Annotated in this window: 53 protein-coding genes (2 of these 53 only partly in view); 25 read left to right on the top strand and 28 right to left on the bottom strand. The window is 74.6% G+C overall.

Annotated elements, in window-relative coordinates:
• The 6 genes from Sdagh_RS10005 to Sdagh_RS09980 form a co-directional block, all read left to right on the top strand.
• On the top strand, positions 1 to 46 hold the 3' portion of the coding sequence (locus Sdagh_RS10005) for a ferredoxin reductase family protein (RefSeq protein ID WP_190010725.1). It extends 1,307 nt beyond the left edge of the window; the window shows 46 of its 1,353 coding nt (coding positions 1,308–1,353); the start codon falls outside the window, past its left edge; the stop codon is at positions 44 to 46.
• Positions 47 to 66: 20 nt separating this feature from the next.
• The gene (locus Sdagh_RS10000) at positions 67 to 477 is read left to right on the top strand and encodes an FMN-binding protein (protein WP_189421245.1); all 411 of its coding nucleotides are present in this window, start codon (positions 67 to 69) and stop codon (positions 475 to 477) included.
• 1 nt (position 478) lies between these two features.
• Positions 479 to 1,192, top strand: coding sequence for an FAD:protein FMN transferase (locus tag Sdagh_RS09995; RefSeq protein WP_190077761.1), 714 nt, complete (start codon positions 479 to 481; stop codon positions 1,190 to 1,192).
• A 128-nt stretch (positions 1,193 to 1,320) separates the two neighbouring features.
• Entirely contained in the window at positions 1,321 to 2,460 is a 1,140-nt protein-coding gene (locus Sdagh_RS09990; protein WP_189421250.1) for an ABC transporter ATP-binding protein, read from the top strand.
• Positions 2,457 to 3,131: an ABC transporter permease gene (locus Sdagh_RS09985; RefSeq protein WP_189421252.1), complete on the top strand. Its 675-nt coding sequence runs from the start codon at positions 2,457 to 2,459 to the stop codon at positions 3,129 to 3,131. The genes Sdagh_RS09990 and Sdagh_RS09985 overlap by 4 nt, the downstream gene beginning before the upstream one ends.
• The gene (locus Sdagh_RS09980) at positions 3,128 to 3,793 is read left to right on the top strand and encodes an ABC transporter permease (protein WP_190077760.1); all 666 of its coding nucleotides are present in this window, start codon (positions 3,128 to 3,130) and stop codon (positions 3,791 to 3,793) included. The genes Sdagh_RS09985 and Sdagh_RS09980 overlap by 4 nt, the downstream gene beginning before the upstream one ends.
• An 84-nt stretch (positions 3,794 to 3,877) precedes the next feature.
• On the opposite strand, the gene Sdagh_RS09975 is transcribed toward Sdagh_RS09980, so the two are convergent.
• The gene (locus tag Sdagh_RS09975) at positions 3,878 to 4,501 is read right to left on the bottom strand and encodes a TetR-like C-terminal domain-containing protein (protein WP_189421257.1); all 624 of its coding nucleotides are present in this window, start codon (positions 4,499 to 4,501) and stop codon (positions 3,878 to 3,880) included.
• Positions 4,502 to 4,599: 98 nt separating this feature from the next.
• Between Sdagh_RS09975 and Sdagh_RS09970 the strand changes: the two genes are divergently transcribed.
• Positions 4,600 to 5,877: an MFS transporter gene (locus Sdagh_RS09970; RefSeq protein ID WP_190077759.1), complete on the top strand. Its 1,278-nt coding sequence runs from the start codon at positions 4,600 to 4,602 to the stop codon at positions 5,875 to 5,877.
• 74 nt (positions 5,878 to 5,951) lie between these two features.
• On the top strand, positions 5,952 to 6,917 hold the full coding sequence (locus Sdagh_RS09965) for an ABC transporter substrate-binding protein (protein WP_189421261.1): 966 nt from the start codon (positions 5,952 to 5,954) through the stop codon (positions 6,915 to 6,917).
• A 17-nt stretch (positions 6,918 to 6,934) separates the two neighbouring features.
• Here Sdagh_RS09965 and Sdagh_RS09960 read toward each other — a convergent pair whose 3' ends face one another.
• The 5 genes from Sdagh_RS09960 to Sdagh_RS09940 form a co-directional block, all read right to left on the bottom strand.
• Positions 6,935 to 7,510, bottom strand: coding sequence for a GTP-binding protein (locus tag Sdagh_RS09960; RefSeq protein ID WP_190077758.1), 576 nt, complete (start codon positions 7,508 to 7,510; stop codon positions 6,935 to 6,937).
• The gene (locus Sdagh_RS09955; protein WP_189421265.1) at positions 7,497 to 7,856 is read right to left on the bottom strand and encodes a DUF742 domain-containing protein; all 360 of its coding nucleotides are present in this window, start codon (positions 7,854 to 7,856) and stop codon (positions 7,497 to 7,499) included. The genes Sdagh_RS09960 and Sdagh_RS09955 overlap by 14 nt, the downstream gene beginning before the upstream one ends.
• 1 nt (position 7,857) lies before the next feature.
• On the bottom strand, positions 7,858 to 8,277 hold the full coding sequence (locus tag Sdagh_RS09950; protein WP_190010718.1) for a roadblock/LC7 domain-containing protein: 420 nt from the start codon (positions 8,275 to 8,277) through the stop codon (positions 7,858 to 7,860).
• On the bottom strand, positions 8,274 to 10,676 hold the full coding sequence (locus Sdagh_RS09945) for a sensor histidine kinase (RefSeq protein WP_190077757.1): 2,403 nt from the start codon (positions 10,674 to 10,676) through the stop codon (positions 8,274 to 8,276). Before Sdagh_RS09945 ends, Sdagh_RS09950 begins: the two co-directional genes overlap by 4 nt.
• Positions 10,677 to 10,739: 63 nt before the next feature.
• Entirely contained in the window at positions 10,740 to 11,744 is a 1,005-nt protein-coding gene (locus Sdagh_RS09940) for a substrate-binding domain-containing protein (RefSeq protein ID WP_189421272.1), read from the bottom strand.
• 451 nt (positions 11,745 to 12,195) lie between these two features.
• On the opposite strand from Sdagh_RS09940, the gene Sdagh_RS09935 reads away from it, so the two are divergent.
• The 6 genes from Sdagh_RS09935 (at position 12,196) to Sdagh_RS09910 (ending at position 19,705) form a co-directional block, all read left to right on the top strand.
• Positions 12,196 to 12,843: a ScbR family autoregulator-binding transcription factor gene (locus tag Sdagh_RS09935; protein WP_189421274.1), complete on the top strand. Its 648-nt coding sequence runs from the start codon at positions 12,196 to 12,198 to the stop codon at positions 12,841 to 12,843.
• A 120-nt stretch (positions 12,844 to 12,963) separates the two neighbouring features.
• Positions 12,964 to 14,163, top strand: coding sequence for a damage-control phosphatase ARMT1 family protein (locus Sdagh_RS09930; protein ID WP_190077756.1), 1,200 nt, complete (start codon positions 12,964 to 12,966; stop codon positions 14,161 to 14,163).
• Positions 14,164 to 14,312: 149 nt separating this feature from the next.
• On the top strand, positions 14,313 to 16,484 hold the full coding sequence (gene cyc2, locus Sdagh_RS09925) for a germacradienol/geosmin synthase Cyc2 (protein ID WP_189421278.1): 2,172 nt from the start codon (positions 14,313 to 14,315) through the stop codon (positions 16,482 to 16,484).
• 144 nt (positions 16,485 to 16,628) lie between these two features.
• On the top strand, positions 16,629 to 17,225 hold the full coding sequence (locus tag Sdagh_RS09920) for a PDZ domain-containing protein (protein WP_189421281.1): 597 nt from the start codon (positions 16,629 to 16,631) through the stop codon (positions 17,223 to 17,225).
• Positions 17,226 to 17,468: 243 nt separating this feature from the next.
• Positions 17,469 to 18,596 carry an aminopeptidase P family protein gene (locus Sdagh_RS09915; protein ID WP_189421284.1) on the top strand — a complete coding sequence of 376 codons (1,128 nt, stop codon included), beginning with the start codon at positions 17,469 to 17,471 and terminating at the stop codon, positions 18,594 to 18,596.
• 59 nt (positions 18,597 to 18,655) lie between these two features.
• Positions 18,656 to 19,705 (top strand): phosphotransferase family protein, encoded by a 1,050-nt coding sequence (locus Sdagh_RS09910; protein WP_190077755.1) that lies wholly within the window; start codon positions 18,656 to 18,658, stop codon positions 19,703 to 19,705.
• A 45-nt stretch (positions 19,706 to 19,750) separates the two neighbouring features.
• Here the strand turns inward: Sdagh_RS09910 and treZ are convergent, their stop codons facing one another.
• A complete protein-coding gene (gene treZ / locus Sdagh_RS09905; RefSeq protein ID WP_190010712.1) occupies positions 19,751 to 21,496 on the bottom strand; it encodes a malto-oligosyltrehalose trehalohydrolase in 1,746 nt (581 codons plus the stop codon).
• 165 nt (positions 21,497 to 21,661) lie between these two features.
• Between treZ and Sdagh_RS09900 the strand changes: the two genes are divergently transcribed.
• The 3 genes from Sdagh_RS09900 to Sdagh_RS09890 all read left to right on the top strand — a co-directional run bounded on the left by Sdagh_RS09900 (position 21,662) and on the right by Sdagh_RS09890 (position 24,149).
• Positions 21,662 to 22,213 carry an FHA domain-containing protein gene (locus tag Sdagh_RS09900; protein ID WP_189421291.1) on the top strand — a complete coding sequence of 184 codons (552 nt, stop codon included), beginning with the start codon at positions 21,662 to 21,664 and terminating at the stop codon, positions 22,211 to 22,213.
• Positions 22,214 to 22,302: 89 nt separating this feature from the next.
• Entirely contained in the window at positions 22,303 to 23,667 is a 1,365-nt protein-coding gene (locus Sdagh_RS09895; RefSeq protein WP_190077754.1) for a M14 family zinc carboxypeptidase, read from the top strand.
• A complete protein-coding gene (locus Sdagh_RS09890; protein ID WP_189421296.1) occupies positions 23,664 to 24,149 on the top strand; it encodes an SSI family serine proteinase inhibitor in 486 nt (161 codons plus the stop codon). The genes Sdagh_RS09895 and Sdagh_RS09890 overlap by 4 nt, the downstream gene beginning before the upstream one ends.
• Before the next feature lie 15 nt (positions 24,150 to 24,164).
• Here Sdagh_RS09890 and treY read toward each other — a convergent pair whose 3' ends face one another.
• Entirely contained in the window at positions 24,165 to 26,540 is a 2,376-nt protein-coding gene (gene treY / locus Sdagh_RS09885) for a malto-oligosyltrehalose synthase (RefSeq protein ID WP_190077753.1), read from the bottom strand.
• Between the two features lie 70 nt (positions 26,541 to 26,610).
• Complete coding sequence (glgX, locus tag Sdagh_RS09880) at positions 26,611 to 28,719, bottom strand: glycogen debranching protein GlgX (protein ID WP_189421300.1); 2,109 nt, start codon at positions 28,717 to 28,719, stop codon at positions 26,611 to 26,613.
• Positions 28,720 to 29,038: 319 nt separating this feature from the next.
• On the opposite strand from glgX, the gene Sdagh_RS09875 reads away from it, so the two are divergent.
• Both Sdagh_RS09875 and Sdagh_RS09870 read left to right on the top strand, forming a co-directional pair.
• Positions 29,039 to 30,286 (top strand): DUF5919 domain-containing protein, encoded by a 1,248-nt coding sequence (locus Sdagh_RS09875; protein WP_189421302.1) that lies wholly within the window; start codon positions 29,039 to 29,041, stop codon positions 30,284 to 30,286.
• A 100-nt stretch (positions 30,287 to 30,386) separates the two neighbouring features.
• Positions 30,387 to 31,109 (top strand): 3'-5' exonuclease, encoded by a 723-nt coding sequence (locus Sdagh_RS09870; protein WP_189421305.1) that lies wholly within the window; start codon positions 30,387 to 30,389, stop codon positions 31,107 to 31,109.
• A gap of 16 nt (positions 31,110 to 31,125) precedes the next feature.
• Here the strand turns inward: Sdagh_RS09870 and Sdagh_RS09865 are convergent, their stop codons facing one another.
• Positions 31,126 to 31,992, bottom strand: a complete 867-nt coding sequence (locus tag Sdagh_RS09865; RefSeq protein ID WP_189421307.1) for a phosphotransferase enzyme family protein — start codon at positions 31,990 to 31,992, stop codon at positions 31,126 to 31,128.
• 334 nt (positions 31,993 to 32,326) lie between these two features.
• Here Sdagh_RS09865 and Sdagh_RS09860 point away from each other — a divergent pair, with 334 nt between their 5' ends.
• The 5 genes from Sdagh_RS09860 (at position 32,327) to Sdagh_RS09840 (ending at position 37,531) form a co-directional block, all read left to right on the top strand.
• Positions 32,327 to 33,238, top strand: a complete 912-nt coding sequence (locus tag Sdagh_RS09860; protein ID WP_189421309.1) for a carbohydrate ABC transporter permease — start codon at positions 32,327 to 32,329, stop codon at positions 33,236 to 33,238.
• Positions 33,235 to 34,068 carry a carbohydrate ABC transporter permease gene (locus Sdagh_RS09855; protein WP_189421311.1) on the top strand — a complete coding sequence of 278 codons (834 nt, stop codon included), beginning with the start codon at positions 33,235 to 33,237 and terminating at the stop codon, positions 34,066 to 34,068. The genes Sdagh_RS09860 and Sdagh_RS09855 overlap by 4 nt, the downstream gene beginning before the upstream one ends.
• A complete protein-coding gene (locus tag Sdagh_RS09850) occupies positions 34,068 to 35,357 on the top strand; it encodes an ABC transporter substrate-binding protein (protein WP_189421313.1) in 1,290 nt (429 codons plus the stop codon). The genes Sdagh_RS09855 and Sdagh_RS09850 overlap by 1 nt, the downstream gene beginning before the upstream one ends.
• A 354-nt stretch (positions 35,358 to 35,711) precedes the next feature.
• The gene (gene mgt, locus Sdagh_RS09845; RefSeq protein ID WP_189421315.1) at positions 35,712 to 36,917 is read left to right on the top strand and encodes a macrolide-inactivating glycosyltransferase; all 1,206 of its coding nucleotides are present in this window, start codon (positions 35,712 to 35,714) and stop codon (positions 36,915 to 36,917) included.
• Positions 36,918 to 36,982: 65 nt separating this feature from the next.
• Entirely contained in the window at positions 36,983 to 37,531 is a 549-nt protein-coding gene (locus Sdagh_RS09840) for a DUF1697 domain-containing protein (RefSeq protein ID WP_189421317.1), read from the top strand.
• A 59-nt stretch (positions 37,532 to 37,590) separates the two neighbouring features.
• Here the strand turns inward: Sdagh_RS09840 and Sdagh_RS09835 are convergent, their stop codons facing one another.
• The 5 genes from Sdagh_RS09835 to Sdagh_RS09815 form a co-directional block, all read right to left on the bottom strand.
• Positions 37,591 to 38,163: a hypothetical protein gene (locus Sdagh_RS09835; RefSeq protein WP_189421319.1), complete on the bottom strand. Its 573-nt coding sequence runs from the start codon at positions 38,161 to 38,163 to the stop codon at positions 37,591 to 37,593.
• Between the two features lie 53 nt (positions 38,164 to 38,216).
• On the bottom strand, positions 38,217 to 38,603 hold the full coding sequence (locus Sdagh_RS09830) for an AQJ64_40280 family protein (protein WP_189421321.1): 387 nt from the start codon (positions 38,601 to 38,603) through the stop codon (positions 38,217 to 38,219).
• Positions 38,604 to 38,705: 102 nt separating this feature from the next.
• The gene (locus Sdagh_RS09825) at positions 38,706 to 40,058 is read right to left on the bottom strand and encodes a protein kinase domain-containing protein (protein ID WP_190010703.1); all 1,353 of its coding nucleotides are present in this window, start codon (positions 40,056 to 40,058) and stop codon (positions 38,706 to 38,708) included.
• Positions 40,055 to 40,717, bottom strand: coding sequence for a vWA domain-containing protein (locus tag Sdagh_RS09820; RefSeq protein WP_190010777.1), 663 nt, complete (start codon positions 40,715 to 40,717; stop codon positions 40,055 to 40,057). The genes Sdagh_RS09825 and Sdagh_RS09820 overlap by 4 nt, the downstream gene beginning before the upstream one ends.
• 50 nt (positions 40,718 to 40,767) lie before the next feature.
• The gene (locus tag Sdagh_RS09815) at positions 40,768 to 43,410 is read right to left on the bottom strand and encodes a GTPase-associated protein 1-related protein (RefSeq protein WP_190077752.1); all 2,643 of its coding nucleotides are present in this window, start codon (positions 43,408 to 43,410) and stop codon (positions 40,768 to 40,770) included.
• A 265-nt stretch (positions 43,411 to 43,675) separates the two neighbouring features.
• Between Sdagh_RS09815 and Sdagh_RS09805 the strand changes: the two genes are divergently transcribed.
• Entirely contained in the window at positions 43,676 to 44,518 is an 843-nt protein-coding gene (locus Sdagh_RS09805; protein WP_226534968.1) for a hypothetical protein, read from the top strand.
• Between the two features lie 1,460 nt (positions 44,519 to 45,978).
• On the opposite strand, the gene Sdagh_RS09800 is transcribed toward Sdagh_RS09805, so the two are convergent.
• From Sdagh_RS09800 to Sdagh_RS09745, 13 genes are all read right to left on the bottom strand, one after another.
• Positions 45,979 to 46,716, bottom strand: coding sequence for a sirohydrochlorin chelatase (locus Sdagh_RS09800; RefSeq protein ID WP_189421329.1), 738 nt, complete (start codon positions 46,714 to 46,716; stop codon positions 45,979 to 45,981).
• An 8-nt stretch (positions 46,717 to 46,724) separates the two neighbouring features.
• Positions 46,725 to 47,630, bottom strand: coding sequence for an ABC transporter permease (locus tag Sdagh_RS09795; RefSeq protein ID WP_189421332.1), 906 nt, complete (start codon positions 47,628 to 47,630; stop codon positions 46,725 to 46,727).
• Positions 47,617 to 48,405, bottom strand: coding sequence for an ABC transporter ATP-binding protein (locus Sdagh_RS09790; protein ID WP_190077751.1), 789 nt, complete (start codon positions 48,403 to 48,405; stop codon positions 47,617 to 47,619). The genes Sdagh_RS09795 and Sdagh_RS09790 overlap by 14 nt, the downstream gene beginning before the upstream one ends.
• Before the next feature lie 40 nt (positions 48,406 to 48,445).
• Positions 48,446 to 49,543, bottom strand: coding sequence for an aliphatic sulfonate ABC transporter substrate-binding protein (locus Sdagh_RS09785; protein ID WP_372478454.1), 1,098 nt, complete (start codon positions 49,541 to 49,543; stop codon positions 48,446 to 48,448).
• Positions 49,544 to 49,545: 2 nt separating this feature from the next.
• Entirely contained in the window at positions 49,546 to 50,880 is a 1,335-nt protein-coding gene (locus Sdagh_RS09780; protein WP_190010700.1) for a sulfate adenylyltransferase subunit 1, read from the bottom strand.
• 2 nt (positions 50,881 to 50,882) lie between these two features.
• The gene (gene cysD / locus Sdagh_RS09775; protein ID WP_226534966.1) at positions 50,883 to 51,821 is read right to left on the bottom strand and encodes a sulfate adenylyltransferase subunit CysD; all 939 of its coding nucleotides are present in this window, start codon (positions 51,819 to 51,821) and stop codon (positions 50,883 to 50,885) included.
• Positions 51,818 to 52,354, bottom strand: coding sequence for an adenylyl-sulfate kinase (cysC, locus tag Sdagh_RS09770; protein ID WP_229868310.1), 537 nt, complete (start codon positions 52,352 to 52,354; stop codon positions 51,818 to 51,820). The genes cysD and cysC overlap by 4 nt, the downstream gene beginning before the upstream one ends.
• Positions 52,355 to 52,380: 26 nt before the next feature.
• Positions 52,381 to 53,091, bottom strand: a complete 711-nt coding sequence (locus Sdagh_RS09765; RefSeq protein WP_190077746.1) for a phosphoadenylyl-sulfate reductase — start codon at positions 53,089 to 53,091, stop codon at positions 52,381 to 52,383.
• A complete protein-coding gene (locus tag Sdagh_RS09760) occupies positions 53,088 to 53,267 on the bottom strand; it encodes a hypothetical protein (RefSeq protein ID WP_189423404.1) in 180 nt (59 codons plus the stop codon). Before Sdagh_RS09760 ends, Sdagh_RS09765 begins: the two co-directional genes overlap by 4 nt.
• Positions 53,264 to 54,961 carry a nitrite/sulfite reductase gene (locus tag Sdagh_RS09755; RefSeq protein ID WP_189423407.1) on the bottom strand — a complete coding sequence of 566 codons (1,698 nt, stop codon included), beginning with the start codon at positions 54,959 to 54,961 and terminating at the stop codon, positions 53,264 to 53,266. The genes Sdagh_RS09760 and Sdagh_RS09755 overlap by 4 nt, the downstream gene beginning before the upstream one ends.
• A 127-nt stretch (positions 54,962 to 55,088) precedes the next feature.
• Entirely contained in the window at positions 55,089 to 55,172 is an 84-nt protein-coding gene (locus Sdagh_RS36940; RefSeq protein ID WP_311136957.1) for a putative leader peptide, read from the bottom strand.
• Positions 55,173 to 55,299: 127 nt separating this feature from the next.
• A complete protein-coding gene (locus Sdagh_RS09750; protein WP_189423410.1) occupies positions 55,300 to 55,872 on the bottom strand; it encodes a GNAT family N-acetyltransferase in 573 nt (190 codons plus the stop codon).
• Positions 55,873 to 55,943: 71 nt separating this feature from the next.
• Positions 55,944 to 56,121: the final stretch of a hypothetical protein gene (locus tag Sdagh_RS09745; RefSeq protein ID WP_189423412.1), read on the bottom strand. Its footprint extends 1,145 nt past the window's final position; only the last 178 of its 1,323 coding nucleotides appear in the window; its start codon lies off the right edge, out of view; the stop codon is at positions 55,944 to 55,946.

The raw sequence follows: 56,121 nt of genomic DNA, 5'->3' as shown, positions 1-56,121 counted from the left end.
GCCCGGCCCGCAGATCCACTTCGAGCGCTTCAGCCTGGCCGGCTGAGGGGAAGGCGAGAGCCCGCCGTGAAACGAGCCCTGCCCGTCCTGGTCCTCAGCGTCGCCGGACTGATCCCCGTGTGGCGGTACGCCCCGCCGGCCCCCGGGACCGGCACGACCGCGCAGGCCGCCCCCGCGCCGGCGCCGACGGCGTCCTCCGCCCCGGACGGCACCACCCGGCACACCGTCACCGGGCCGACGGTGACCACCGAGAAGGGTCCCGTCCAGGTCCAGGTCACCTTCGACGGCGACCGCATCACCGCCGTGACCCTGCTCCGGCAGCCGGACCACCCCCAGACCACGGCCGCCGTGCCCCGGCTCGTCGAGGAGACCCTCCGGGCGCAGAGCGCCGACGTCGACACCGTCTCCGGGGCCACCGTCACCAGCGAGGGCTACAAGGAGTCCCTCCAGGCCGCCCTCGACGCGAACGGGGCCTGACGTGCGGCGCGTCGAACACGTCATGGGGTTCCCCGTCTCCCTGCGCGTCGACGACGAGGACGTGCCCGAGCGCGCCGCCGACGCCGTCTTCGCCTGGCTGCGCGAGGTCGACGCCCGCTTCAGCCCCTTCCGCGAGGACAGCGAGGTGTGCCGCCTCGACCGGGGCGAGCCGCTGGAGATCAGCGCCGACCTGTGGGAGGTGCTCGGGCTGTGCGAGGAGTACCGGGCGGCGACCGGCGGCGCCTTCGACGCCCGGCTGCCGGGCCGGGGACTGGACCCCTGCGCGGTGGTGAAGGGCTGGTCGGTGCAGCGGGCGGCCGGGCTGCTGGCGGCGGCCGGGGCGCGGCGGTTCTGCCTCAACGCCGGCGGTGACGTGGTCGCCGCCGGCGGGCCCTGGCGGGTGGGCGTACGCCACCCCGAGGACGCCGGCCGGCTCTGCGCGGTCCTGGCCGTCACCGACGCGGCGGTGGCGACCTCCGCCCGCTACGAGCGCGGCGACCACATCCTGGACGGCCGCACCGGACGCCCGGCGACCGGGCTGCTCAGCCTGACCGTGGTGGCCCCCACCCTGACCGAGGCCGACGCGGCGGCGACGGCCGCCTTCGCGCTGGGCCGCGAGGGCGTCGCCTGGGCCGCCGCCCGCCCGGACTGCGAGGTGTTCGCGGTGGACGCCGACCGCAAGGTGCTGCGCTCACCGGGCCTGCCGGTGGCGTGAGGGGCCGTTGCCGGGGGCAGGTGTGCGGGCGGCCACGTCTAGACTCACCCGGCAACCGCAAGGGCCGCTCGTACGGCCGTTGACCGGGACGCCCCGGTATGTCCGCCCACCGAAGGGTATTCGGCGCTTTGATACGGATGGATTCAGTCACCAAGCGGTATCCGGACGGCACGGTGGCGGTGGACCGGCTGTCGCTGGAGATACCCGACCGCTCGATCACGGTCCTCGTCGGCCCCTCCGGCTGCGGCAAGACCACGACCCTGCGGATGATCAACCGGATGGTCGAGCCCAGTGAGGGCACCATCCTCCTCGACGGCGAGGACGTCACCCGGCAGCCCGTCACCACCCTGCGCCGCTCCATGGGGTACGTCATCCAGAACGCCGGTCTCTTCCAGCACCGGACGATCGTCGACAACATCGCCACCGTCCCCCGCATGCTCGGCCGGAGCAAGCGCGAGGCCCGGGAGCGGGCGGCCGAGCTGATGGAGCGGGTCGGCCTCGACACCGCCCTCGCCCGGCGCTACCCGTACCAGCTCTCCGGCGGCCAGCAGCAGCGCGTCGGCGTGGCCCGCGCCCTCGCCGCCGACCCGCCGGTGCTGCTCATGGACGAGCCGTTCTCGGCCGTCGACCCCGTGGTCCGCAAGGGCCTCCAGGACGAACTGCTGCGCATCCAGGACGAGCTGGGCAAGACCATCGTCTTCGTCACCCACGACATCGACGAGGCCATCAGACTCGGCACCATGGTCGCGGTGATGCGCGAGGGCGGGCGCCTCGCCCAGTACGCGCCCCCGGCCGAACTGCTCTCCGCCCCCGCCGACGCCTTCGTCGAGGACTTCCTCGGCGCCGACCGGGGCGTGCGGCGGCTGTCCTTCTTCCCGGCCGCCGGGCTGGAACTCACGACCGTCCCGGTGGTGCCGGTGGACGCCACCGCCAAGCGGCTCGGCGCCGCAGCGAAGTCCCCCTACCTGCTGGTCACCGATGTCGACGGGCGCCCGCTGGGCTGGAGCGAGCCGCGCGACCTGACCCCGGGCGACATCGGGACGGACCGGCTGCTGCCGTACGGGCGGCCGTTCACGCCGGGCACCGACTCGCTGCGGGCCGCCCTGGACTGCGCGGTGCTCTCGCCGACCGGCTGGGCCGTCGCCGTGGACGCCGACGGCAAGGTGCTGGGCGTCGTCTCGCAGTCGGCCATCGGCGAGGCCATCCGGACCGCGCACGCCGGCCACGCCGGGGCGGCGTCCGCGCCCGTCACCGGGGCGGTCTCGTGAACGGTTTCTTCGACATCCCCAGCGACCTCCAGAACACCTGGGCCGGCCTGATCGGCCTCCATCTGCGCGAGGCCCTGCTGCCGGTCCTGGCCGGCCTGGTCCTCGCCCTGCCGCTGGCCCAGCTCTGCGTCCGCTTCCGCTGGCTCTACCCGCCGGTGCTCGGCGTGACCACCGTCCTCTACGCCGTCCCGTCGCTGGCCTTCTTCGTCGTCCTCATCGACTACACCGGCCAGACCGAGCTGACCGTGATGATCCCGCTGGCCGTGTACAGCCTGGTGGTCCTCGTCCCGGCCATCGTCGACGGGGTCCGCTCGGTCCCGCAGGAGACCCTGGCCGCCGCGACCGCCATGGGCTTCGGGCCCGTACGGCGCTACGTCCAGGTGCAGTTGCCGATCGCCGTGCCCGCGCTCGTCGCGGGACTCCGGGTGGCCGTCGTCTCCAGCATCTCGCTGGTCAGCGTCGGCGCGCTGATCGGCAACCAGGGCGCCCTGGGCAACCTGCTGGCCGCCGCGCAGAAGTACGACCGGCCGGAACTGGCCGCCAACTCCGTCCTCACCACGGCCCTGCTGGCGATCGCCTGCGACGCGGCCCTGGTCGGGCTCCGGGCCCTGCTGACCCCGTGGATGCCGCGCGGCGGACGCGGGCGCCGCCCGGCGGTGATGGCCAAGTGAACGTCCTGGACTTCGCCGGCGCCTTCTTCGGCGACGGCGCCCACTGGCACGGTTACGACGGCATCCCGCAGCGCCTGCTGGAGCACGTCCAGTACTCGCTGCTCGCGCTCGGCCTGGCCGCGTTGATCGGCCTGCCCGTCGGCCTGGTCACGGGGCACACCGGGCGCGGCGGCAACGCCCTGGCCCTCGTCGCCACCGCCGCCCGCGCGCTGCCCAGCTTCGGACTGCTGGTGCTGATCGTCATCATGATGGGCTTCGGCCTGCTGCCGGTGATGATCCCGCTGGTGATCCTCGCCGTCCCGCCGATCCTGGTCACCACCTACGAGGCGGTCCGCTCGGTCGACCCGGCCCCGGTGGACGCCGCGCGCGGCATGGGCATGCGGGAGAGCCGCATCCTGCTCCAGGTCGAACTGCCGGTCGCCCTGCCGCTGATCCTCAGCGGACTGCGCTCGGCGGCCATCCAGATCGTCTCGACGGCCACCATCGCCGCGTACGTCAGCCTGGGCGGCCTCGGCCGGTACATCGTCGACGGGCTCTACCAGCGCGACTACGAGAAGGTGGTCGGCGGCGCCACCCTGGTCGCCGTACTCGCCCTGGTCACGCTCGCCCTGTTCTGGGCGGCGGGACGGCTGGCGGTATCGCCCGGGGTGCGCCGGCGTTAGGGCCTGTCGTTCGGATCAGGTCACGGGGAATCGGCACTGCCTTCCCCGCGTCCGCGGCGTGCTCCGAACGACAGGCCCTAGGTCTCACCGGTCCGCCGGGAGTTGCGGCGCCTCGTCCGGCAGCAGGCGGGCGACCAGGTCGCGGGCCCACGCGGTGGCCAGCGGCAGGTCGGTGAAGACGGCACGGTAGTACAGGGGCGCGACCAGGGCGTCCGTGAGGTGATCGAGGCTCGGGGTGCCGCCGCCCCGGGCCTCCTCCCGTTCCAGGATCGCCGCGAGCTGCTGCCGGCGGTCCCCCTGGCAGGCGGCGGCGCCCTGCTCGCCGCCCGAGCCGAGGGTGGCGCGCACCAGGGCGAGGGTGTCCGGGTCGCTCAGATCCCTGGCCATGTTGGCCGCGTACCGCTCCAGGTCGCCGCGGAGGCTGCCGGTGTCCGGCACCACGAAACCACCGGTGAAGCGGCTGGTCGCCACGTCGGAGAGCAGCTCGCCGACGGAGCCCCAGCGCCGGTAGACGGTGGTCGCGTGCACGCCCGCGCGGGCGGCCACCACGGGGATCGTCAGCGCGTCGCCGGACTCGTCGGCGACCAGCTCCTTGACCGCCCGGTGCACGGCGGCCCGGACCCGTGCGGACCGGCCGCCGGGCCGGCTGCCGGCGGGGGGAGCGCCGGCGGGGCCGGTGCGGGGGGCCGAGGGGGACACGGAAGACATGACCCCAGTATCGCACCGATGACTGCTTTTATTGCGCAACGATCACTGCGTTTGTGCTACCTTCAGAGCGCTAACGCAACGATCACTGCGAGGTCTGCATGTCTGCCGAACCTGCCGTCGACCCTGCCCCCGCACGGGCCGCCGCCCCCGCGCGGCCCGTGCCCGGCCCACGCCGCGCGCCGCGCAAGGGCGCCTTCCCGGCCGTGGCCGCGATCCTGGTCCTCTTCCTGGCCGCGTCCAGCGCACCGTCCCCGCTCTACGTCGTCTACCAGCAGCGATGGGACTTCACCGCCTGGGTGCTGACCGTCGTCTTCGCCCTCTACGTGGCCGGCCTGCTCGGCGCGCTGCTCGTCGTCGGCGCGCTCTCCGACCACCTCGGACGCCGGCCGGTGCTCGGCGCGGCCATCGCCCTGGAGGCGGTCGCGCTCGTGCTGTTCCTCGTCGCCGGGGACGTGGTCGTCCTCTCCGCCGCCCGGGTCCTCCAGGGCATCGCCACCGGGACGGCCGTCACCGCGGCGAGCGCCGCCCTCGTCGACCTCGAACCGGGGCACGCCCGCGGCCGGGCCGGCGTCATCACCTCCGTCGCCCCCCTCACCGGACTCGCCCTCGGCGCCCTCGGCTCCGGGCTCCTGGTGGAGTTCGCCCCCGCCCCGACCCGGCTGGTCTACGCGCTGCTCCTGGCCGGCCTGCTGCTCGCGGCGGCCGCGGTCGCCCTGCTGCCGGAGACCTCGCCGCGCCGCCCCGGAGCCCGCGCCTCGCTGCGTCCCCGGGTCGCGCTCCCCGCGCATCTGCGCGCCGACATCGTCCCGGTGGTCCCGGTGATGATCGCGGGCTGGGCCCTGGCCGGGATGTACCTCTCCCTCGGGCCGTCCGTCGCCGCCCAGCTGCTGGGGCTGCGCGACCATCTGATCGGCGGCGTCCTGGTCACGCTCCTCGCCGGCACCGGGGCGCTCACGGTCGCCGTGCTCCGCTCCCGCCCGGCGGCGGCGCTGCTGGCCCCCTCGGCCGCGCTGCTCGCCCTCGGCACCCTGGCCTCGCTCGCCGGCACCGCCGAGGGGCTCACCTGGCTCGCCGCCCTCGGCACCGTCGTCGCCGGCCTCGGGCTCGGCGCGTCGGCCCTGGCGACCTTCGGCACCTTCGCCCGCGTCGCCGCGCCGCACGAGCGCAGCGAGGTCTTCGCCCTGGCCAACGTCATCGCCTACCTGGGCAACAGCGTGCCCGCCGTACTCGGCGGCGTCGCCGTCACCGCCGTAGGACTGCGCACCGCCACCGAGGGGTACGCCCTGGCGATCGTGGTCGTCTCCCTGGCCACCCTGGTCCTGAGCCTGGCCCGGACCCGGGCCCGGCGCCGCGCCGCCGCGGTCCCCTGCGGATGATCCGCCCCGGACGACAGGAAACCGTGATCCGGCCGCTCTTGACTGACCGAGAAGCGGCTGGATTGGATCGGTGGATGATTACTACCGCGCGAAGCAGCAGGTCCAGGACGAGGCACACCGGCGTGGCGGCGGTCGCGCTCATGGCCGCCGCGGCGCTGCTCGCGGGCTGTTCCTCCGGCGACGGCGAAGACACCGGCGACAACCCCCTGGACGGGGAGAAGGCGGAGGCCGGCACGGTCGTCGTCGGTTCCAACAACTTCGCCGAGAGCACCCTGCTCGCCGACCTCTACGGCGAGGCGCTCAAGGCCAAGGGCCTCAAGGTCACCTACAAGCACAACATCGGCAGCCGCGAGACGACGTACGGGCTGATGAAGAACGGTTCCGTCACCGTCCTGCCGGAGTACAACGGCTCCCTGCTCGCCTATCTCGACGCCGACGCCGAACAGACCTCCGCCGAGGGCGTGAACGCGGCCGTCAAGGCCAAGCTGGACAAGAGCCTGACGCTCCTGGAGTCGTCGCCCGCCGAGGACAAGGACTCGGTGACCGTCAACGCCGCGACGGCGAAGAAGTACCGGCTCACCTCCGACTCGACGATCGCCGACCTCAAGGACGTCGCCCCGGAACTGGTGATCGGCGGCTCGCCCGAGTTCCAGACCCGGCAGCAGGGGCTGAAGGGGCTGGAGTCGGAGTACGGCCTGAAGTTCAAGTCGTTCAAGGCGCTCGACGCGGGCGGCCCGCTGACCCAGGCGGCGCTGACCAGGAACACCGTCCAGATCGCCGACATCTTCACCACCGACCCGACCATCGTGAAGGAGAAGTTCGTCGTCCTGAAGGACCCGGACAACTTCTTCGGCTTCGCCAACGTCACCCCGCTCGTCCACAAGGACGGCCTCTCCCAGGAGGGCGTCGACGCGCTGAACGCGGTCTCCGCGAAGCTGGACACCGAGACGCTCCTCGCCCTCGACGCCCAGGTGCAGCTCGACAAGAAGGACCCGCTGGACGTCGCCAAGAACTGGCTGAAGTCGGCCGGCCTGGCCTGACCGGGGGCCGGGCGGCGCTACTCCGCCGCCGCCGCGATCAACTGGTCGACCAAGGCGATCAGCACGTCCCGTGAGGAGGTCCGCTCCCGCGCGTCGCACAGCAGCACCCGGACCTCGTCCGGGAGTGCCAGCGCCTCGCGGATCTCCTCCGGCGGGTACGGGTGCTCCCCGTGGAAGCCGTTGGCGGCGACGACGAACGGGATGCCCCGCCGCTCGAAGAAGTCGATCGCGGCGAAGCTGACCTGCGGCCGGCGGACGTCCAGCAGCACGACCGCCCCGAGGGCGCCGATCGCCAGGTCGTTCCACATGAACCAGAAGCGCTGCTGGCCGGGCGTGCCGAACAGATAGAGCACCAGGTCGTCGCCGACGGTGATCCGGCCGAAGTCCAGGGCGACCGTGGTGGACCGCTTCTCCTCGATGCCGGCGAGGTCGTCCACGTCCAGCCCCGCCAGGGTGAGCGGTTCCTCGGTGCGCAGCGGGGCGATCTCGCTCACCGACCCGACCAGGGTGGTCTTGCCGACGCCGAACCCCCCGGCGACGAGGATCTTCACCACGTCGGGTGCCGCGCCCGCGGCGGTCTCAGAGCCGGCCAAGGCCCTCCCTCACTTTCTTCAGCAGGTCCAGGTCCGCGACGGTCCGGGAGACGGGGTGCGGGGCACGGGCCGTGATCCGGCCGGCCTCCAGCAGATCGCTGAGCAGGATGACGACCACGCTCACCGGCAGGTCCAGCAGGGCGGCCAGCTCCGCCACGGCCACCGGCCGGGCGCACAGGCGCAGGATGCGGGCGTGCTCGGGCTGTCCCCGCGGGGCCCGCTCGGGCGGCGGGTCCACCGCGGTCACCGTCGTGATGAGGGTGAAGTCGGCGCGGCTGGGCCGGGTCCGCCCGCCGGTGAGGGCGAACGGCCGGACGAGCCGGCCCTGCGCGTCGCCTTCGCTCATGTCACTCGCCGGGGGCCACGGCGGCCCGGGGCGCCGCGCTGAGGTGCTCGCCGATCTTCTTCACCAGCATGTTCATCTGGTACGCCACCACACCGACGTCCGCGTGCGCGCCGGTCAGCACCACCAGATGGGCGCCGGGACCGGCGGAGGTCAGGATCAGGTAGCTGTGGGCCATCTCGATCAGCGCCTGGCGCACCGGGCCGCCCCGGAAGTCCATGCTGACGCCCTTGCTGAGGCTCATCAGACCGGAGGCGGTCGCCGCGAGCCGCTCGGCGTCGTCGCGCGGGAACCCGGTGGACTTGCTGACGACCAGACCGTCCTCGGAGAGCACGACGGCCTGGTTCACCTCGGCGACCCGGTCCACGAGTCCGGTGAGCAACTGGTCGAGCTGGGTGTGGGTGGCGGGCGTGGGGCGTGTCATGGCGTGTCGTCCTTCGTGAGCGGTCGGCGGGCGGAGTCCGTGGACTCCTCGTCACGTGCCTGGAGCGTGCCGCGCTGGAAACCGGCGAGGGAGGACGCGGCACGCTCGGCGGTGAAGTCGTCGTCCCAGTGGCCGGCGCCGTCGCCGGCCGGCTCGTCCCGCAGCTCCGCCGCGAGACTCGTCTGCGGGACGCGGCGCGGCAGCGGCGAGGAGCGCCGCGACGGGAGGGCGGGCGTCTTCGCCTCGGGTGCGGGCGCCTCCGGTACGGCCCCGGCCGGGGGACGCCCGGCGTCCGCGGTGTCCGGCACCGGGCGTACGCCGTCGCCGGTGAGGGAGTCCCGCAGCCGCCGGAGCTGGGCCGGGTCCGGCGCCTCGCGTGACGCGCCCGCGTCCGCCGGGCCCCCCGGACCGTCCGGGCCCCCGGCGTCCGGACGGCCGCCGGACCCCTCCCGGTCCCCGGCGGGCTCCCGTACGACGATGTCGTGCGGGACGAGCACGATCGCCGTGGTGCCGCCGTACGGCGACGGGCGCAGGGTGACCGTGATGCCGTGCCGGTGGGCGAGCCGGGCGACGACGAACATGCCGAGCCGCAGATCGCCGGCGAGCGCCACCACGTCGAACTTGGGCTCCACCGCGAGCTGTTCGTTGAAGGAGGCGTAGTCCTCCTCGGACAGCCCGAGACCCCGGTCCTCGATCTCCACGACCAGGCCCCTGGCGGCCATCGCCGCCCGCACGCCGACCGGCGCGGGCGCCGGGGAGTAGGCGGTGGCGTTGTCGATCAGCTCGGCCAGCAGATGGATCACGTCGGCCACGGCGGGCGGCGCCAGGTGCACGTCCTCGTCGCGCTCCTCGGTGCACACCTCCACCCGCCGGTACTCGGCGACCTCGCCGACCGCGCCGCGCAGGATGTCGATCAGCGCGACCGGCTCGCGCCAGCTGCGCCGCGGCTGCTCCCCGCTGATGATGACGAGGTTCTCCTCGTAGCGGCGCAACTGGGCGGCGGTGGAGTCCAGTTCGTACAGGCCCTTGAGCACCTCGGGGTCGGTGTGCCGGCGTTCCAGCGCGTCGAGCTTGCCGAGCTGCATGTTGACCAGGTTCTGGCTCTGCCGGGCGATGCCGAGGATCACCTTCTGGAAGCCGCGCCGGTTGTCGGCGAGTTCGACGGCGGTGTGCACGGCCGTGCGCTGCGCCGTGTTGAACGCCTGGGCCACCTGGCCGAGTTCGTCGTGCCCATAGTCCAACGGCGGGGTCGCCGACTCCACGTCGACGGTCTCGCCGCGCTCCAGCCGGGCCACCACCTCGGGCAGCCGCTCCTCGGCGAGACGCAGCGTGGCCTCGCGCAGGCCGGTCAGGCGCCGGGACAGCGAGCGGGTGATCCGCCAGGACACCACCACGCACAGCAGCAGCGCGAGCAGCCCGCCCGCGCTGAGCGCGCCGGCGGTGAGCAGCAGCCCGCGCGCCTCGTCGGCACTGCGGTCCAGCAGGTCCGCCGTCTGCCGCTGGATCAGCGCCGCGTACCGCGCGGAGACCTCGTCGAAGGCGGCGTTCCAGCGCTCCCGGGCGTCCGGGACGCGGATCGCGCCCGCCGCGTCCGCGGACCGGGCCGCGAGCACCTCGTCCTCGACCGCCTCGAGGGCCTGCCACTCCGCGCTGCCCAGGATGCTCTCGACCTCGGTCTTCGCCGTGCCGCGCAGCGAGGGCATGATCTGGTCCCGCACCAGCCAGCGCCGGGTGTGCACCGCCTGGGAGAACGCCGTCCACTCCGCCTCGGAGAGCCGCCCGGACGGCCAGGCCAGGGTGAGGCGGGCGTCCTCCTGGGAGGTCAGTTCCGCCGCGTGCTCCAGGGCGACCAGGGGGCCGGCCTGGGAGGTGAGGTCGCCGTCGTCGACCTGGGACAGCTCCTGGAAGGCGTGTATCTGCTCGTCGACGATCGCGGAGTACTGGTCGAGGGCCTGGCCGGGGGTGATGTCGGTGGGGTCGTCGACCTGGTCGCGGTAGTACTCCAGGCTGCCCAGCGAGCCGAGCACCGCGTACAGCCGCTCCGAGACGCGGTCGGGCGCCTGCCGGATCTCCCCGCTCCGCCCGGCGAGTTCGGCCACCGCCCGGTCCGTCCGGGCGCGCAGCCGGTCCAGTTCGGCGCGGGAGCCGCCGGACGCGGCCAGCCAGGTCGCGGAGACGCCGCGCTCCCGTTGCAGCGCGAGGGTGGCCTCGGTGCCCATCGCCCCGGTGGCCCGGCTCAGCTGGGTCTGCGACCGCAGCCGCAGCCCCTCGGCGAACATCTGGGTCGTCGTCACACCCCACATCGCGGCGAGGGTGACGCTCGGCACGAGCGCCAGCAGGATCAGTGAGAGACGTATGGAGCCGAGCCGGCGGCGCCGGGCACCCGTCCGTGCAGACATCGTCGTCGTCCTAGGCGTTCGGGGGCACGGCACCGGGCCGGCCCACGGGAGGCACGGCCCCGGTCACCGGGTGCCCTTGGCGGCGAAACGCCCGACCGCGTCCGCGTTGGCCTTGGTGACGAAGGCGGGCCCCGTGAGCACGGGCTGGGTGCCGCCGCCGCTGACGTTGCCGTTGGTCCGGTACAGCCAGAGCGCGTCCACCGCGAGGTAGCCCTGGAGGTAGGGCTGCTGGTCGACGGCGAACTGCACGTCCCCGCGCTTGACGGCGGCGACCAGGTCCTTGTCGAGGTCGAAGGTGGCGACCCGGGCGCCGCTGCCGGCGTCCCGGACGGACCGGACGGCGGTCAGCGCGTACCGCGCGCCGTTCGTCACGACCTCGTCGATCCGGGTGTCCTGCCGCAGCCGGGCGGCCACGGCGTCCCGGACCGCCGCCATGTCCGTGCCCTCGACGTAGAGCATCTCGGTCAGGCCGCCGAAGGTCTTCTTCACCCCGGCGCAGCGGGCCTCCAGCGCGACATTGCCCCGCTCGTGGATGACGCAGAGCGTGTGCTCGGCCCCCAGGGCGTCCAGCTTGTCGCCGACCGCCCGGCCGGCCACGCCCTCGTCCTGTCCGAAGTACTCCAGCAGCCCCGCCGAACGCCAGGCGTCCATTCCGGAGTTGAGGCCGACGACGGGTATGCCGGCCTCGCGCGCCTCGGCGACCGGACCCTTCATCGCACCCGGCTTGGCCAGCGTCACGGCGAGGCCGTCGACCCCGTCGCCCACCGCGTCCCGGATCAGCTCGGCCTGGCCCGCCGGGTCGGCGTCGCCGGCGTACGTCAGATCGATGCCGTCCTTGGCGGCGGCGGCCTCGGCTCCCTTGCGCACCAGGTCCCAGAAGGCGTCGCCGTCACCGCCGTGGGTGACCAGGGCGACCCGGGCACGGCCGGACCCGGCGTCCCGCGCGTCGCCGGCGGCGTCGTCCGGGCCGGTCGCGGAACAGCCGGCCGTCAGCAGGCAGACCGCGGCCGCCAGGGCGGCGAGGCGCGACCGCGCGGACGGGGCGGGCGGCGGGGGAGCGGTGTTCATGGGGGCGGGGCACCTCGCTGAGCGGCCGAGCGGAGGAACGGGGCGAGCAACCACCGCCGTCCGGCGTTCCGTGCGCCAACTGGGTGAACTCGCTTGGCCGGAGCCAACCGCGTGTGACCACCGGTAGTCAAGTGACCAACGATCCGGTGGGGGCGGTCACTACCGCATCGTGACCATACGGGCAGCCGGGGACAGGCGCCGGCCGCCGGGGGAGGCGGGCCCGGGAACCGGGGCGCCGGTACGCGGGGCCGCGCACACCGGGGCGGGCCCGGACCGGCCTCCGGGACACCCGCGGGACACGCCCCACGCGCCTGCGGGCCGCCCCCGCGAAACGGCGCCGGCCGGCCTCCGACCTCGTCAAACGGCGTACCGGCACGGTGAGTTATTGTCTGCTCCGGGTCAGGGCGAACGGCATGGCCCGTTCGCTTTCCAGCCCAGGAGTGTTCAGCAGATGGCGAGGCAGTTACGCGCCGAGCAGACCCGTACGACGATCATCACGGCCGCCGCCGACCTGTTCGACCGCCGGGGCTACGAGGCGACCAGCCTCAGCGACATCGTGCAGCACGCGCGTGTGACGAAGGGTGCGCTCTACTTCCACTTCCGCGCCAAGGACGACCTCGCCCAGGCCATCCTGGAACTCCAGTCCACCACCTCGCGCCGGATCTCCCGCGATCTGGAGAGGCGGGGCTACTCCTCGCTGGAGAGCCTGATGCGGCTCACCTTCGGCATCACCCGGCTGGCGGTGGAGGGCCCGGTGCTCCGCGCGGGTCTGGGGCTCGCCACCGCGGGCGTGCCGGTCCGCCCGCCCCTGCGGCACCCCTTCACCGAGTGGCTGGAGCTGGCCTCGGCCCGGCTCGACGGCGCGGTCGAGGAGTCCGATCTGCACCCGGACATCGATGTCGACGCCGTCGCGCACAGCGTCGTCTCCTCCTTCGTCGGCACCCGCGTCGTGGGCCGCGCCCTGGAACCCGTCGCCCGCCAGCCCCGCCGGGTCGCCGGGATGTGGCGCCTGCTCGTCCGCGGCCTGGTGCCCGTGCCCCGCCGCCCGCACTACGCCCGCCTCGCCGTCCACCTGGAACGCGGCCCGGCCCCCGTCTGACGTCCCGCCCCGGCCGGCGGACCGGCCGCCGGTGAGGGGTCCGGGCGCCCTCGGGCCTCCGCCGTCCGACCGGCGCGGGCGGTGCCGGAACCCGCCCCGCCCCCGCGCTACGGTGCCCGCATGACCCCCCGCGCCCCCCTGCCGCCCGTCCTCCTGGGCGACGAACCCGGCTCCTTCCCGTACTCCGTCCTCGCCGAGCGGCACCCCGCGATCATCCGGCAGGTGGCCGAGGACACGCCCTACGACCCCGAACGCCGCCGCGCGCTGGACGCCCTGCTGGAGGAGTGCCTGCACGGCGGCATCGCGCCGCTGCCCGCCGACGCCCCCGACCACGACCGGTGGGCGGCCTGGGGCACGGACGAGTACCGCGGCCGGTCCTGGTTCGAGGTGCCGTGGCTGTGGTCCGAGAGCTACTTCTACCGCCGGCTGCTCGACGCGACGGGCTGGTACGGGCCGGGGCCCTGGCAGGGCGTCGACCCGTTCCGTCCGGCGAAGCTCGCCGAACTCCACGCCCCGGAGACGGACGCGGAACTCGCCGCGCTCGACCGCCTCGCCGGCCTCCCCGCCGGCCGGCGGGCCGCCGCCCTCCTGCACGGCTCCCTCTGGGGCAACCGCGCCGACCTCGGCTTCCGCCTCTCCACCGCGTCCGGCGCCGCGGCCGGGACCACCGGGGCCGGCGCCCCGCCGCTGGTCGCCGACGACAGCGAGCGCCTGTGGTCCCTGCTGCCGCCCCCCGGCGCCGGTACCGGAACCCTGTGCCTGGTCGCCGACAACGCCGGCCGGGAACTCGTCCCCGACCTGCTCCTCGTGGACCACCTCCTCACCCACGGGCACCTCGGCCGCGTGCTGCTCCACGTCAAACCGCACCCGTACTACGTCTCCGACGCCACGTCCGCCGACGTGCTGGACGCGGTACGGCGGCTGGCCGGGGCCACCGGCGCCGCCGCCGGGTACGGACGCCGGCTCGGGTCCGCCCTGGCCGACGGCCGCCTCACCGTCCGCGTCCACCCCTTCTCCTGCGCGCCGCTGCCCTACGCCGACGCGCCGGAGGACCTGCGCGCGGAGTTCGCCGCCGCCACGCTCACCGTCTTCAAGGGCGACCTCAACTACCGGCGGCTGGTCGGTGACCGCCGCTGGCCGCCGACCACCCCCTTCGCCGACGTCACGGCGTACTTCCCCGGCCCGGTGGCCGCGCTGCGCACCCTGAAGTCCGACGTGATCACCGGCCTGGACCCGGCCACGGAGGCCGCCCTCGACGCCACCGGGCGGCAGCGCTGGCGCACCGGCGGCACCCACGCGCTCATCCAGGTACGGGCCTGAGGGAACCGCCGTACCGGGGGCGCGCGCTCCCGGTGTACCTACGCGATCACCGGCCGCCGGAGTTCCGTGTTCCGCCGCGATTCACGCGATGGTGTGATCATGTGCCGTGCGGAGGATGCCCCCGGAAGGCCGTGGGTAGGGCGGGCCACATGACGCAGCAGCCCTTCGAACTCCCGCACTTCTACCTGCCGCACCCCGCGCGGCTCAACCCGCATGTCGACGAGGCGCGCGCCCACTCGACCCGGTGGGCGCGCGACATGGGGATGCTGGAGGGCTCCGGAGTCTGGGAACAGTCCGACCTCGACGCCCACGACTACGGCCTGCTCTGCGCCTACACCCACCCCGACTGCGACGGACCCGCCCTCTCCCTGATCACCGACTGGTACGTGTGGGTGTTCTTCTTCGACGACCACTTCCTGGAGAAGTACAAGCGCACCCAGGACCGCGTCGCCGGCAAGGCCCACCTGGACCGGCTCCCCCTGTTCATGCCGCTCGACCTCGCCGCCGAGGTCCCCGAGCCGGAGAACCCGGTCGAGGCCGGCCTCATCGACCTGTGGCGGCGCACGGTCCCGGCCATGTCGGCCGACTGGCGCCGCCGCTTCGCCGTCAGCACCGAGCACCTGCTGAACGAGTCGCTGTGGGAGCTGTCCAACATCAACGAGGGGCGGATCGCCAACCCCGTCGAGTACATCGAGATGCGCCGCAAGGTGGGCGGCGCCCCCTGGTCGGCCGGCCTGGTGGAGTACGCCACCGCGGAGGTCCCGGCCGCCGTCGCGGACACCCGGCCGCTCAGGGTGCTGATGGAGACCTTCTCCGACGCCGTCCACCTGCGCAACGACCTCTTCTCCTACCAGCGCGAGGTCGAGGACGAGGGCGAGCTGAGCAACGGCGTGCTCGTCCTGGAGACCTTCTTCGGCTGCACCACCCAGGAGGCCGCCGACACCGTCAACGACGTCCTCACCTCCCGGCTGCACCAGTTCGAGCACACCGCGTTCACCGAGGTCCCCGCCATCGCCCTGGAGAAGGGCCTCGCCCCGGCCGACACCGCCGCCGTCGCCGCCTACGCCAAGGGCCTCCAGGACTGGCAGTCCGGCGGCCACGAGTGGCACATGCGCTCCAGCCGGTACATGAACGAGAACGCGTCCACGACCACCCCCTGGCAGCCGTCCCCGTCCGGCCCCGGCACCTCCGCCGCCGACGTCCGCGCGCTGCTCGCCGCGGCCGGTGCCGAGCGGCGGCTGCGGTCCTTCACCCATGTGCCGTTCCAGCGGGTCGGCCCGTCCCGCATCCCCGACATCCGCATGCCGTTCCCGCTCACGCTCAGCCCCGCCCTGGACGGCTCCCGGCACCATCTGTCCGAGTGGACACGGCGGATGGGCATGCTCAGCGAGGGCGTGTGGGACGAGGACAAGCTCCTCAGCTGCGACCTCCCCCTGTGCGCCGCGGGCCTCGACCCGGACGCCACCCAGGACCGGCTCGACCTCGCCTCCGGCTGGCTGGCCTTCGGCACCTACGGCGACGACTACTACCCGCTGGTCTACGGCCACCGCCGCGACCTGGCCGCCGCCCGGCTCACCACCGCCCGCCTGTCCGCGTGCATGCCCCTGGACGGCGAACCGGTCCCGCCGCCCGCCAACGCGATGGAACGCTCCCTGACCGACCTGTGGGCCCGCACCACGGCGGACATGACCCCGGAGCAGCGGCTCCCGCTGCGGCAGGCCATCGACAAGATGACAGCCGCCTGGGTGTGGGAGCTGACCAACCAGATCCACAACCGCGTCCCGGACCCGGTGGACTACCTGGAGATGCGGCGCGACACCTTCGGCTCCGACCTCACCCTCGGCCTGTGCCGCGCCGGCCACGGCCCCGCCGTACCGCCGGAGGTCTACCGCACCGGCCCGGTCCGCTCCCTGGAGAACGCGGCGATGGACTGGGCGTGCCTCCTCAACGACGTCTTCTCCTACCAGAAGGAGATCGAGTACGAGGGCGAGATCCACAACGCGATCCTCGTCGTGCAGAACTTCTTCGGCATCGACTACCCGACCGCGCTGAACGTGGTGCACGACCTGATGGACCAGCGCATGCGCCAGTTCGAGCACGTGGTCGCCCACGAACTGCCCGTCGTGTACGACGACTTCCAGCTGTCCGAGGAGGCCCGCGAGGTCATGGCCGGTTATGTGACCGACCTGCGGAACTGGATGGCGGGCATCCTCAACTGGCACCGCAGCGTCCCCCGTTACCGCGCCGAGTACCTGGCCGGCCGCAGTCACCTCTTCCTGCCGGACCGGACCCCGGCGCTCCCCGTCCCCGCGTTCCACTGACCCGCCGGGTTCCCCGCGGGCCCACGGCGGCCGTACCGAGGGGGCCGGCGGCCGAACCCGGGCCGGCGCCGGTCAGTCTCACTCGTTCGTGGCTCGTCGCCCGGCGGGGGCCCGGGTAGGGCTCCCGTCGGAGGCGATCGATCGATGGAACAGACAGCGTTGCGTCCCAAGCCGATGCCGGGCCGGCACCCCGGCGGTGACGGGGGAGCGGGGGCCGCCCGCTCCCCGCGGGCGGCCCGCCGGGGAGGGCGCCGGCTGCTCAAGGCGCTCACCGGCCTGTCCGCCGGGACGGTGCTCCTGCTGGCCGGGGCCGGGCTGGGGACGCTGAGCCCGGCCCTGGCCGGCCTGAGCCGGCCGGTCGCGGCGCACCTGCCGGGCGGGGCCCCGGCGGCCGCGGCGCCCCGGGGCGACACCGCGGACACGGGCGGCTCCCGGACCGCCGCGCCGTCCACCGGCGGTGTCCCGGCCACCGCCGGGCCGGCGACGCTCGGGGTGTCGGTGGTGGACGACGCCGGGCCCGGCGCCCTGGTGGTCGCCGTCCACGACCCGGGCCCCGGCCATGACGCGGGCCTGGTCAGCGGTGACGTCCTGCTGGTCTTCGGCACCACCCGCGTCGACTCCGCCGCCGACCTCGCCCGCGCCGTCGCCCGTGCCCGGCCGGGTACGGAGGTGCGGCTGACGGTGCGCCGCGCCGGCGGCGGTTACCGGCAACTGCCCGTCGTACCGGGGGTGGTCGTCTGAGACACCCCGAGCCCTCAAGGCCCCGTGGTTCGCGGAGTTCGCGGGGTTCATCAGGTTCGTGGAGTTCATCAGGTTCGTGGAGTTCATGAGGTTCGTGGAGTTCGTGAGGTTCGTGGAGTTCGTGAGGTTCGCGGAGTCGGTGGAGTCCTCGCAGTCCCTGATGCCCGGGCCATCCGCTCGCGTCGCTCCCGCCCTGCGGGCAGGATGCTGCCGTGGCCCCTTCACCCGATCAGGGAGGCTCGGATGACCGGCAGCACGCCCGCTCTCTTCACCGCCGACGACTACCGGGCGCGCATGGAGCGCGCCGGGCGGGCGGCGGCCGACGCCGGACTCGCGGGGCTCCTGGTGGCGCCGGGACCCGACCTGGTCTGGCTCACCGGTTACACGCCCACCGCGATCACCGAGCGGCTCACCCTGCTGGTCCTGGTGCCCGGCCGGGACCCGGTCCTGGTCGTGCCGACGCTGGAGGCGGCCGACGCCGGCCACGCGCCCGGCGCGCCCGCGCTGACCCTGCGCGACTGGACCGACGGCACCGACCCCTACGCGGTCGCCGCCGCCCTGCTGGACCGTTCGGGACGCTTCGGGGTCAGTGACAACGCCTGGGCGATGCACCTGCTGGGCCTCCAGCGCACCCTGCCCGGCACCTCCTACGCCGCCCTCACCGAGGCGCTCCCGATGCTCCGCGCCGTCAAGGACGCCGCCGAACTGGAGCTGCTCGCCGCGGCCGGCGCGGCGGCCGACGCCGCGTTCGAGGACATCCGCACCGTGCGCTTCGGGGGCCGCCGGGAGTCCGAGGTGGCCGCGGACCTCGCGGGCCTGCTGCGCGCGCACGGACACGAGGTGGTGGACTTCACCATCGTCGCCTCCGGCCCGAACGGCGCCGACCCGCACCACGAGGCCGGCGACCGGATCATCGAGGACGGGGACATGGTCGTCCTGGACTTCGGCGGGCTCAGGGGCGGCTACGGCTCCGACACCTCCCGCACCGTCCACGTCGGGGAGCCCACGGACGAGGAGCGCCGGGTCCACGACACCGTGCGCGAGGCGCAGGAGGCGGGGTTCCGGGCGGTGCGGCCCGGCGTGCCCTGCCAGGAGGTCGACCGGGCCGCCCGCGCGGTCATCGAGAAGGCCGGTTACGGGGCGTACTTCATCCACCGCACCGGGCACGGCATCGGCGTCACCACCCATGAACCGCCGTACATGATCGAGGGGGAGCGGCAGCCGCTGGTGCCCGGGATGTGCTTCTCCGTGGAGCCGGGCATCTATCTTCCCGGCCGTTTCGGGGTACGCATCGAGGACATCGTGACGGTGACGGAGGAGGGCGGCCGGCGCCTGAACGACACGGTGCGGGAGCTGGTCGTCGTGGAGTGACCCCGGTCCGCACCGGCCTCCACCGTCCCCGCACGTCCCTGGAAGACAACGGCGCGACCATGACCCAGGCACCCACCCCCGTCCCCACCGCCCCGGCCGTCCGGCGGCTGGTCCGCACCCTGCTCGGCGAGGGCCGGGCCGGTCCGGCGGACGGGCCCGGGGTGCGGCCGGTCGACGGGAGCGGCGGGACCGCCTGGTGGGTCGGCACCCGGCACGTGCTGCGGCTCGCGCCCGACCGCGAGGCCGCCGCGCGCCGCCGCCGTGAGCCCCGCCTGCGCGAGCTGGTCCGCCCGCAGCTGCCGGTCGCCGTGCCGGTGAGCGTGGCGCACGGCGAGTGGGCGCCTGGCCTGCCGTGCACCCTCGACACCAGGCTGACCGGCGGCACCCCCGACGAGCACGAGGTGTCCGCGGCGGGCGAGGCCGACCTGGCGGGGCTGCTGGGCGGGCTGCGCGAGGTGCCGGTCCGCCGGGCGGAGGCCCTGGGCGTGCCGCGGACCTCCCCGCGCTCGCTGGAGGCGCTGCGCCGGGCCGCCGAGGGCGCCGCCCGCCGGCTGGCGGAGGCCGGGGAGTTCGACGCCGCCCGGCTGGCCCAGCTCACCCCGGCGGGCACCGCGCAGCTCGCCGCCCAGCCCGGCACCGCCGCCCTGGTCCATCACCGGCTCGACGCCGGCCATCTCGTCGTCGGCGCGGACGGCCGGGTGCGGGGTGTGCTGGGCTGGTCGGACGCGGTGATCGGGGACCCCGCCGAGGACATCGCCGCCCTGGCGCTCGCCGTCGGCTCCCCGGCCGCCGTGCGGGCGGCCACCCTCGCCGGGTACGGCGCCCGGCCGTGCCTGCGCGGCCTGTGGCTGGCCCGCTGCGAGAGCCTCCTGCGCTGCGCCGAGGCCCTCACCACCGCCGGTCCCGCTCCCGGGCTGCCGCCCGCCCCGGCCGACCGTATGCGCCGTGCCTGGGAACCGATCCTGCTGGAACGGGTCACGGAGCTGCGCGAGGACACCGACGGGCCGGACGCCGGTCACCCGGAGGCGGGCCGAGGGGGCGCCGGCCGGTCGGCAGCCGACGGCCCCCGGGCCGCCGGACCGGACGACGCCGGCCCGCGCCCCCGCTGACGGACGGCGCGGGACGACGACGGGCCACCCCTCCGACCCGGCCCGTCACTCCTGCACCAGCACCACCGCCGATTCCCCCGGCACCCGCAGCACCCCGTCCGCGCCCGGTGCCGTCACCGGCTCCCACGCCGCCAGCACCCGCGCCGGACGGCCGCCCAGCGGGATCGCCGCCTCCGCCGTCCCGAGGTTCACCGCGATCCGCAGGTCCCCGCGCCGGAAGGCGAGCCAGCGCGCCGCGCCGTCGTGGGCGACCTTGGTGCCGGTGAGGGCGGGATCGGTGAGGTCGGGACGTTCGTGCCGCAGGGCGATGAGGGTGCGGTACCAGGCCAGGACGCGCGCGTGCGGCGCGCGGTCCGGTTCGGACCAGTCGAGGCAGGAACGGTCGCGGGTGGCCGGGTCCTGCGGATCGGGCACGTCCTCCTCCTTCCAGCCGTGCGCCGCGAACTCCCGCCGCCGGCCGCGCCGTACCGCCTGGGCCAGTCCGGGATCGGTGTGGTCGGTGAAGTACTGCCAGGGCGTGCCCGCCGCCCACTCCTCGCCCATGAACAGCATCGGGGTGAACGGCCCGGTCAGCGTGAGCGTCGCCGCGCAGGCCAGCAGCCCGGGGGAGAGCAGGGCGGCGAGGCGGTCGCCCTGGGCGCGGTTGCCGATCTGGTCGTGGGTCTGGCTGTAGGCCAGCAGCCGGTGCGCGGCCACCCGGGAGCGGTCCAGCGGGCGGCCGTGGTGCCGGCCGCGGAAGCTGGAGTAGGTGCCGTCGTGGAAGTAGCCTCCGGTGAGCGTCTTGGCGAGCGCGGCGAGGGGATCGCGGGCGAAGTCGGCGTAGTAGCCCTGCGCCTCACCGGTCAGCGCGGTGTGCAGGGCGTGGTGGAAGTCGTCGTTCCACTGGGCGTGCACACCCAGGCCGCCGGCCGTGCGCGGGGCGATGACCCGCGGGTCGTTGAGATCGGTCTCGGCGACCAGGAACAGCGGGCGGCCGGTCTCCTCGGCGAGCGCGTCCACGGCCGTCGACAGTTCCTCCAGGAAGTGGCACGCGCGCGTGTCGGCCAGCGCGTGCACCGCGTCGAGGCGGAGCCCGTCGATCCGGTAGTCCCGCAGCCAGGCCAGCGCGCTGCCGACGAAGTAGTCCCGGACCTCGTCCGAGCCGGGCGCGTCCAGGTTGACGGCGGCGCCCCAGGGCGTGTGGTGGGTGTCGGTGAAGTAGGGGCCGAAGGCGGGGAGGTGGTTGCCGGAGGGGCCGAGGTGGTTGTGGACCACGTCCAGGACGACGCCGAGGCCCAGCTCGTGGGCCCGGTCGACGAACCGTTTCAGCGCCTCGGGACCGCCGTACGGCTCGTGCACCGCCCACGGCGCGACCCCGTCGTACCCCCAGCCCCACCGGCCCGGGAACGGGCACAGCGGCATCAACTCCACGTGTGTGACGCCGAGTCGCACCAGGTGGTCCAGGCGTCCGGCGGCGGCGTCCAGGGTGCCCTCGGGCGTGTACGTGCCCACGTGCAGCTCGTACAGGACCGCGCCGGCCAGCGGGCGCGCGGACGGGCCGGTGCGCCACGCGTACCGGCCGTGGTCGACGACCGCGCTCAGCCCGTCCGGGCCGTCCGGCTGGCGCCGGGAGCGCGGGTCGGGGCGCACGGGGCCGTCGTCCAGCGCGAAGCCGTACCGCGAGCCGTCCCGCGCCTCCGCCTCGCCCCGCCACCACCCCGCGCGCTCCGGAGCGCGTTCCATCGCTCGTGCCACCCCGTCGCAATGGAGCGTCACACGGTCGGCCTCAGGTGCCCACACCTCGAACTGCACGGACGGTTCCCCTTCGTCTGCTCACAGTGACGTAGCCCGTCCATCGTCCTGCAAACCCGGCCGATCCGCCGTCGAACCGGCGGTTCCGTGTCCGCCGGGACCCGTCCCGCCCCCGGCGAGCCCGTTTCCTGGACAGCCCGCGCGGGCTGACCGACAATCACCTCCGTGACGTCGTCCTTCGAGTTCCCCACGCACCCCGCGCGGCTGTCCGACGCGGAACGCGACAAGGCGCTGCGGGTCCTGCGGGACGGGGTCGCCCTGGGCCGGCTGTCGCACGACACGTTCGTGCACCGCATGGAACTGGCGCTCACCGCCCGCCGCCCCGAGGAACTGGCCGCGCTCACCGCGGACCTGCGCACCGAGGGCCGACTGGCCCGCGCGGTGTTCGGCACGGTCGAGGCGGTCTCCGGGTTCGGCGTACGGCTGCGGCGGGCCTGGCGGGCCGAGCGGCTGCCCAAGCTGCTGCTGCCGCACCCCGCGGCCGGCCACCCGCTGCGCATCGGCCGTGACCCGGCCAGCGGGCTGCGGCTGAACCACGAGACGGTCTCCCGCGTCCACGCCGAACTGAGCCGCCAGGGCGGCATGTGGGTGCTGCGCGACCTCGGCTCGACCAACGGCACCACGGTGAACGGCCGGCGGGTCGTCGGCGCCGCCGTGGTCCGCGACGGCGACCAGGTCGGGTTCGGCCGGCTGGCGTTCGTGCTGACCGCGCCCTGACGGGGCCGAGGCGGTGTTGACGTACTCCCCGACCCGTGTCTGACTGTCCGTACGCCGCGCACGCCAGGTGAACCCGACGGCACCGCATCGTGGAGGTGTGTGCCCTGCCGCCCCTCCCGCGCTACCCGACCGTCGACGCGCTGCGCGCCGCGGCCGCGGCGCTCGCGGCCCGGCATCCCCGCCGCGCCCGGCTGCGCCGCGTCGGCACCTCCCGCGCGGGCGAGCCGCTGCTGCTGCTCACCCTCGGGCACGGCAGCCGCCAGGTCCTCGTCGTCGCCGGTCCGCACGCCAACGAGCCCGTCGGCGGCGCCACCGTCCTGCGGCTGGCCGAGCGGGTCCTCGCCGACGCCCGGCTCACCGAGGGCGCCGACGCCACCTGGAACCTGCTGCTCTGCCTCGACCCCGACGGCCTGCGTCGCAACGAGGGCTGGCTGTCCGGCCCGTACACCATCGGCCACTACGTCCGGCACTTCTTCCGGCCCTGCTTCCTGGAACAGCCCGAGTGGCTGCCGGACGGCGCGGACCGGGCCGCGCTGCCCGAGACCCGCGCCCTGCTCGCCCTCCAGGACGAACTGCGCCCCTTCCTCCAGTGCTCCCTGCACGGCGCCGACGTCGGCGGCGGCTTCGCCGAGCTGACCCACGACCTGCCCGGTCTCGCCCGCCGCCTGGCGCACGCCTCCGTCCGCCTCGGCATCCCCCGCGAGCTGGGCTCCTACGACGCCCTGTACTGGCCGGTCCTGGGCCCGGCCGTCTACCGCATACCGCCGCCGCGCCGGTCCACCCTCACCGCGGCGATCACCGAGGCCGCCGTCGACTCGACCTGGACCCGGCCACGCCACCACGGCACCGTCACCGCCGTCGTCGAGGCGCCGATGTGGGCGGTGGACGCCGTGGCGGACGGCTCCCCGCCCGCCGACCGCGACGCGGCGCTGCGCGCGGTCAGCTCCGCCCTGCGCCGCGACAGCCGGCTGCTGACCCGGCTGGCCGTCCGGCTCCGCCCTCACCTGCCCGGCACCGAGGAGACCACCCGCCTGCTCGCGCCGGTCGACGACTACCTGCTGGTCTGCCCCCGGCTCGCCGACGCCTGGGACCCGGGAACCGACGACGGCTCGGGACGCGGGCTGCCCCCGCTGACCACCGCCCACCTGGTCGCCCTGCGCATCGCCGGCCGGCGGCTCGCCCTGCGCACGGCGGGCCTGCTGCACCAGGCGGTGACGGCGTCCGGACGCGACCCGGCGGGCGCGCTGCCGGAGCTGGAACGGCTCCTCGACCAGTGGTGCGCCGACTACCGTGACGGCTGCGCGGCGCGCTGGATACCGGTGGCGCGGCAGGCGGAGTACCAGTGCCGGGTGGTGCTCGCCGCGTTCGAACTGGCCGGGCGGCGGCCGGACGCCTCCCGTTCGGGTGAGCCGGACTGGGGTCCGGGGGCCGCCGTGCCGATGCACCGGGAATGAACCACACCAAGACCGCCGCTGCCCTGCGCACCGGCCTGCTGACCGCCGCCGGCCTCCTCCTCGCCTGCGCCGCGCCCGCCCACGCGGACGCCTCGGACCCGTACGCCGCCCCGCTCCCGGCCGCCACCCCGGCCGGGGCCGCGGCCCCGGCGGCCCCGCCCGGCGACTGGCTGCTCCTCACCGTCACCCGGGCCGACGCCCCGGCCGGCGCCACCGACGGCGGCACCCTGCTGCTGTGCGACCCGCCCCGCGGCCACGCCCGCGCCGCCGCGGCCTGCGCGGAACTGGACGCGGCCCGCGGCGACATCGGCGCCATCCCGCAGCGCAAGTCCCTCTGCCCGATGATCCACGCCCCGGTCACCGCCCACGCGCGCGGCACCTGGCGGGGGCGGCCGGTGCAGTACGAGGAGACCTTCCCCAACGCCTGTGTGATGACCGCCCGCACCGGCGCCCTGTTCACGCCGCCGGACGCACGGGCGTGAACCACCGGCGCCCCGTCACTCCCCGGCCGCCCCCACCCGCTCCAGCAGCGCGACCGGCAGCCGCTCGAAGAGGTCGGCCACGCGCGCGTGCCCGCCGAACTCGCGCCCGGCGGTCAGGACGTCGGTCCACCGGCCCGGCGGCAGCGGCAGCTGGGTCTCCCCCCAGCCGCCCGCATCGGCGAGCCGCAGCGACAGCCGGGTCACGGCGGTGAGCACCGCACCGGACCGGACGAACGCGGCACAGTGCGCCGCCGCCGGCCCCTCGGCGGCCAGCGGCGCGTACGTCGCCGCGCCGCCGAAGGCGTCCGGCCGCCGGGCCCGCAGCGCCAGCGCCGCCCGTGTCACCGCCTCCTTCTCGCCGGGCTCCGCGTCCGCCGCGGCGAAGGCGGCCGGGCGGCGGTTGTCCGGGTCGACCAGCGCCCGGTACTCGCCCTCGGTGCCCTGGTACAGGTCGGGCACGCCCGGCATGGTCAGGTGCACCAGGGCGGTGCCGAGCACATTGGCCCGGATGTGCGGCGCCAGCGCCTCGCGGAGAGCGGCCACCCGCTCACCGGGCGGCCCGCACGGCCCCGCCGTGACGAACCGCCCCACCGCCTCTTCGTACGGCGGCTCCTGCTCCGTCCAGCTCGTGTACATGCCCGCCTCGCGCACATGCTTCAGCAACGCCTCCCGGACCCGCTCCGGCGCCGCCGGACCGAGCCCGAACACCGTCTGCCAGGCCGCCCACGCGAGCTGCCCGTCCGGCACCTCCCCGACTCCCCGCGCGGCCTCCGCCAGCACCTCGGCCCACCGCCCCGGGCACTGCGTCAGCACGGACAGCGCCGCCCGGACGTCGGCGCTCCGCTTGGTGTCGTGCGTGCTGACCACCGTGCCGGTCAGCGGCCAGTCGCGCTGCACCCGCGCGCCGTACGCGTGGAACTCCTCCGGCGACACCGCCGGACGCCCCGGTTCCCCGCCGACCTCGGTCGCCGACAGCAGCGGCACATAGCGGTAGAACGCCGTGTCCTCGACCGACTTGGCCCGCAGCGCGGACGCCGTCTGCGCGAACCGCGTCCGCAGCTCCACCGCGTCCGGCCCCTCCCCGGCCCGCCCCAGCAGCACCTCCCGTACGACGTCGACCGCGTCCGCCTCCTCGGGGACCGCGAAGGCCGTACGGGCCTCGGCCGCCGCCTCCTCGGTGAGCACCCCGGCCGGGTCCACGGAGGTGTAGGGCCGGTAGACCTCCATGCGGACCAGCAGTTCCCGCAGGGCCAGCCGCAACGCCCAGGGCGCGCGGTCGCGCAGGCGGGGGTCCGGGGACGTCTCGCACAACCGCTGCGCCACCCGTACGAGCCGGTCCGTCTCGGTGGCCAGCTCGTGCGTGAGGACCTTGTACGCCGCCCGCCGCACGGTCGCCGTCCACTCCCCGCCCCGGTCGGTCTGCGGCGCCGCGAACCGCCGGTACGCGGCCAGCAGCTCCCCGTACCCCTCGGCGTCCGTGAACAGCCCGTCGATGTGCCGCAGGGCGTCGTACCCGGTCGTCCCCGCCACCGGCCACGCGGCCGGGAGCGGCTCCCCGTCGGCGAGGATCTTCTCCACGACCGTCCACCGGCCGCCGGTCGCCTCGTGCAGCCGCAGCAGATAGGAGTCCGGGTCGGCGAGCCCGTCCGGGTGGTCGACGCGCAGTCCGTCGACCACGCCCTCGTGCAGCAGCCGCAGCACGGTGGCGTGCGTCGCCTCGAACACCTCCGGGTCCTCCACCCGTACGCCGATCAGCTCCGAGATGCTGAAGAAGCGCCGGTAGTTCAGCTCGGTCCGGGCCAGCCGCCACCAGACCGGGCGGTACCACTGGGCGTCCAGCAGCTGCGGCAGCGGCAGCCGCGCGGTGCCCTCGCGCAGCGGGAAGGCGTGCTCGTGGTAGCGCAGGACGTCCCCGTCGACCCGCAGCTCGTCCAGGACCTCGCCGACCGGGGCGCCCAGCACCGGCACCAGCAGCTGCCCGCCGCGCGCCGCCCAGTCGATGTCGAACCAGCGCGCGTACGGCGATTTCGGCCCCTCGCGCAGCACCTCCCACAGGGCGCGGTTGTGCCGGGGGGACATCGCCATGTGGTTCGGCACGATGTCCACCACCAGCCCCAGACCGTGCTCCCGCGCGGTGCGCGACAACGCCCGCAGCCCTTCCTCCCCGCCCAGTTCCTCACGTACGCGCGCGTGGTCGACGACGTCGTAGCCGTGCGCCGACCCCGGCACGGCCTCCAGGACGGGGGACAGGTGCAGATGGGAGACGCCGAGCGCCGCCAGGTACGGCACGGCCGCCGCGGCGGCCGCGAAGGGGAACGCGGGCTGGAGCTGGAGCCGGTACGTGGCCGTGGGGGCCCGGTGGGGGCGCTCGGGTGTCCGCTCAGGTGTCATGCAGAGCTACGTACCCGCCGTACCGTCTTTCCTGTCACCGGCCCCCCACACAGACGTACCTCCCGTCGCGTCAGACCGGCCGGCGCAGCACGGTCATGCTCCGGTCGACCAGGGTCAGCCGGTCTCCGGCCTGCACCTTGCGGTCCGCGTCCGCGGGGACGCCGTCCGGCAGGGCGGTGTCGACGACCACCTCCCACTGCTTGCCGTGGTCGACCGGCACGACGAAGTCCAGCGGCTTCGGCGAGGCGTTGAACATCAGCAGGAACGAGTCGTCGCCGATGTGCTCCCCGCGCGGACCCGGCTCGGAGATCGCGTTGCCGTTGAGGAAGACCGTCAGCGCCGACGCCTGCGCCGAGTCCCAGTCCCGCTGCGTCATCTCGGCGCCGCCCGGCGTGAACCAGGCGATGTCGGACAGCTCGTCGTGGGTGCCCTCGACCGGCCTGCCGTGGAAGAAGCGGCGGCGCCGGAAGACCGGGTGGTCCTTGCGCAGCCACACCATCGCCCGGGTGAACCGCAGCAGGTCGGGGTCCTCCTCCGGCCAGCGCACCCAGGAGATCTCGTTGTCCTGGCAGTAGGCGTTGTTGTTGCCCCCCTGGGTGCGGGCGAACTCGTCGCCGTGGCTGATCATCGGCACACCCTGGGACAGCAGCAGCGTGGCGACGAAGTTCCGCATCTGCCGCGCCCGTAGCTCCCGCACGGCCGGGTCGTCGGTCTCGCCCTCGGCGCCGCAGTTCCAGGACCGGTTGTGGCTCTCGCCGTCCCGGTTGTCCTCGCCGTTGGCCTCGTTGTGCTTCTCGTTGTAGGCCACCAGGTCGTGCAGGGTGAAGCCGTCGTGGCAGGTCACGAAGTTGATCGAGGCCAGAGGGCGGCGGCCGTCGTCCTGGTAGAGATCGGACGAACCGGTCAGCCGGGACGCGAACTCCGCGAGGGTGCGCGGCTCCCCGCGCCACAGGTCGCGGACCGTGTCCCGGTACTTGCCGTTCCACTCCGTCCACAGCGGCGGGAAGTTGCCCACCTGGTAGCCGCCCTCGCCCACGTCCCAGGGCTCGGCGATCAGCTTCACCTGGGAGACCACCGGGTCCTGCTGCACCAGGTCGAAGAAGGACGACAGCCGGTCCACCTCGTGGAACTGCCGCGCCAGGGTCGCCGCCAGGTCGAAACGGAACCCGTCGACATGCATCTCGGTCACCCAGTACCGCAGCGAGTCCATGATCATCTGGAGCACGTGCGGGGACCGCATCAGCAGGGAATTGCCGGTTCCGGTGGTGTCCATGTAGTAGCGCGGATCGTCCGTCAGCCGGTAGTACGACGGATTGTCGATCCCCTTGAAGGACAGCGTCGGGCCCAGGTGGTTGCCCTCGGCGGTGTGGTTGTAGACGACGTCCAGGATCACCTCGATCCCGGCCTCGTGCAGCGCCTTGACCGCCGACTTGAACTCCAGCACCTGCTGGCCGCGGTCGCCCCAGGAGGCGTAGGCGTTGTGCGGGGCGAAGAAGCCGATGGTGTTGTAGCCCCAGTAGTTGTTCAGGCCCATGTCGACCAGGCGGTGGTCGTTGACGAACTGGTGCACCGGCATCAGCTCCAGCGCGGTGACGCCCAGTTCGGTGAGGTGCTCGATCACCGCCGGGTGCGCCAGGCCCGCGTACGTCCCGCGCAGCTCCTCGGGCAGCCCGGGGTGGCGCATCGTCAGGCCCTTCACATGGGCCTCGTAGATCACGGTGTGGTGGTACTCGGTGCGCGGGCGCCGGTCGTCGCCCCAGTCGAAGTAGGGGTTGACCACGACCGAGGACATCGTGTGCGGCGCCGAGTCCAGGTCGTTGCGCCGTTCCGGGTCGTCGAAGTGGTAGCCGTACACCTCCTCGCCCCATCGGACCGACCCGCTGATCGCACGCGCGTACGGATCGAGGAGCAGCTTCGCGGAGTTGCAGCGCAGCCCCTGCTCCGGGGCGTAGGGGCCGTGCACGCGGTAGCCGTACCGCTGCCCCGGCATCACGCCCGGCACATAGGCGTGCCGTACGAACGCGTCGCTCTCCCGCAGTTCGACCGAGGTCTCCGACCCGTCGTCGTGCAGCAGTGACAGCTCTACTCGGTCGGCGGCCTCCGAGAAGACCGCGAAATTGGTGCCCGCGCCGTCGTACGTGGCACCCAGTGGATATGCCTCTCCAGGCCAGACCTGCATGGACACGACTCTTTCAGGTGTACGGCGCCGGTGGGGGCGCCTCGGGTCCCGAGTCTCCCCGAAAGGCGGCCGGAGTACTCGGGACGGGCGGTCAGGACGTGCGGTGGACATGCCGGAACCACAGGGGTTCCCTGCTCCCGCCACCTGTCACCGCTATGAATCGGCTCACTCCGGTACCGCCCGGTAGCGGGAACCTTCGGCCGCGGGCGCGCAGTTGGGGGACGAGCCTGCCCATCGGGCTGCACCGCGCGCCGCTCGCGGAGTACCCTTCCTTGATCGTTGGGACGGGCAGGTCGGGGATGCGGGAGGCGGTGCGCGGGTGGGCTCGGGAGGGCTGGAGCTGCCCCCTGGTGACGAGGGTCACGAGGGAAACTCCACGGACGTCCCGCCCGGTGCGGTGTCCCTGGCGCGGCCGATGGACGCGGGCGCGATCGGTCCGGAGCTGGAGTGGGGCGCCGACGCCTGGCACGAGGTGCGCACCCGCGCCCAGCGGGCCGGCCGTGCCTACATCTGGCTGAACCTCGTCGAGCAGCGGCTGCGGTCCGTCGTGGCCGCCGTGCTGCGGCCCGTCTACGAACCGGTGCACGGCGACGACTGGGTGGTCGCCGCCGCCGGACCGGCCGGCCAGGAGTGGGTGCAGCGCGCGGTCGCCGTGCGCGAGGTCAGCCGCCGCAAGGGTTACCTGCTCGACCCGGCCGACGACAACGTGCTCAGTTTCCTGACCCTGCCCCAGCTGCGCGAGCTGATGGTCCAGCACTGGCCCTGCTTCGAGCCGTACCTGGAGGAGCGCCGGGACGTGGAGCTGGCCCTGGACGAGCTGGAGGTCACCCGCAACGTCGTCTCCCGCAACCGGGCCCTGTCCGAGGCGGTGCTCAGCCAGGCCGAGCGGGCCGCCGCCCGGCTCCTGGAGATGCTCGGCGCGGGCGGCGACGTGCCCTCCGCGCGCCGGCTGCCCGTCGACGCGGTCGAGGACCTGGTCGGCGACCGGTACGCCGACGTGGTCGCCGTCCACTCCGACCGGGTTCGGCTGCTGCGCCAGTTCCCGGCGGAGGACTTCTTCGGCGGCGCCCGGCGCCTGGACGCCATCGGCATCGGCCTCAACCTGCTGGTGCAGAACTTCTCGGGACGCCGGCTGGTGCGGCTGGCCGAGGCGGGCGGCCGGGTGCGGCTGCTCTTCCTCAACCCGGCCTCCAGCGCCCTCAAGCGCCGCGAGCGCGAACTCGGCATCAAGCGGGGCGAGCTGGCGCGGGCCGTCGAGACCAACATCCTGCACATGCGCCGGGTCCGCTCCCGGCTCCGCGACCCGGGGGCCTTCGAGATCCAGGTATTCGACGAGACGCCCCGCTTCACCGCCTACCTCGTCGACGGCGACGGCGCCGACGGCATCGCGGTCGTCCAGTCCTATCTGCGCCGCACCCGGGGGATGGAGGCGCCGGTGCTGGTCCTGCGCAACGGGCGCAACGGCGGCAAGGTGGTCAAGTCGGACCATGCGGACGAAGGTGGCCTTTTCTCCACCTACCGCGAGGAGTTCGAGCTGATGTGGGCGGATTCGCGGCCCGTGTCCTGACGCCCTCGGGACCCCGCCGCGGACGGTGGCTGCCTGATTGTCAGTGGCGCGTGCGAAGGTGGAGGCCACTGGGGGAACGCACCGAGAAGGGGGGCCGCCCATGGGCTGGCACCGGGAGTTGCTGGTCGGCTTCGACCTGGAGACGACGGGCACCGATCCGCGCGAGGCGCGCATCGTCACGGGAGCCGTGATCGAGGTCAGAGCCGGGGAGCCGCTGGGCCGCCGGGAGTGGCTGGCCGATCCCGGCGTGGAGATCCCGGCGGACGCGGTGGCGGTCCACGGCATCAGCAACGAGCGCGCGACCGGTGAGGGCCGCCCCGCCGACCAGGTCGCGGACGCCCTCGCGGACGTCCTCACCGGCTACTGGAAGACGGGCGTCCCGGTCGTCGCCTACAACGCGGCCTTCGACCTCACCCTGCTCACCGCCGAACTGCACCGGTACGGCCTGCCGTCCCTGCGCGACCGCCTCGGCGGCCTCGACCCCGCCCCGGTCATCGACCCGTACACCATCGACCGGTCCGTCGACCGCTACCGCCGCGGCAAGCGCAACCTGGAGGCGGTCTGCGCCGAGTACGGCGTGCCGCTCGACACCGCGCACGACGCCGGGGCCGACGCCCTCGCGGCGGCCCGGCTGGCCTGCGCGATAGCCGGCCGCCACCCCAAGGTGGCGGCCCTCGCACCGGCCGAGCTGCACCGCCGGCAGATCGAGTGGTACGCCGAGTGGGCGGCGGACTTCCAGAGCTTCCTGCGCCGCAAGGGCGACGCCACCGCGGTGGTCGACGGGGTCTGGCCGGTACGGGAACCGCTGGACGAGCGGGTCTGAGCGGCGCCCCCGGGGCTCAGAAGGGGTACCAGCGCACCGTGGGGTCCCCGTCCCGGAGCGACGCCACCCGGCGTTCGAACTCGGCCAGGGCCTTCGGGTTGCTCGGCGCGTGCTGGGCCACCCAGGCGCAGCTCGCCGTCTCGCGGGCGCCGCGCAGCACCGCGCAGCCGTCCCACTCGCGCACGTCCCAGCCGTAGGCGGCGGTGAACGCGTCGTACGCCCCGGCGGGCAACCCGTAGCGGTCCCGGCTCAGGGCGAGGACGACCAGGTCGTGCTCGCGCAGGTCGGCGGAGAAGGTCTCCAGGTCGACGAGGACGGGACCGTCCGGACCGACGTGCACGTTGCGGGGCAGCGCGTCGCCGTGGATCGGACCCGGCGGCAGGTGCGGGACGAGCGCGGCGGCGGCCGTCGCGAAGCCGTCCCGGCGGGCCCGCAGGAACTCCGCGTCGGCGGGGTCGATCGTGCCGCCCGCCAGCCGCAGCCAGCGTTCCACCCCGCCCAGCAGTTCGCGGGGCGGAAGTCCGAAGGAGGGGGAGGGCAGGGCGTGGACGATCCGCAGCAGCGGCGCCAGGTCCCGGGGCTCGGCCGGCCGCACCGGCTCGGGCAGCCGGTGCCACACGGTCACCGGACGGCCCGCGACCGACAGCGCCTCGGGCACGGCCGCCCGGACCGCCGGCACCCCGGCCTCCGCGAGCCACAGCGCGACGGCCAGCTCCCGGCGGGCCCGCTCCAGCAGCCCGGCGTCCCGGCCCACCTTGACCACCAGGTCGCCGGCGGCGAACACGGCGTTCTCACCCAGCGAGAGCAGTCGCGCCGAAGCCGCCGAGCCGGGCGGCAGCACGTCCGCCGCGGCCAGTACCTCGCGCGCCCCTGCCTCGTTCATCGTCCGCCTCCGTCATCCGGTCCGTCCGTCGGCCAGTGTCGCATTCGCACAGGTGGGGAGGGGCCGCGAGGTGCCTTGACGGGGCGGGCCGCCGTGACGACCATGACCACGCCCACCCGCGCCGGACGGAGACGGCCACGGAACAGAACCGGAGCACAGCCCCGGAGCACAGCGCCGGAGCACAGCCCCCGAGCACAGCCCCCGAGCGGAGAGCAGACCCGAAGCAGGCGCGGAAGGCACAGGCACAGGCACCGGCACATAACAGGCACAGGCACAGAACAGGCGCAGGCGCAGAACAGGCACAGAACAGGCGCAGGCCGGAGGGGACGACCAGGTGACGAAGACGGCCGAGCCGGCCGGGGGACCCGCGCGCCGGCTGTCCGGGCCCGGCGCCTGGTTCCTGGTGCTGCCCGCCCTGATCCCCATCCTCGTGCTCAGCGTCGGCCCGCTGCTGTACGGCGTCCTGCTGGCCTTCACCGACGCCCAGTCCGGCCGCACCGACCCCACCCGGTGGATCGGCGCGCTGAACTTCCGGGACCTGCTGCACGACACCCTCTTCTGGGAGTCGTTCCGCATCGGCCTGTTCTGGGCGGCCGGCGTGACCGTGCCGCAGTTCCTGCTCGCCCTCGGCCTCGCCCTGCTGCTCGCCCGGGAGCTGCGGCTGCGCTGGCTGGCCCGCGCCCTGGCGATCATCCCCTGGGCCATGCCCGAGGTCGTCGTCGGCATCATGTGGCGCCTGGTCTACAACCCGGACGCCGGCCTTCTCAACGAGACCCTGCGCGACCTCGGCCTCGGCGACGGCAGGGACTGGCTCAGCGGCCTGGCCACCGCCCTGCCCGCCGTCGTCGTCGTCGGTGTCTGGGCGGGCATGCCGCAGACCACCGTCACGCTGCTCGCCGGGCTCCAGAACACCCCGCGCGAACTGCACGAGGCCGCCGCGGTCGACGGCGCCGGCGCCTGGCGCCGGTTCCGCACGGTGACCTGGCCGGCCCTCAGACCCGTCGCCCTCGCCGTCACCGCGCTCAACCTCATCTGGAACTTCAACTCCTTCGCCCTGGTCTACGTGCTGACCGGCGGCGGCCCCGGCGGGCGTACCCGGCTGCCGATGCTCTTCGCCTACGAGGAGGCGTTCCGCTACGGCCAGTTCGGTTACGCGGCGGCCATGGGATGCGTGATGGTCGCCGTCGTCTCGGTCCTGCTGGCCGTCTTCCTCGCCGGCCGGCTCACCGGAGGTGACGACGCGTGAGAACGTCCAAGCGGGTCCGCGCGGGCCAGTACACCGCGCTCCTCGCCTACCTGGTCTTCCTGGCCTTCCCGTTCCTCTGGCTGCTCTCCACCGCTTTCAAGCCGCCCCGCGAGCTGGCGAGTCTGCACCCCACCTGGGTCCCGCGCGACCCGACCCTCGCCAACTTCCGGCAGGCCTTCGAGGAGCAACCGCTGCTGCGCGCCGGGCTCAACTCCCTGCTGGCCGCGCTCGGCGCCGCGCTGGTCGCCGTGCTGATCGCGACCCCGATGGCGTACGTCATGGCACGGCACCGCTCGCGGCTGTCCCGGGCCGCGACGGGATGGGTGGTGGTCAGCCAGGCGTTCCCGTTCGTGCTGGTGATCATCCCGCTGTTCCTGGTGCTGAAGAACCTGCGGCTGATCGACTCGGTGCCGGGGCTGGTGCTGGTGTACGTGGTGTGGGCGCTGCCGTTCGCGCTGTGGATGCTGACCGGGTACGTGCGGGCGGTGCCGGTCGAGCTGGAGGAGGCCGCGGCGGTCGACGGGGCCGGGAAGCTGCGGACGCTGGCCTCGGTGACCGGGCCGCTGCTGGCACCGGGGATCGTGGCGACGGGACTCTTCGCCTTCATCACGGCGTGGAACGAGTTCTTCTTCGCCCTGGTGCTGCTGAAGACGCCGGAGAAGCAGACCCTGCCGGTGGTGCTCACCCACTTCCTCGGCGCGGAGGGCGTCGCGGACCTCGGGCCGCTCGCCGCGGCGGCCTTCCTCGCGACGCTGCCCTCGCTGGTGGTCTTCGCGGTCGTCCAGCGCCGCATCACCGGCGGCATGCTGGCCGGGGCGGTGAAGAGCTGATGCCGGCGCTGACACGGGCGAGGATCGCGGTGGTGGCCGCGCTGGCCCTGCTGCTCGCGGGCTGCACCGGCGGCGGGGGCGGCGGCGACGGCCGGATCACCCTGCGCTTCCAGTCGCTGGCCTGGCAGCGGGAGTCGGTCGAGGCCACCAAGGACCTGGTGGCGGAGTGGAACGCGGCGCATCCCGGTGTCCGCGTCGAGTACGTCCAGGGCAGCTGGGACAGCGTCCACGACCAGCTCCTCACCGCCTTCGAGGGCGGCGAGGCACCGGACGTCGTCCACGACGCCTCCGACGACCTCGCGGACTTCGCCTACGGCGGACACCTCGCCGACCTGACGGACCTGCTGCCCGCCCGGCTCAGGCAGGACATCCCCGCGCGCGGCTGGCGGACCGTCACCTTCGGCGACGGGATCTACGGGGTGCCGTTCCTCCAGGAGCCCAGGGTGCTGATCGCCGACGCGAAGCTGCTGGCGCGGGCGGGCGTCCGGATACCGACGGTCGGACGGCCGTGGAGCTGGGCGGAGTTCCGGGCCGTGACGAAACGGCTGAGCGGACCCGGGCGGTACGGGGTGGCCTGGCCGCTCAAGGAGCCCGTGTCGGCCACGCTCAACCTGTCCCTCTCCGCGGGCGGACGCCTCTTCCACCGCGGGGCGGACGGCAAGGTGACCGTCCGCGTCGAGGCCGGCGACGAGGTGGTGCCGCGCACCGTGCGCGACCAGGTCACCACCGACCGCAGCGCCTCCCCGACGACCCTGGGCAGCGGCGGCTCCGACACGCTGCCCGGCCTCTTCGGCGGGAAGTACGCGATGGTGCCGCTCGGGTTCTCCTACCGGCAGCAGATCGCGCAGCAGGCGCCGGAGGGGTTCGAGTGGCGGGTGCTGCCCGCTCCGGCGGGGGCGGACGGGCTGACCCAGGGCGTCAGCCCGCAGACGCTCTCCATCGCGCGGGACAGCCCGCACAAGAAGGAGGCGGTGGCGTTCCTGGACTTCCTGCTCCGCCCGGAGAACATGGTGCGGCTCGCCCTCGGCGACTGGATGCTGCCCACCGGGACCTCGGCGCTCGCGGACCCCGCGCTGCGCACGGAGAAGGACGGCTGGGCCGTCGGGACCGCGCTCGCGGAGCATCTGCGGCCGGCGCCGGCGCAGTCGGTGCGGGGGTACGCCGAATGGAAGGACAAGGTGGCGACGCCGGCGTTCCAGGAGTACTACAGCGGGGCGATCGGGGAGGGGGAGCTGCGCGAGCGGCTGGAGAAGGACGGGAACCTGGTGCTGGCGCGGTACCAGCGCTGAGCCTGCGCGCCCCCGCCCACTCGCGCCTCCGCCCACCCGTGCGCCGGCCTACCCGCGCGCTCCGCCCACTCGCGCCTTCGCCCACTCGCGCCTCCGCCCCCCGCGCCTCCGCCCACCCGTGCCCCCGCCCCCGCGCCCCCGCCCACTCGCGCACCCGCGCGACCCGGGGCGTCCCCGTCCCGAGCGCGGCGTCTGCCGTCGCTGATGGCGGCGGCGCACACCGTGGACCGACCGGCGACCACACCGGCGAACCACGGCCGCAGGACACGTGCGTCGCGCGGGACAGGTACGACGGGTGGGCCGCGGGCGGTAAATACATTGCACGAGACGTCTCGTCTCGCCTACGGTCGGGTCATGACCAGTCGCGCCCATATCGCCATGTTCTCCATCGCCGCCCACGGCCATGTGAACCCCAGCCTGGAGGTGATCCGCGAGCTGGTGGCGCGGGGGCACCGGGTGACGTACGCGATCCCGCCCGCCTTCGCGGAGAAGGTCGCCGGGACCGGTGCCGAGCCGAAGCTGTGGAACAGCACCCTGCCCGGTCCGGACGCCGACCCGGACGCGTGGGGCTCCACCCTGCTGGACAACGTCGAGCCGTTCCTGGCCGACGCGATCCAGGCGCTCCCGCAGCTCATCGAGGCGTACGAGGGGGACGAGCCCGATCTCGTCCTGCACGACATCACCTCCTATCCGGCCCGGGTCCTCGCCCACCGCTGGGGCGTGCCCGCCGTCTCGCTCTCGCCGAACCTGGTCGCCTGGGAGGGCTATGAGCAGGAGGTCGGCGAACCGATGTGGGAGGAGCCGCTGAAGACCGAGCGCGGGCAGGCGTACTACGCCCGGTTCCGCGCCTGGCTGACGGAGAACGGCATCACCATGCACCCGGACGACTTCTCGGGCCGCCCCGCCCGCTCCCTGGTGCTGATCCCCAAGGCGCTCCAGCCGAACGCCGACCGGGTCGACGAGACGACGTACACCTTCGTCGGCGCCTGCCAGGGCGACCGGAGCGCCGAGGGCGAGTGGGAGCGTCCGGCGGACGCGGAGAAGGTCGTCCTGGTCTCGCTGGGGTCGTCGTTCACCAAACAGCCGGCGTTCTACCGGGAGTGCGTGCGGGCGTTCGGCGATCTGCCGGGCTGGCACCTGGTGCTCCAGGTCGGCCGGCATGTCGACCCGGCCGAGCTGGGGGAGATCCCCGGGAACGTGGAGGTGCGGTCCTGGGTTCCGCAGCTCGCGATCCTCAGGCAGGCGGACCTGTTCGTCACGCACGCCGGCGCGGGCGGCAGCCAGGAGGGGCTGGCCACGGCCACACCGATGATCGCCGTACCGCAGGCGGTGGACCAGTTCGGCAACGCGGACCTGCTCCAGGCGCTCGGCGTGGCCCGCAAGCTGCTCACCGAGGAGGCCACCGCGGAGGCGCTGCGCACGACCGCCCTCGCGCTCGTCGACGACTCGGAGGCGGCCCGGCGGCTGGAGGAGATCCAGGCGGAGATGGCGCGGGAGGGCGGCACCCGCCGCGCGGCCGACCTCATCGAGGCGGAGCTGGCCGCCGCCCGGCGGGCCTGACCCGGACGCGCCTGACCGTCGCGCCCGCCCGCACCGGGTGCGACGGCCGTTCTAGGGTGTCCGCCATGACGACGACGTACGCGGCGCTGCTGCGCGGCATCAACGTGGGCGGCCGGAAGAAGCTCCCGATGGCCGGCCTGCGCGCGCTCCTGGAGGAGTCCGGGTTCGGTGCCGTGCGGACCCATCTGCAGAGCGGGCAGGCCGTGTTCGCCTGCGGGCACGGGGACGAGGAGTCCCTCGCCGCCGAGCTGTCCGCCGCGATCGAGGGGCGGTTCGGCTTCGCCGTGGACGTGCTCGTCCGCGACCACGCCTATCTGCGCGCGGTCGTCGACGCCTGCCCGTTCCCGGCCGCCGACCTCGCGCCCAGGCAGCTCCACGTCACCTACTTCTCCGCTCCCGTCGACGCGGCGCGCTTCGCGGAGATCGACCAGGAGGCGTGCCGGCCCGAGGAGTTCCGCCTCGGCGACCGCGCTCTCTACCTGTACGCCCCCGACGGCCTGGGCCGCTCCCGGCTGGCCGACCTGCTCTCCCGCCCCCGCGTGGCCAAGGGCCTCGTCGCCACCACGCGCAACTGGAACACCGCCGTCAAGCTGGCCGAACTGACCGCGCCGTGAGACGCCGTTCCCCCGGGCGTGGCCAGGAGGGTGCGCTTGCCGCCGGGCGGTGAAGTGGTCTACAGGGCCACCTTCAGTCCGACCTCGCAGTCGAGGGTCTGGTGGTGGACCTCGCCGCCCTGCGTGTAGTCGAAGCGGCAGCCGCGGGCCGTGTCCCCGGGCGGCGAGGTGATCCGCAACTCGGCCAGGTAGAAGATCCGGTTCTCCCGCCGCGCGGGGACCACGACCGGCCGCGCCGCGTGACCCCTGAGCCGATCGAAATCGGGCGTGTACGCGTCTCCCTCCCTGACCAGCAGCGGCAGCCCCTCGGTGTCCTCCAGGTCGTAGGCGCCGTACCGCACGACCTTCAGGCCGACGGGAAGGTGTTCGAGGGCGACGCCCGTGATCTCGACGGGCTCGGCGGACTCGTTGACGGGCACGGGCAGCGCGAAGTACCAGGTCTGGCCCAGCCGCGCGTGGTCGTGGCCGACGACACCACTGGACTGGGCGCCGTCGGTGGCGAGGGCATCGCCGGGTCGCGGCCGGTCCGCGTCGCCCGTCAGGAGGCACCCGGTGAGCGCCAGGACGGCGAGGAGGAGAGAGGCCGCCCGGGTACCGGCGGAGGACGCCGGAGTCACCCGGGACGCGGTCATTCTCCTCCCCGATGTGGTGCGAGGCCCGCTGCCCGCCCGGAACCGGACGGGCGTCAGGTGCGAGCGTCCCACGCGCGCTGGAGGGCGGGCTGTACGTCCTCGCCGAGCAGGGAGCGGGTCCTCTGGCCCGGCAGGGTGGGCAGCAGCGCCCAGTGGGTCACCGTCTCGTCGGAGGCGGGACCGGAGGCGAGGCCGTGGGGGAGACGGACGACGCCGTCGGAGTCGACGAAGCAGTTCCTGTGCTCCGTCTCGTCCTCGCCGAAGTGCAGGCTCGCGAAGTGCATCGGCATCACCAGCCAGAACGCCTCGCCGGACCTGTCGCCGGGCCCGGCGCCCTCGGCCCGGTACCGGCCCGTGATCGCCGCTGCCACCGGGATGCCGTCCGGCGGGACGCCGTCGCGTACGTCGACCCAGGTCACCCGCATCGTCAGGTCCGTCATTCCGCTCCTCGGTCGTCTCCGCGTCCGCCGGCCGGCGAGACCGTGGCACCGGTCCCGCCCCCCGGTAGGACCGCCCGGCGCCCGCTCAGGTTGCCCGAACCCTCAGCGGGCGTGCACCACCGCCCACGCGCCCGACCCGAAGTCCAGTTCCAGGCCCGCGCGCAGCGGGACCGTACGGCCCGGGGCGACCGGCTGGAGGGTGCCGTCAGAGCGGGTGGCGGTCCAGGGGCGCGGCGAGCGGTTGGTGAGACCGAACCGGCCCGGCCGCTCCGGGTGTTCGGTCAGCTCCGCGACGAGCGTGCCGTCCGAGCAGTCGTGCCGTGCGGGCTCCGCCGGCAGGTGGTGGGCCTGCACCCGGGCCGCCCGGCCCAGCCGGATGTGGTGCTCGACGGCCGGCGCCGCCGTCGTCACCGTCAGCCGGGGCGGCAGCACCACCCGCGCCCCGCACCCCCAGCAGGACCGGGGCGGCGGGGCCGCGCCCGGTTCCGTCATGTTCTGCCGGCCGCACGCCGCGCACTCCACCACCGCGTCCAGGACCGCCCGCAGCGCGTCCCGCCACTCCGACTCGCGCACCCGCGCCGCCGGGTCCCGCAGACCGGTGGTGAACACCCGCCGGAACAGCTCCCGCAGCCGTTCGGCCGTCGCCGCCCAGGTGGCCCGTACGGTGCTCTGCTCCGCCGGATCGGGGGCGTTGGAGTCGTCGGCCGGGTCGAAGAGGAACAGCGGGTCGTGGCCGTACAGCCGGCGCTCCGCCGACGCGTCCAGGCAGCGCACGGCCAGCTCCCGGCGGCCCTGGAAGGGGTGGTGGTTCATCAGCAGCATGAACAGCAGCACGGCGAGCGAGTGCAGGTCGGACTGGGTGCCGGGGCGGGCGCCGGGATCGCCGCGAACCAGCTCCGGGGCCATGAACGTCATCGTGCCGGTGATGCCGCTGACGTCCCCCTCGACCACCGCGTTGTCGTTGTCGCAGACCAGGACCTCACCGGTGGCCGGGTCGAAGAAGAGGTTGCCCCAGGAGATGTCCCGGTAGGCGACGCCCCGCATGTGCAGCGCCTGGTACGCCTCCACCGTGTACAGGCAGGCCCGCAGCAGGGCCCGGGTGTCGGTGCGCAGGGTGCGGCGGAACAGCTCGGGCAGCCCCTTGAAGCGCTCGGGGCGCAGCTCCATCAGGTACCCGAACGAGCCGTCGCGGGGCAGCACATGGGCCTGCGGCCACAGGAAGCGGTCGTCGTGGAAGTCGCGGTGCACCAGCTCCCGGACGATGGCCCGCTGCCGGGGGGTCGCCGACGCCGGGTAGTACCACTTCAGGGCCTTCTCACCGGTCCAGGTCGCGACCCGGTACACCTCGCCCTGGCCGCCCGCCCCGAGCAGGGCGAGCACCTCGATCTCCTCACCGTCCTCCGTGACGAGCCGCGTACCGCGGTCGAGCAGGCCGGTCGCCGTCGTGCCGGTCACCACACCTCGTCGTCCTCGTCGCCGCCGAGGACCGGCGGGGCGAACGGCTGCCCGGCCGCTCCCTCCGGCGGGTCCGCCACCGGCTGCGAGGCGGCCCGCACCGCCGTGGTGGACGCCCACCGCACGGCCGCGGCGAGCTGCTTGCCGTTGTGTGCCCGCAGCGGCTCGGCGGCCGGGTCGCCGGTGAACGCCCGCAGGACGTCACCGTCCGCGTCGCGCCCCACGGCGATGGCGACCCGGACCGCCTCCCGGCCCCAGGGCGTGGCGTCGACCGCCGCGAGGCCGGCCCGCCAGTCGTCGGTGGGGACCCCGTCCGTCACCAGCGCGAGCACCGGTTTCAGCGCCCGCGCCGGCATCGCCGGGGCCCGCAGGTCCCGGGCGGCCAGGGACAGCGCCTCGCCCAGGTTCGTCATGCCGTCCACCTCGACGTCCCGCCAGGTGAAGTCCTCCACCGGCACGGGCGTCCGGTGGAGCCAGGCGGCGGTGGTGGAGAAGGTCAGGGCCCGCAGCAGCAGCCGGGCGGCCGGCTGCTCGGCGGCCACTGCGCGCAGTTCGGGCAGGGCCTCCCGGATCGCGTAGTTGAGCTGCGCGATCCGGTCGCCGCGCATGGAGTACGAGCAGTCCAGCAGCCAGGTGAAGTGGACCGGCCGGGTCGCCATCGGCCCGCCGGGCAGCCCGCCGGGCCGGCCCCAGGAGGCCGCTCGGTGCGTCATGTCCGTTCCGTTCCGTCGTGTTCCGGTGCCGGGCGGCCGTCCCGGCGGGCCCGGCCGGCGAGCCGGCCCGCGAGCCGGCCGAGGGCGCCGGGCCGGTTCCAGGAGCGGAACGCGTCGAGCCGGCCCCGGCCCGTCCGGTCCAGGACCTCCTCGATCCGGGCCCGCTCCCCGGCGGGCAGCGCGCGGACGGCCGGCCGCAGCACCTTCGCCAGCAGCGCGGTCCGCGTCTCGTCCCACGCCGGATGGACGCCCGGACAGGCGCTCCAGGCGCAGAAGCACGCGGCGGCGTACGACGGTGAGGCGCGCAGCCGCGTCCGGACCCGCTCGGCGCGGCCCTCCCGTCCGTAAGCGCTGAGCAGCGCCGATTCGCCCGAGCGGGCCAGCGCGTACAGCTCGCTGTCCGGGGTGGGCCCGTCGACCAGCCGCCGGGCCAGGGCGGTGTACGCCCGTTCCGTCACCGTGTCCGGGACCGGTTCGGCGGCCCCGTCGCGCAGGCCGCGCACCCGCTCGACCCACTCCTCGCCCTCCGCCCCGGTGCCCAGCACGCCGGTGAACTCCAGCAGGAGCAGCGCCGACCGCCGCCCCGGGGGCAGCTCCGCCGGGAAGCGGCGCAGCAGGTCGGCGGCGAGGGCGGGAGCGTCCGCGTCGTCCGGTGGCGCGGCGAGGGCGGCGTCGACGAGGAGGTCGCGGGTGCCGGCCGCGCGGTGCAGGTCGGAGCCCAGCTCGTCCAGGAGGAGGGCCGCGTCCGCGCCGGCCGGCAGCGCGTCCGGCCACACCAGGCGCAGGGCGGTCCGCAGTACGGCCGGGTCGGCGTGCGGGGAGATCCCGGCGGCGCGCAGCACCGCGCGGAACCGGCCGATCCGGTCGTCCGGCGCCGCCGCCCCCGGCGTCAGGACGCACATCCGCAGGTGCGGGAAGCCACCCGGATGCGCGCCGACCGGCAGCCGCGCCGCGGCGAGCCGCCGGGCGACGGCGACGGGGGCCGCGGCGGCGCGCGTGTCGAGGGCGGCGAACAGGGCGGTGCGCAGGGCGGGATGTTCCTCCACGGCGGACAGGAGCGCGGGGTCCGTCCCCGCGGCGTCCTTCCCGCCGGGGACCGCCCCGGCTCCACGAGCCGGCTCGGCTGCCGGAACTGACGCGGCTTCAGCGGTCGACTCGCCGTCAGGGACCGCCCCGACTTCGGGGACCGCCCCGGCTCCGGGGACCGCCCCGACTTCGGGGACCGCCGCGACTTCGGGGACCGCCCCGGCTCCGGGGACCGCCCCGGCTCCAGCGGCCGGCGTGTCAGAAGAACCCTCCTCCGCCGGCACCAGCGTCCCCGCCAGCCGCCCGGCCAGCTCCGGCATGAGGTCCTGGCAGTCGACGCCGAGCAGGTCGGCGGCGCCCAGCAGGCGCAGCGCCCGGCCGGCGGCGTCCGTGCCGGCGTCCGCGATGCCGGACCGCAGCGGACCGGCCAGTGTGCGGGCGAGCGCGTCCCGGACCGGCGGCGTCAGCGCCCCGGCGCGCAGCGCGGGCACCGCCCCGCCGCCGAGCACCGCCGAGGCCAGCACCCGCCCGGCCAGCGGCGCCGTCACGGCGGCCGGCAACCGCCCGTCCACCCGCTCCAGCAGCACGGCCAGGGCGGCGCGTTCCGCACCGGCGTGCCCCGGTTCGGCCCGCCACTCCTCTTCGCCGCCCGCGCCCAGCGCCTCCACCACCCCCGTCAGGGTCGCCCCCGGCGCCGTGGTGACGTGGCCGGCCGCCCAGCGCGCGGCGGCGGCCCGCGCGTCCGCGCGCAGCGCCACCCCCGAGGCCAGCGCCGACGCCGCGAGCCGGCCGACGTCCCAGGTGGCGTCCCGGAACAGCTCCGGACGCGCCGCCCGCCAGATCCGCGCGCAGGTGTCGGCCCAGGCGTCACCGACCGGACCGGCCGGGCGCGCCCCGGTGCCGTCGTGCACCCGCACCCGGTCACCGGGCGCGCACGGCGCGCAGGACGGCAGCGTGCCCACGAGCTGCTGGGGCGCGCGCTCCGGCCGGCGGGCGTACGTGGTGAAGGTCAGCCCGTGCGCCGCAGCCCGGGGCAGCACCGCGCAGGCCAGCGCGATCCACCGGGCCACGGCCGTGCTGTCCCGCTCCACCAGGACGATCCGGCCGGCGTCCGGGTGCTCGGCCAGGACCCGCAGGTCGGCGAAGAACGCCGCCAGCCGGTCCGCCCGGGACGCGGCGAAGGCCACCAGGGAGTCCCGGCGCAGCACCCCCGAGGGCTCCAGCCGGTCCAGCGGGCCGGGACAGGGGTCGGCGGGCGGCCGGCCGGCCCAGCTCGGCGACTCCCACGCCGTGATCGGCAGCGCGCCGTCCGGCAGCCGGGTGCCCGGCGGCAGGTACAGGGCGTGCGCGTGGCAGGCACGGGCGTCGCCGTCCGCGGGGACGGTACGGCTCAGCAGCCGGCCCCCGTCGGAGAGCCGGTGGAACCCGAGCGCCCGGGGGAACTCCCCGGGCCGCCCGGCACCGGACCGCTCGGGCGGACCGGGCGGCGGCTCGTACCCGATGAGCCGGGCGGCCTCCTCCAGCACTTCCTGCGGTACCCCGGGTCCGACCGCCGTCAGCCGCAGGCCCGTGCCGTCCCCGGCGTCCGTGCCGTGCAGCTGCGCGGGGCTCATGCCGTCCCCTTGCGGTGCGGCGGCCGGGCCGCCGAGGCGCGCGGGAGGCGGGAGGGGCGGGTGACGGTCGGCATGGCTCAGCGCACCACCAGGGTCGCGGGGGAGGGCTCTTCGAGGCGTACGGCCGTGGCGTGCTCGCCGAGCAGGAAGCCGCGCAGGGTGTACGGGACGGGACCGGGCGCGGCGGCCAGGTCGTGTTCGACCTGGTGCCCCGCCGGGCGAGGTCGGCGCCGTCGACGCGCAGCACGGTGGTGCCGTCGGCGGGGTGGCGGGGCAGCAGGGTGCCACCGCGCGCCACGCACACGAAGGCGGGGAGGTCCGTGCCGGGCGGCGCCGGACCGAGCAGGGTGACCCGGAGCAGGACGCTCCGGCGGCCCAGCACGCGGAACCTGCCCGGTGCCCGGACCACCTCGTAGCCGACGACGAGGTCCGGGCCGAGCAGCACCTCGGCGGCCGGGGGGTCCAGGACGACGGCCCCGGCCGGCGGGGCGGTGACCGAGGCGCGGACGCGCACCGGGCGCGGGCCGACGGGGAGCCGCAGGCCGCCGCTCCGGTAGGCGTGCGCGGTGACCGTCCGCGCGCCGCCCCGGCCGCTCACCCCGCCGACGCCCGCCCCACCGCTCCCGCCGTCGCCCAGGCCACCGTCTTCGTCACCGCCGCCGGCCGCGCCGGGTTCCGGCAGCGGCTCCCAGGCGACGGTGAGCTGCCCGGCGCCGTCCGGCCAGTCCAGGGTGACGGCGGCCTCTCCGCCGGGCAGCCGCCGGGCGGTGAGACCGGTGACGGGCGGCGGCGCCTCCACCGCGACGGCCGGTCCGGCCAGGGCGCGTCCGTCCCGTACGGCGACGGCGGCGACCACGGTGCGCGCGCCCCGGCGCGGCCGTACCGTCGCGCCGGGCGGTGCGGGCTCGTCCAGCCGGGGCGGCAGCCCGGCCACGCGCAGGGCGGTGCCGGGGGCCGGCACGGCGCCGGGCCACTCCACCAGCCGGACCTCGGCGTCCGCGGCCCCGGTCCAGGTGAACCGCAGCGCGTCGCCCTCCGCGCGGGCGGTGAGCGTGCCGACCGGCTCGGGCCAGGGGCGGACGGTGTGGGTGAGGAGGCGGCCCGGTGAGACGGCCGGGGTGCCGTCGGGGGCGCGGTAGTGGCAGCGGATACGGAAGGAGTGCGCGCCCACGGCCGGTCCGGTCACGGTGAACCCGTCGGGGCCGGCGGTGACGGCGCCGGCCGTCCCGTCCGGCCCGGTGTGCTCCACCGTCACCGCCACGGCGCCGGCCGGACGCGTCCACCCGCAGGTGAGCTGTTCCGGGCCGTCCGTCGCCCACGGGTCGCCCACCTCCGGGAGGACGGTCAGCCGGTGCGACACGAGCGGCGCTCCGGCCACCCGCCCGCCGCGCAGCGGCAGCGCGGCGTAGCGCACCGTGCCGCCGGGCACGGCCCGGGTGTCCCGCGCGGTGCCGTGGCCCGCGGCCACCTCCCGGTGCCCGGTCGCCCCGCGCGCGTCCCGCAGCAGGCACAGCAGCCGCCAGCCGTCGACGCCCTCGGCCCTCTTCGCGTCCCACTCCAACGCGACGCCGTCCACCGCGGGTCCGGTACGCAGCGCGGCGTCGGCCCCCGGCTCGGGCCGGTGGACGCGGACGAGCCCGTGCAGGGCCCGCCCGTCGTCGGCGGCCTCGCCCAGGGCCCGCAGATACTGTTCCGTCGCCTCCCCGGCGGCCCCGCGCCGCTCCGCCCGGCGGGCCGCGTCCAGGGCCGCCTCCAAACCGGTCAGCCGGTCGGCCAGCTCCGTCCGCAGCCGTCGCAGCGCCGGGTCGTCGCCCTGCGGCAGCCGCCCCAGCAGGGCCTTGACCCGGTGCAGCCGACGCTGGTCCCAGGCGTCGCCCAGCAGTTCGGCGGCGGCCCGCTGCTCCCGGTCGAGGACCGGCCGTTGCCCGGCCGCCGCCAGCACCCCCGCGCCCTCGTCGGGATGGACACCGAGCGCGGAGACGGTCCGCTGCCACTCCTCCGGAGGGCTCTCCTGCACCAGCCCGATCACCTGGTAGAGCACGATCCGGCGCAGCGCCTGCGCGTCGCGCCGGTGCACGGCCGCCAGCAGCCGGGCGAGCCGCGCCGCCGGGCCGTCGCCGGGGGCCGCCTCGTCCAGCAGCGCCGCGTCCACCCGGCGGTGTCCGCGCGGCCCCGAGGGCACGGCGAGCCCGTCCAGCACCCGCAGTCCGCCTCCGGCGGGCAGCAGGATCTCGGCCGCGTGCCGGGCGCCGGCCGCGGCCTGCGCGGCGGTCAGCTCGGCGTAACCGGCCACGAACGGAGTGAGCGGCAGCCCCGACAGCGCACCGGGCAGTCCGAGATGGTGCCCGAATATCCGACCTGCCCCCACCTGTGCCGTGTCCCCGTCCACTCGTACCCAGAGGGAACCCATCCCAGCAGATCGGCGACGGGCGGGGGAAGGGTCTCCCGGAACCGGGACACCTGCCCCGGAGGCCACCCGCACCGCCCCTCCGGCCAGCCCCTACGGGCCGCCCCCGCCGGGCGCGTCCCCGATGACACGCCCCTCCGGGCCGAGCCCCGCCAGGAGCGTCACGCCCCCAGAGCCATCCGCACCGGTGTCCGCGCCGCCTCGTACCGTTCCACCAGCAGCCGCGCCACCTCCGGCGCCGGGCCGAGCACGTCCGCGAGGACGTCCGCCCCGGCCGCGCCGCGCGCGATCCGGTCCGGCAGCCGGCCGGGGGCCAGCACGTACGGGGCGACCGCGACCCGCGCGCAGCCCAGCTCCCGCAGCTCGCGCACCGCCTGTTCGGTGCGCGGCAGGGACGCGGAGGCGAACGCGGGCCGCACGGCGCGCCAACCGGTGTGCCGCCACTCCCGCGCGATGGCCGCGATCACCGCGATCGCCTCCGGGTCGGTGGACCCCGCCGAGGCCAGCACGACCCCGGTCGAGGACTTGCCGGCGGGGCTCAGGCCCGCCTCGTACAGCCGCCGTTCCAGCGCCGTCAGCAGCAGCGGCGACGGGCCCAGCACCTCGGCCTGCCGGACCCGCAGCCGGGCCGGCGCGTCCGCGAGGACCGCCGGGATGTCGGCCTTGGCGTGGAAGGCCCGGGTCAGCAGGAGCGGCAGCGCGACGACGTCCCGGACGCCCTCCGTCGCCAGGGACTCCAGGACTCCGGGCACGGACGGGACGTTGAAGTCGAGGAAGCCGGTCTCCACCCGGACGTCCGGCCGCAGCGCGCGGACCCGGCGGACCAGGGCGTGCACGGTCGCGGCGTGCCGCGGATCGCGGCTGCCGTGGGCGATGACGAGGAGCACCGGTGCGGACATGGCGTCGTTCAGCTCCTCACCAGCAGACCGCGGCTGCGCAGCACCCACCGCTCCAGCGGGCTGAAGACCAGCAGGTCGATGGCGATGCCGACGGTCAGGATCAGCAGGATCGCCTCGAACACCATGGCCATGTCGCTGGCGTTGCGGCCGTTCTCCAGCAGTTGCCCGAGCCCCACCCCGAGGTCGGGGAAGGAGGCGATGATCTCGGCGGCCATCAGCGACCGCCAGGAGAACGCCCAGCCCTGCTTCAGACCGGCCACATAGCCGGGCAGCGCGGCCGGCAGCGTGATGTGCCAGGTGCCCTTCAGCCCCGTCGCGCCCAGCGTGCGCCCGGCCCGCAGGAAGACCGGCGGGACCTGGTCGACGCCGGACACCAGGCCGTTGGCGATGGACGGGACCGCGCCGAGCAGGATCACGGCGTACATCATCGAGTCGTTCAGGCCCAGCCAGATCACGGCCGGCGGCACCCACGCCACCGACGGCAGCGACTGGAGCCCCGACAGGATCGGACCGATCGCCGCCCGCACGAACCGCACCCGGGCCACCAGCAGCCCCAGCGGGGTGCCGATGACCAGGGCCATGCAGAAACCGAGCAGGCCACGCGAGACGCTGGTCCAGATGTAACCGAGCAGGGTGCCTTCGAGCCAGGCGTCCCGCACCACGTGCCACACGTCGGCGGGGGCGGGCAGCTTGGTCGGGTCGTCGACGATCCCGAACGAGACCAGTCCCTGCCAGACGGCCAGCACCAGCAGCACGGCGACGGCCGGCGGCAGCACCTTCTGGGTGAGCGTCCGCCGCCACGGTGTACGGCGGCCCGGGTGCGCGGTCTCCAGCGCGTCGAGGCCCGCCTCCAGACCGGCGAGGTCGCCCGGGTCCCGCGCGGGCTTCGCGGATGCGGTGTCAGTGCCGGCCATGGCGACGGATCTCTCCCCGTAGTTCCTCGGTGATCTCGACGGACAGGTCCGCCACGGCCGCGTCCTCGATGCGGCGCGGGTGCGGCAGGTCCACCGTCCACTCGCGGGCGACGCGGCCGGGCCGGGAGGAGAGCAGCACCACCCGCTCGGCGAGCCGCACGGCCTCGCGCACGTTGTGCGTGACGAACAGGACGGACAGCTTCGTCTCCCGCCAGATCCGGGTCAGTTCGTCGTGCAGCACGTCCCGGGTGATGGCGTCCAGCGCCGCGAACGGCTCGTCCATCAGCAGCAGCCGGCTCTCCTGGGCGAGCGCGCGGGCCAGGGCGACGCGCTGGCGCATCCCGCCGGACAGTTCGTGCACCCGCTTGCCGTGGGCCCCGCCGAGCCGGACCAGGGCGAGCAGTTCCTCGGCCCTCTCCCGGCGCTCGGCCTTCGGTACGCCGCGCAGCCGCAGGGCGAGTTCGATGTTCTTGCCGGCGGTGAGCCACGGGAACAGGGCGTGCTCCTGGAACATCAGCGCCGGCCGCCCGTCGGTGTCGATCGCGCCGGCGCTGGGCCGGTCCAGGCCCGCCACCAGGTTCAGCAGGGTGGACTTGCCGCAGCCCGAGGCGCCGAGCAGGGTGACGAACTCGCCGGGCGCGACGTCGAGGGTGATGTCGTCCAGCACGAGCTGCTCGCCCGCAGGGCCGGGGAACGACTTCGAGACGTGCGCGATCCGGGCCGCGTGGGTGGCGGCCCCGGTGTCTTCGGCGGCCTTGGCGAGGGTCGTGGCCATGGTCGTCACCTCCAGGGGACGGGTCGGAAGGGGGGGGCGGCTACGCGACGCCGAGGCCGGCGTCGTCGGCGGCCGGGCGGCCCTCGCCCTCGAGGACCTTGTCGAGCAGCGTCAGGTCGTAGATGCCGTCGAGGTCGGGCCGCTCCAGCAGGCCCGCCCGTACGGCGTGCTCCGCCTGGGTCCTGAGGGTGGCGGCCAGCGGGTCGTCGGTGACCTTCAGCGACGCCCAGGCCGGGTCGAGGATCTCGGCGGGCAGGGCCCGGCCGGTGTCCGCCCGAAGCTGCTCGTTGGCGGCGGCCTTGGCCTCGCGCGGGTGCGCGGTGATCCACCGGTTGGTCTCGACCGACGCCCGCAGCACGGTCTCCACGGCCTTCGGATGCTCGGCCAGGAACGTCTGCGACACGACGATGTTCGTGGTCACGAACTCCGCGTCCGGCCACAGGCCGGCCTCGTCGAGGAGCACCTTCCCGCCCTCGGCGACCATCCGGGACGCGGTCGGTTCGGGCACCCACGCCCCGTCCACCGACCCGGACCGGAAGGCGTCCGGGGTGACCTTGTTGTCGCTGCGTACGACGGTGACGTCACCCGTGCCGCTCTCCGCGTCGACCCGCCAGCCCTGGTCGGCGGCCCAGGCGAGGAAGGCGACGTCCTGGGTGTTGCCGAGCTGCGGGGTGGCGATCCGCTTGCCCGCGACGTCCCGCACCGACCTGATCTTCTCCGGGTCGACCACCAGCTTCACGCCGCCGGAGGTGGCCCCGCCGACGATCCGCAGGTTCTTCCCGCCCGACTTCACGTACCCGTTGACCGCCGGGGACGGGCCGATCCAGCCGATGTCCAGGGACCCGGAGTTGAGTGCCTCGATCTCCGAGGGCCCGGCGTCGAACACCGCGTACTTCGCCTGGGTGCCGCCCAGCGCCTTCTGGAAGAAACCCTCGCGGTTGCCGACGAGGGCGGTGGCGTGGGTGACGTTGCCGAAGTAGCCGATCCGGATCTCGTCCAGACCGTCCGTCCTCGGCGCTCCCGCGACGGCCTTGACGGTGCCGTCGTCCACCGCCCGCGAGCCGTAGCCGCAGGCGGCCAGGGCGAGCAGGGGGAGGACGGTGAGCACCAGCAGGGCGCGTCGGGCGGCGGAGGCCATGGTCAGAAGTCCCACCCGTCGTCGTCCCCCGCGTCCGCGACCGGTTCCGGGGCGGCGAAGGACTCGCCGACCATCCCGGCGGTGAGCGTGGTGCCGTCGCCGGGGTCGATCAGGATGAAGGAGCCGGTGCGCCGGGAGTCGGCGTAGGAGTCGGCGGGCAGCGGCTCGGCGGTGCGGATCTTCACCCGGCCGATGTCGTTGGCGACGAGCCGGCCGGGGTGCGGGTGCAGGGACAGGTCGTCCAGCGTCAGCCGGGCCGGGATGTCCTTGACGATCGCCTTCACCGTGCGGGTGCCGTGCTTGAGCAGCACCCGGTGGCCGACGGTCAGCGGCTGGTCCGCGACGTGGCAGACGGTGGCCTCGACGTCCTGCGTGGTGGCCGGCGCGTCCTGGGTGGGCACGACGAGGTCGCCGCGGGAGACGTCGATGTCGTCCTCCAGGAGCAGCGTCACCGACTGCGGTGTCCACGCCGCCTCGACCGGCTCGCCGAGCAGGTCGATCCCGCTGACCCTGGTCGTCCGCCCGGAGGGCAGCACGGTGACCGGGTCGCCGACGCGGAACGTACCGGCGGCGATCTGACCGGCGTACCCCCGGTAGTCGGGGTGCTCGGCGGTCTGCGGCCGGATCACGTACTGCACGGGCAGCCGGGCGTGGCAGTGCGCCAGGTCGTGGCTGACCGGCACGGTCTCCAGGTGCTCCAGGACGGTCGGGCCGCCGTACCAGTCCATGTGCGCGGACGGCTCCACCACGTTGTCCCCGACCAGCGCCGAGATCGGGATCGCGGTGACCTCGGGCACGCCCAGCTCGGTCGCGTACGCCGTGAACTCCTCGGCTATGGCGGCGAACACGGACTCCTGGTAGCCGACGAGGTCCATCTTGTTGACGGCGAGGACGGCGTGCGGGACGCGGAGGAGGGCGGCGATGGCGGCGTGGCGGCGGGTCTGTTCGACGACGCCGTTGCGGGCGTCGACGAGGATGACGGTGAGTTCGGCGGTGGAGGCGCCGGTGACCATGTTGCGGGTGTACTGCACGTGGCCGGGGGTGTCGGCGAGGATGAAGCGGCGCCGGGGGGTGGCGAAGTAGCGGTAGGCCACGTCGATGGTGATGCCCTGCTCGCGTTCGGCCCGCAGGCCGTCGGTGAGCAGCGCCAGGTCGGGGGTGTCCTGGCCGCGGCTGGCGGAGACGCGCTGCACGGCCTCCAGCTGGTCGGTGAGGACCGACTTGGAGTCGTGCAGCAGCCGGCCCACCAGGGTGGACTTGCCGTCGTCGACCGAACCGGCGGTCGCGAACCGCAGCAGGGTGGTCTCCCGGAGGACCTCGGGCGTGGTGCTGGTCATGTCTAGAAGTACCCCTCGCGCTTGCGGTCTTCCATGGCGGCCTCGGAGAGTTTGTCGTCGGCGCGGGTGGCGCCGCGTTCGGTGAGGCGGGAGGCGGCGATCTCGGCGATGACCTTCTCGATGGTGTCGGCGTCGGAGTCGACGGCGCCGGTGCAGGACATGTCGCCGACGGTGCGGTAGCGGACCTGTCGTTTCTCGACGGTCTCGCCGTCGCCGGGTCCGCCCCAGTCGCCGGGGGTGAGCCACATGCCGGCGCGCTGGAAGACCTCGCGTTCGTGGGCGTAGTAGATCGCAGGGAGGTGGATGTCCTCGCGGGCGATGTACTGCCAGACGTCGAGTTCGGTCCAGTTGGAGAGGGGGAAGACGCGGACGTGTTCGCCGGGGGCGTGGCGGCCGTTGTAGAGGTTCCACAGTTCGGGGCGCTGGCGGCGGGGGTCCCACTGGGAGAACTCGTCGCGCAGGGAGAAGACGCGTTCCTTGGCGCGTGCTTTCTCCTCGTCACGGCGTCCGCCGCCGAAGACGGCGTCGAAGTTGTGGTGCCGGATCGTGTCGGTGAGGGGGAGGGTCTGGAGGGGGTTGCGGGTGCCGTCGGGGCGTTCCTTGAGCACGCCGCGGTCGATGTAGTCCTGGACGGAGGCGATGTGCAGGCGCAGGCGGTGTTCGGCGGCGGTGCGGTCGCGGTACTCCAGGACCTCGGGGAAGTTGTGGCCGGTGTCGACGTGCAGGAGGGCGAAGGGGACGGGGGCGGGGGCGAAGGCCTTGAGGGCGAGGTGGAGCATGACGATGGAGTCCTTGCCGCCGGAGAAGAGGATCACCGGCCGTTCGAACTCGCCCGCCACCTCGCGGAAGATGTGCACCGCCTCCGACTCCAGCGCGTCCAGATGCGACAGGGCGTACGGGCTGTCCGTACCCTCCGACGCGGTCACCACGGTCGTCGTCATGCCAGTCCCCTTTCGGTGAGCAGGGCGTGCACCGCCGCCGCGGACTCCTGGACGGTCTGGTCCTGCGACTCGACGCGCAGATCGGGCGCGACGGGCTCCTCGTACGGGTCGTCCACGCCGGTGAGCCCGGTCAGCTCGCCCGCGGCCTGCTTGGCGTACAGCCCCTTCACGTCCCGCTCGCTGCACACCTCGACCGGAGTGGCGACATGCACCTCCAGGTACGCCGTGCCGTTCTCCTGGTGGCGCTTGCGGACCGCGTCGCGGCTGTCCGCGTAGGGGGCGATGACCGGGACGAGGGCGAGCACGCCGTTGCGGGCGAGCAGCTCGGCGACGAAGCCGATGCGCTGCACATTGGTGTGCCGGTCCTCGCGGCCGAAGCCGAGGCCGGCCGAGAGGAACTCGCGGATCTCGTCGCCGTCGAGCACCTCGACGCGCCGGCCCTCCGCGCGCAGCCGGCCGGCCAGTTCGTGGGCGATGGTGGTCTTGCCGGCGCTCGGCAGACCCGTGAGCCAGACGGTGGCTCCGGTCGTCACGTGGTTCTCCTGAGTCTGAGGGGTCGTCATCCGTGCAGCCCGCACTCGGTCTTGGCGCGGCCCGCCCAGCGCCCGGCGCGCGCGTCCTCGCCCGCCAGGACCCGGCGGGTGCAGGGGGCGCAGCCGACGGAGGCGTAACCGTCCATCAGCAGGGGGTTGGTGAGGACGCCGTGCTCGGTGACGTAGGCGTCCACGTCGTCCTGGGTCCAGCGGGCGATGGGGGAGACCTTCACCTTCCGCCGCTTCTCGTCCCAGCCGACGACCGGGGTGTTCGCCCGGGTCGGGGACTCGTCGCGGCGCAGTCCGGTCGCCCACGCCAGATAGTTCGCCAGGCCCTCTTCCAGGGGCTTGACCTTGCGCAGCGCGCAGCACAGGTCCGGGTCGCGGCCGTGCAGCCCCGGCCCGTACTCGGCGTCCTGCTCGGCGACCGTCTGCTTCGGCGTGAGGGTGATGACGTTGACGTCCATCACGGCCTCCACCGCGTCCCGGGTCCCGATCGTCTCGGGGAAGTGGTAGCCGGTGTCGAGGAACACCACGTCGACGCCGGGCAGGACGCGGGAGGCGAGATGGGCGACCACCGCGTCCTCCATCGAGGAGGTCACGCAGAACCGCTTGCCGAAGGTGTCCGCGGCCCACCGGAGGATCTCCAGGGCGGAGGCGTCCTCCAGCTCACGGCCCGCCCGCTCGGCGAGCGCCTTGAGGTCGTCGGTCGTACGCACGTCCTGAGTCGCCGTCATATCTCTTCCCCTCCCGAGGGGTCGGTCCGAAGCCCCCGGGCCAGCAGCCCGAGGAACTTCAGCTGGAAGGCGCGGTTGCACGCCGCGCATTCCCAGGCGCCGTGGCCTTCCTCATGCGGACGGAGGTCCTCGTCACCGCAGTAGGGGCAGTAGAAGGGAGCGGCGCGCTCGCTCATGACAGGGCCTCCTCGGAGGCACGCGCCGCCCAGGTCGCGAACCGCTCGCCGTCCTCGCGCTCGGCCCGGTAGCGCCTGAGCACCCGCTCGATGTAGTCCGGCAGTTCGTCCGAGGTCACCTTCAGACCGCGCACCTTGCGGCCGAAGCCGGGGTCCAGGCCGAGGGCGCCGCCGAGGTGCACCTGGTAGCCCTCGACCTGCTCGCCCTCGCCGTTGACGACCAACTGGCCCTTGAGACCGATGTCCGCCACCTGGATACGGGCGCAGGCGTTGGGGCAGCCGTTGAGGTTGATGGTGAGCGGCTCGTCGAAGTCCGGCAGCCGGCGCTCCAGTTCGTCGATGAGCTGGGAGCCGCGGGCCTTGGTCTCGACGATGGCCAGCTTGCAGAACTCGATGCCGGTGCAGGCCATCGTGCCGCGCCGGAAGGTGGACGGCCGCGCGCTGAGGTCCAGCGCCTCCAGGGACTCCACCAGCGAGTCGACCTGGCCCTCCGCGACGTCGAGGACGATCATCTTCTGCTCGACGGTGGTCCGCACCCGGCCCGAGCCGTGCGCCTCCGCCACGTCCGCGATCTTGGTGAGAGTGGTGCCGTCGACCCGGCCGACGCGGGGCGCGAACCCGACGTAGTACCGGCCGTCCTTCTGCCGGTGCACGCCGATGTGGTCGCGCCAGCGGGCCACCGGCTCGTCCGGCGCCGGGCCGTCGGTCAGCTTCCGCTTCAGGTACTCGTCCTCCAGTACCTGCCGGAACTTCTCCGGGCCCCAGTCGGCGACCAGGAACTTCAGCCGGGCGCGGTTGCGCAGCCGCCGGTAGCCGTAGTCACGGAAGATCGAGATGACACCCTCGTAGACGTCGGGGACGTCCTCGATCGGCACCCAGGCGTTCAGCCGCACGCCCAGCTTGGGGTTGGTGGACAGGCCGCCGCCGACCCAGAGGTCGAAGCCGGGGCCGTGCTCGGGGTGGCGGACGCCGACGAAGGCCACGTCGTTGATCTCGTGGACCACGTCGAGGACCGGCGAGCCGGAGATCGCCGTCTTGAACTTGCGCGGCAGGTTCGAGTACGCCTTGTTGCCCAGTACCCGGCGCTTGATCTCCTCCAGGGCCGGGGTGCCGTCGATGATCTCGTCCTCGGCGATACCCGCGACCGGGGAGCCGATCATCACGCGGGGCGTGTCGCCGCACGCGGTGACGGTGGACAGGCCGACGCCCTCCAGCCGGTTCCAGATCTCGGGCACGTCCTCGATCCGGATCCAGTGGTACTGGACGTTCTGCCGGTCGGTGATGTCGGCGGTGCCGCGGGCGAACTCCTGGGAGATCTCGCCGATCACCCGGAGCTGAGCCGTGGTCAACGCCCCGCCGTCGACGCGGACCCGGAGCATGAAGTACTCGTCGTCCAGTTCCTCCGGCTCCAGGACGGCCGTCTTGCCGCCGTCGATGCCGGGCCGGCGCTGGGTGTACAGGCCCCACCAGCGCATCCGGCCGCGCAGGTCGTTGGGGTCGATCGAGTCGAAGCCCCGCTTGGAGTAGATCGTCTCAATACGTGTCCGTACGTTGAGACCGTCGTCGTCCTTCTTGAACTGTTCGTTGCCGTTGAGCGGGGTGAAGTGACCCGCGGCCCACTGACCCTCGCCGCGGTGACGGCTCACCTTGCGGCGGGGAGTCGTGGCGGCAGGCTCGGGCGGGGTGGCGGCCATCGTGGACACGTCCTTCAAGACAGGCGGAATACGGCTCTGACCTGCGCGTGCGGGCGCATGGGCATGGACGCGCGTCGTCGCGCGGAGGATTCAGGCGAAGGGGAGGACCGGTTCTGCTGGAGTGATCTCAGCGCGCCGGACAGATGGCGCTGGACATGCGGCCGAGGTCGACGTGGCGTCGACTCACCAAGGCGGTTCCAGTTCCAGGCATGACGGAAGCGTGGCACGGCGATCTGAACACAGTCCAGCTTCATCCGGAATGTGGACACCCTTGTCTCGCACCGCGAGACAAGGGTGTCCTGGGTCACACCGGCGCGTTCTGGTCGTTTCGCCGCAGGTCAAGCGGGAAAGGCGCCGGGCCACGGCCCGGGGGCCGCGACCTCCTGCTCCTCCTCGACCCTGGTGTCGAACAGCCGGAAGCCGCGCCGCTGGTAGTTGTCCATCGCGTGCTCCCCGTCCTTGCTGCACGTGTGCAGCCAGACCCGCTTGGTCGGCGCCAGTCCCGGCCACCGCCCGGCGAGGTCCCAGGCGCGGGCGGTGGCGTACGACAGCAGGTGGCCGCCGATACGGCGGCCCCGGAAGGCCGGGATGAGGCCGAAGTACTCGATCTCCACCGTGCCGTCCTCCCCCGCGACCAGTTCCGCGTACCCGGCGGGCGTGCCGCGCTCGTGGGCCACCCAGGTCTCCACGCCCGGCCGCGCCAGGTGCTCCCGCCAGCGCGCGTACGGCCACCCCAGCCGGTCGGTCCAGCGGACGTCGCCGCCGACCGCGGTGTAGAGGAAGCGGCTGAACTCGGGGGAGGGCACCTCGGCGCGGACGATCCGGACGTCCCCCGCCGGGGCGTCGGACGGCAGCAGGTCGGTCGGGGCCGTCTGCTCCAGGGACCAGGTGGTCACGGGGATGGTGGTCATGCGGGCCAGGGAATCACCCGGCCGCCCGCCGTGTCGACGCCGGCCGGGGCTGACCGGCCCGGGGCGGACCGTCAGCCCAGCGCGTCCCGGACGGCCGCCAGGGGCACCGCGAACAGCGCCCGGTCCGACTGCGACCACACCTCCGCGGTGTCCGGCGCGTACGACAGCGACCCCGCCTCGGCGCTCCAGCAGTACTGCGAGCGGTCGGCGCCGCACTCGGTGGCCCGCGCCCCGCCGGTGTCCGCCCGC

It is taken from the genome of Streptomyces daghestanicus, assembly GCF_020521275.1.
GTDB lineage: Bacteria > Actinomycetota > Actinomycetes > Streptomycetales > Streptomycetaceae > Streptomyces > Streptomyces griseoviridis.
Note: the sequence above shows the minus strand (reverse complement) of the source record. Positions and strands in the feature narration are given on the sequence as shown.

Bases quoted from the DNA above. Each gene is read 5' to 3' on its own strand.
- Sdagh_RS09930 (WP_190077756.1), top strand. From the start codon at position 12,964: ATGACCCCCCGCGCCCCCCTGCCGCCCGTCCTCCTGGGCGACGAACCC.
- Sdagh_RS09890 (WP_189421296.1), top strand. From the start codon at position 23,664: ATGAACCACACCAAGACCGCCGCTGCCCTGCGCACCGGCCTGCTGACC.
- Sdagh_RS09965 (WP_189421261.1), top strand. From the start codon at position 5,952: ATGATTACTACCGCGCGAAGCAGCAGGTCCAGGACGAGGCACACCGGC.
- Sdagh_RS09935 (WP_189421274.1), top strand. From the start codon at position 12,196: ATGGCGAGGCAGTTACGCGCCGAGCAGACCCGTACGACGATCATCACG.
- Sdagh_RS09915 (WP_189421284.1), top strand. From the start codon at position 17,469: ATGACCGGCAGCACGCCCGCTCTCTTCACCGCCGACGACTACCGGGCG.
- cysD (WP_226534966.1), bottom strand. From the start codon at position 51,821: ATGACGACGACCGTGGTGACCGCGTCGGAGGGTACGGACAGCCCGTAC.
- Sdagh_RS09780 (WP_190010700.1), bottom strand. From the start codon at position 50,880: ATGACCAGCACCACGCCCGAGGTCCTCCGGGAGACCACCCTGCTGCGG.
- glgX (WP_189421300.1), bottom strand. From the start codon at position 28,719: ATGCAGGTCTGGCCTGGAGAGGCATATCCACTGGGTGCCACGTACGAC.
- Sdagh_RS09940 (WP_189421272.1), bottom strand. From the start codon at position 11,744: ATGAACACCGCTCCCCCGCCGCCCGCCCCGTCCGCGCGGTCGCGCCTC.
- Sdagh_RS09840 (WP_189421317.1), top strand. From the start codon at position 36,983: ATGACGACGACGTACGCGGCGCTGCTGCGCGGCATCAACGTGGGCGGC.
- treY (WP_190077753.1), bottom strand. From the start codon at position 26,540: ATGACACCTGAGCGGACACCCGAGCGCCCCCACCGGGCCCCCACGGCC.
- Sdagh_RS09945 (WP_190077757.1), bottom strand. From the start codon at position 10,676: ATGTCTGCACGGACGGGTGCCCGGCGCCGCCGGCTCGGCTCCATACGT.
- Sdagh_RS09765 (WP_190077746.1), bottom strand. From the start codon at position 53,091: ATGACGGCGACTCAGGACGTGCGTACGACCGACGACCTCAAGGCGCTC.
- Sdagh_RS09835 (WP_189421319.1), bottom strand. From the start codon at position 38,163: ATGACCGCGTCCCGGGTGACTCCGGCGTCCTCCGCCGGTACCCGGGCG.
- Sdagh_RS36940 (WP_311136957.1), bottom strand. From the start codon at position 55,172: ATGCCTGGAACTGGAACCGCCTTGGTGAGTCGACGCCACGTCGACCTC.
- mgt (WP_189421315.1), top strand. From the start codon at position 35,712: ATGACCAGTCGCGCCCATATCGCCATGTTCTCCATCGCCGCCCACGGC.
- Sdagh_RS09790 (WP_190077751.1), bottom strand. From the start codon at position 48,405: ATGGCCACGACCCTCGCCAAGGCCGCCGAAGACACCGGGGCCGCCACC.
- Sdagh_RS09955 (WP_189421265.1), bottom strand. From the start codon at position 7,856: ATGAGCGAAGGCGACGCGCAGGGCCGGCTCGTCCGGCCGTTCGCCCTC.
- Sdagh_RS09750 (WP_189423410.1), bottom strand. From the start codon at position 55,872: ATGACCACCATCCCCGTGACCACCTGGTCCCTGGAGCAGACGGCCCCG.
- Sdagh_RS09910 (WP_190077755.1), top strand. From the start codon at position 18,656: ATGACCCAGGCACCCACCCCCGTCCCCACCGCCCCGGCCGTCCGGCGG.
- cyc2 (WP_189421278.1), top strand. From the start codon at position 14,313: ATGACGCAGCAGCCCTTCGAACTCCCGCACTTCTACCTGCCGCACCCC.
- Sdagh_RS09755 (WP_189423407.1), bottom strand. From the start codon at position 54,961: ATGGCCGCCACCCCGCCCGAGCCTGCCGCCACGACTCCCCGCCGCAAG.
- Sdagh_RS09970 (WP_190077759.1), top strand. From the start codon at position 4,600: ATGTCTGCCGAACCTGCCGTCGACCCTGCCCCCGCACGGGCCGCCGCC.
- Sdagh_RS09785 (WP_372478454.1), bottom strand. From the start codon at position 49,543: ATGGCCTCCGCCGCCCGACGCGCCCTGCTGGTGCTCACCGTCCTCCCC.
- Sdagh_RS09975 (WP_189421257.1), bottom strand. From the start codon at position 4,501: ATGTCTTCCGTGTCCCCCTCGGCCCCCCGCACCGGCCCCGCCGGCGCT.
- Sdagh_RS09920 (WP_189421281.1), top strand. From the start codon at position 16,629: ATGGAACAGACAGCGTTGCGTCCCAAGCCGATGCCGGGCCGGCACCCC.
- Sdagh_RS09815 (WP_190077752.1), bottom strand. From the start codon at position 43,410: ATGAGCCCCGCGCAGCTGCACGGCACGGACGCCGGGGACGGCACGGGC.
- Sdagh_RS09850 (WP_189421313.1), top strand. From the start codon at position 34,068: ATGCCGGCGCTGACACGGGCGAGGATCGCGGTGGTGGCCGCGCTGGCC.
- Sdagh_RS09865 (WP_189421307.1), bottom strand. From the start codon at position 31,992: ATGAACGAGGCAGGGGCGCGCGAGGTACTGGCCGCGGCGGACGTGCTG.
- Sdagh_RS09795 (WP_189421332.1), bottom strand. From the start codon at position 47,630: ATGGCCGGCACTGACACCGCATCCGCGAAGCCCGCGCGGGACCCGGGC.
- Sdagh_RS09760 (WP_189423404.1), bottom strand. From the start codon at position 53,267: ATGAGCGAGCGCGCCGCTCCCTTCTACTGCCCCTACTGCGGTGACGAG.
- Sdagh_RS09830 (WP_189421321.1), bottom strand. From the start codon at position 38,603: ATGACGGACCTGACGATGCGGGTGACCTGGGTCGACGTACGCGACGGC.
- Sdagh_RS09820 (WP_190010777.1), bottom strand. From the start codon at position 40,717: ATGGCGACCCGGCCGGTCCACTTCACCTGGCTGCTGGACTGCTCGTAC.
- Sdagh_RS09800 (WP_189421329.1), bottom strand. From the start codon at position 46,716: ATGTCCGCACCGGTGCTCCTCGTCATCGCCCACGGCAGCCGCGATCCG.
- Sdagh_RS09870 (WP_189421305.1), top strand. From the start codon at position 30,387: ATGGGCTGGCACCGGGAGTTGCTGGTCGGCTTCGACCTGGAGACGACG.
- Sdagh_RS09950 (WP_190010718.1), bottom strand. From the start codon at position 8,277: ATGACACGCCCCACGCCCGCCACCCACACCCAGCTCGACCAGTTGCTC.